Origin of the sequence: Pseudomonas sp. RIT-PI-AD (genome assembly GCF_025642785.1) — a bacterium.
In the GTDB taxonomy this organism is placed as follows: domain Bacteria; phylum Pseudomonadota; class Gammaproteobacteria; order Pseudomonadales; family Pseudomonadaceae; genus Pseudomonas_T.
Genome location: NZ_JANZKU010000001.1, coordinates 337020 through 393263 on the forward strand (window position 1 = coordinate 337020; position 56244 = coordinate 393263).

Consider the following 56244-nt stretch of genomic DNA (forward strand, 5'->3'; position numbering starts at 1 on the left):
TCTTACGGGTATACCTATGTCATTGCAAATGGGTATTCCTTTAAAATACCCTATAAGTGTTCCTTTATGGGAGGGAATCCAATGAAAACCTTTAATGGACTGCTCGTATCCAGCGAATTCCGGACGGCTCTGGTTCTTGTACTCGGGCCTCGCCAGGCCGAATGCGAAATTGCTCGTCACCGCTTCAAGTCGAACCGTCTCGAGCGCACGCACATGTCGTCCGGATGCTTGGGCGCGCCCAGGGGGCGGAGAGCTCCGCCGTATCCACTCTGCCGCCGTCAACGGCACTTTCGCTGAGGTCAGGATCATGTTCGGTACAGACCCTCTGGTATGGGTGGCGCTCTGGCACGCCCTGTCGATCTCGGCGATCTGGCAAGGCGCGATCATGGCCAGCGTCGTCGCTGTCTTGCGGGTGCTCTACGATGGCAAGGAAAGGCGATGGACCCGAATCCTCCTCGAAGCACTGATCTGCGGAGCCTTGAGCCGCAGCGCGTCGAGCCTGATCGAGTACATGTCCTGGCCGGCGAGCGTCGCGGTCGCGATGGGCGGGGCCATCGGCTTCCTGGGCGTCAGCAGCATTCGCGACCTGTTGTCGAGGTGGGCCGGCAGGCGCGCCGACCAATGATGCGGATCGCCCGAGAAAACGCGAGCGCTTATAAAGAGAAGGCTGGCCGCGATGGCCAGCCGTTCTCCCAGCGAATGCCGGGTGAGTGATGAGTCGAGCCTCGATAGGCGGCTTATTTCCGGGAAGGCCGATCCAGCTTGACGACCCTCATCGATAGGTTCTGCCGACAGCGAGTTCGCGCGCGCATCCTTGCCTGAAGGGCCTCGCCAATCGCTCCGTATCCCGCGACCCCACCCGCCGCCACGAGGATGGAAGCCTCGGACTGCTGTGATAGAGTGTGCCCGCCCCGAGTCGGCGGCTGGCGTCGCCGGCGAGATGCCCGGGCGGACGTCGCCACTCCGGTTCGCCTGGCGACATCGGTCGATTTTCTTTCTCCTGTTGCGTTGGTTCTCGATGAGTTATCAAGTCCTTGCTCGTAAATGGCGTCCCCGCTCGTTCCGCGAAATGGTCGGGCAAACGCACGTGCTCAAGGCTTTGATCAACGCACTGGACAACCAGCGCCTGCACCATGCCTACCTGTTCACCGGCACCCGCGGCGTGGGCAAGACCACCATCGCGCGGATTCTCGCCAAGTGCCTGAACTGCGAGACGGGGATCAGTTCCACCCCCTGTGGCGCCTGCTCGGTGTGCCGGGAAATCGACGAAGGGCGCTTCGTCGACCTGATCGAGGTCGATGCCGCCAGCCGTACCAAGGTGGAGGACACCCGCGAGCTGCTGGATAACGTGCAATACGCCCCCAGCCGCGGCCGCTACAAGGTCTACCTGATCGACGAAGTGCACATGCTTTCCACGCACTCGTTCAACGCGCTGCTGAAGACCCTCGAAGAGCCGCCGCCGCACGTCAAGTTTCTCCTCGCCACCACCGATCCGCAGAAACTGCCGGTCACCATTCTTTCGCGCTGCCTGCAGTTTTCCTTGAAGAACATGCCGCCGGAGCGGGTGGTCGAGCACCTCGCCCATGTGTTGGCTGCCGAGAGCGTGCCGTTCGAGGACGACGCCCTGTGGCTGCTCGGGCGTGCCGCCGATGGGTCCATGCGCGACGCCATGAGCCTGACCGACCAGGCCATCGCCTTCGGCGAGGGCAAGGTCCTGGCCGCCGACGTGCGCGCCATGCTGGGTACCCTCGATCACGGCCAGGTCTACGGTGTGCTGCACGCGTTGCTGGAAAGCGACGCCCGCGCCTTGCTCGAAGCCGTGCGCCACCTGGCCGAGCAGGGGCCCGACTGGTCCGGCGTGCTGACCGAAATGCTCAATGTGCTGCACCGCGTGGCGATCGCCCAGGTGCTGCCGGACGCCGTGGACAACGGTCAGGGCGATCGCGACCGGGTCCTGGCGCTGGCCCAGGCCTTGCCGGCGGAGGACGTGCAGTTCTACTACCAGATGGGCCTGATCGGCCGCCGGGACTTGCCACTGGCGCCGGACCCGCGGGGCGGCTTCGAGATGGCGCTGCTGCGCATGCTGGCGTTCCGCCCGGCGGATGCCGACGGCGCGCCGGGATCGCCTTTAAAGAATCTGGGGATCAGCGGCGCCACGGCTGATTCCTCTTCCCCAGTGGCCGCGCCAGCACTCGCGGCGCCTCAGGCTCCCGCGGCGACGGTTGCCGCCGAACCGCGTGTTGCGGTTGCCGATGGATCGGAAAGCGTGGTCCCGGCTGTCGCGCCGTCGACTCCAGTGGTTTCCGCGGAGCGTTCGACCGAGGGCGCGCAGGTTCAGGTCGCATCCCCGGAACCGGAACCGGAACCGGAACCGGAACCGGAACCGGAACCGGAACCGGAACCGGAACCGGAACCGGTGCTGGATCTGCCTTGGGAGGAATCCACGGCAGCCGAGGTCGTCGCCGCCGTGGTCGAGGTGGAGTCCACACCCGAACCCGAACCCGAACCCGAACCCGAACCCGAACCCGAACCCGAGCTGCTCTCGGAGGCCGAACAGGCGATCGCGGCGGTCTCCACCGTGTTGACGGTCCCGATCGACGATGACGACGAGCCGCCACCGGCGGACGATCAATATTACGAGACGGACGGCGAGGCCTTCGCCTATGGCCTGGAGCCGGAAGAGCAGCCGGAAGCCGAGCCGGTGCCGGAGACCTTGCCGGCCGTGGCCCCGGCCACCGGGTTGGCGGCCGAATGGCTGGAGCTGTTCCCGCGCCTGGGGATTTCCGGGATGACCGGCAGCATCGCTGCCAACTGCACCCTGATCGCCGTCGACGGCGATGAATGGCTGCTGCACCTGGACCCGGCGCAGAGCGCCCTGTTCAACGCGACCCAGCAGCGGCGCTTGAACGACGCGCTGAACCAGCACCTCGGGCGCACCCTCAAACTGCGGGTCGAGATCGTCAAGCCCGAGCAAGAAACACCGGCGCAGGCCGCCGCGCGTCGCCGTGCATTGCGCCAGCGCGAGGCGGAGCAGGCGATCGCCGCCGATCCCCTGGTACAGAAAATGATCGAACAATTCGCCGCGGTGGTCCGCGCCGATACCATTGAACCCTTGGAACGTTGAGGAATTCACCATGATGAAGGGCGGTATGGCTGGCTTGATGAAGCAGGCCCAGCAAATGCAGGAAAAGATGCAGAAGATGCAGGAAGAGCTGGCCAATGCTGAAATCACCGGTCAATCCGGTGCGGGCCTGGTCACGGTGGTGATGAACGGGCGCCACGACGTCAAGCGCGTCAGCCTGGACGACAGCCTGATGCAGGAGGAGAAGGAAATCCTCGAAGACCTGATCGCCGCCGCGATGAACGATGCGGTGCGCAAGATCGAACAGAACAGCCAGGAAAAAATGTCCGGGATGACCGCCGGCATGCAACTGCCGCCCGGCTTCAAGATGCCTTTCTGATGGTCGTCGGCTCCAGGGCGGTTCGCCGTCCTGGAACGGCTCGGCGCCCCCCTTGGGTTGCCGGCGCTTGGCGCCCTGTTCCGACTCACTTCGTCATCCGGTAGCCCCCCATGAGCTTCAGCCCGTTGATCCGTCAATTGATCGATGCCTTGCGCATACTGCCGGGTGTGGGGCAGAAAACCGCCCAACGCATGGCACTGCAGATGCTCGAGCGTGATCGCAGCGGCGGCTTGCGTTTGGCCCAGGCGTTGAGCCAGGCCATGGAAGGCGTCGGCCATTGCCAGCGCTGCCGGACCCTCAGCGAGGATGCCTTGTGCCCGCAGTGCGCCGATCCGCGCCGGGACGACTCGCTGTTGTGCGTCGTGGAAGGTCCGCTGGACGTGTTCGCCGTCGAGCAGACCGGGTATCGCGGTCGCTATTTCGTGCTCAAGGGCCACCTGTCGCCCCTGGACGGGCTCGGTCCCGACGCCATCGGAATCCCCGAGCTGATGCAGCGCATCGAGGAGGGTGCCTTCGGCGAGGTCATTCTCGCCACCAACCCGACCGTGGAGGGGGAGGCCACCGCGCATTACATCGCGCAACTGCTGGCGGCGAAGTCCCTGGTGGCCTCGCGGATCGCGCACGGCGTGCCGCTGGGCGGCGAACTGGAGCTGGTGGATGGCGGCACCCTGGCCCACGCGCTCGCGGGGCGGCGCCCCATCGGCCTCTAAGGGTCGTTCCGACAGGTCTCCTCGCGGCGTTTTTCCGGTGTGGGGTTACGTCCATGGCCTTGCCGCCACCCAACTTCTCCAGTCGCTGCCATCGCCGCGTGGGCGCGCCGTAGCGCGCAAGCTGCCGGGCGTCCCTTGAAAACCAAGCAAGCGCTCGGTATGATCGCGAAAAACGGAGCGCGCGTCGCCATGCCGGTTTTCCAGGATTATTTCGACCCCGACCATCAGTTGGTGCGGGCCTCGGTACGGCGTTTCGTCGAGCGCGAGATCCTGCCCCACATCGACGCCTGGGAAGAGGCCGAGGCCTTTCCGCGCGAGCTCCATCGCAAGGCGGGCGCCGCCGGCATCCTTGGCCTCGGCTACCCCGAACGCTACGGCGGCAGCCATGAGGGCGATCTCTTCGCCAAGATCGCCGCCAGCGAGGAATTGATGCATTGCGGCTCGGGCGGATTGGTGGCGGGGCTCTGTTCCCTCGACATCGGCCTGCCGCCGCTGCTCAACGGCGGGTCGCCCGAGCTGCGCGAACGGGTGGTCCCCGCAGTGCTGAGGGGAGAACGCGTGATCGCCCTGGCGGTCACCGAGCCCTCCGGTGGCTCGGACGTCGCCCACCTGAGGACCCGCGCCGTCCGCGAGGGCGAGCATTACCGGGTCAACGGTTGCAAGACCTTCATCACCAGCGGTGTCCGCGCGGATTTCTATACCGTGGCGGTGCGTACCGGCGATCCCGGTTTTGCCGGCATCAGTCTGTTGTTGGTCGAGAAGGGCACGCCGGGCTTCGAGGTCAGCGGTCCGTTGAAGAAAATGGGCTGGTGGGCCTCGGACACCGCCGAGCTGCGTTTCGAGGACTGCCGGGTCCCCGTGGGCAACCTGCTCGGGGCCGAGAACGCCGGCTTCGCCGGCATCATGGCGAACTTTCAGCACGAGCGACTGGCGCTGGCGATCATGGCCAACATGACCGCCCAGCTGGCCCTGGAGGCCTCGCTGGAATGGTGCGCCCGGCGCGAGGCGTTCGGCCGGCCGTTGAGCGCGTTTCAGGTGCTCAAGCACCGGCTCGCGGAGATGGCCACCCAGGTGGAGGTATCCCGCGAGTTCGCCTACCGGTTGGCCGCCCGGCTGGCTGACGGCCAGGTGCCGCTCAAGGAAATCGCCATGGCGAAGAACTTCGCTACCGACGTTTCCAACCGCGTGACCCACGAGGCCGTGCAGATTTTCGGCGGTATGGGCTACATGCGCGGCGCGTTGGTGGAGCGCCTGTACCGTGACAATCGGATACTGTCCATCGGCGGTGGCACCCGGGAAATCATGAACGAGATCATCGCCAAGCAGATGGGACTTTGACGAAAACGGCGCGATTGGGCGCGCGCTTATCGCGAAACCCTCTGGATAGACGCTTGCGCGCGGGATGGGCTGGGCTAGTTTGAGACGGTCAGAGCGAATTCTGACGTTCCCGTCATGATCAAGGAGAAGACAATGCAAAGGCTCACATCCATTCAGCCCGCCTATCCCCACGAAGACGACTTCGCCCTGCCTCCGGTAGGACGCGTGGACTCCCGGGAGGGGGATTTCATCCGTGAACTGCATCGCGACCGGCTGGCGATGGCCCATCTGTTCGACATCCGCATGACCGAGAAGACCTCCAACACGGCGGACGCCAAGCAGAAAAGGAAGTCGTAGAACGGGTTCGACGGAGCGAATCCCTAGGCGGTAGTTCAAGGAGAGAACTCGATGTTTTCGCTCCACTATTCCGCAGGCGTCATCCCCGGCGCCTGGCACCTGAGCGGTCATTGCCTGAGCAGTCGGCAAGGCCGCATCGAGGCGCTCGACCATCCCAAGCTGCTCTTGCGCGCCGTCCAGACGCCTTCGGGACGCCTGGGCGTGGCTTTGGTCGAACGCCCCCACCCGCATCCCGCCGCGGCCACGAAGGACGATCACCAGTTGAGCGCGGTGGACGAGGAAGGCTTCGCCCGTGCCAAGGCGCGTGTCCTCGACTGGCCGCTGCACGGGTTCTGGGTCGAGATCGTCGGGCGCACCCTGCGTATCGAGTCCAGCCGGCTGCCGACGGTGCCGGTGTTCCTCGCCCGGCATGGCGACGAGGCGCGGGTGGAGTGGGACCCCGCGCGGCTCTATCCGCTGCTCGCCGCGTCCCTCGACCGGGATGCCGCCGCTCACTACCTGTGCAGCTTCGAGCAACCCTACGGGTCGCGCACCCTGATCGACGGGTTGACCCAATTGACGGCGAGCAGCGTCGCGCTGTGGCGGGACGGCGCCTGGCGACTCGAGCACAAGGCGCCCGCCCCGGCGGACTACCCGCGGTTGCTCGAGGCGAACGCCGACCCGCTGGACTCCTTCGCCGGGCTGTTGACGCAGGGCCTGGCCCGTTCGTTGCCCGATCCTTCCCTGCGGTTGGCCGCGGCTCTGAGCGGCGGCCTGGATTCCTCGGCGGTGGTCAGCGTGGCGGCACGCCGGGGACACCCGATGAGCACCTTCGGCTTGCTGATGCCGGGCCACGAGGGCGTGGCGCAGGCCGAGCGCCGCGCGCAGGTCTGGGACCGCCTGGAGTTGCACGACGAACTCGTCGAAGGCGATGCGTGCGACTGGTCGGCCCACCTGGAAGGACCGCGGGCGCACCTGATGGTGCCTTGGGAGGAGCTGCACTACGCGGCTTTCGACGGGCTCTACCAGCGCGCCGCGGCGCAAGGCCACTCGGTGTTCCTGACCGGCTTCGGCGGCGACGACCTGCTCGATCCTTATTGGGAGGAGATACCCGAACCCCAGCGGCTCGCCGAAATGCGCGTGCTGCAGGGCCATCGCCCACTGCCGGGCTTTTTCCGCGGGGAACTGGCGGCGCGGCAGGTGGAGCGCAGCGAGGCCCTGCGTCGGCAGCCGCGCGGGTTCGTCCAGCCTGGCGTGATGGAGGTCGCGGCCGGGGTTGCCGCCCAGTGCCTGCGCCATGGCCTGTGGCCGATGCACCCCTTTATCGAGCCGGAGGTGGTGCGTTACTGCCACGCCTTGCCGCCGGAATGGCGCCAGGGCCGGCGGCTGATGCGCGGCTTGCTCGAACGCTTCGGCTATGGCGCCAGCCTGACCCATCCCGCCCGGACCGAGAGTTTCTCGCCCCTCACCCTGCGTCCACTGCGCCAATGCCCGGTGTTTCGCCGGCTGTTGCATGCGCCTAGAATGGCCGACCTCGGTTTCTTCGAGCCGCGTGCGCTGGAGAAGGCGTTCGACGACTGGCTCGTCGGCCGGGCGCCGCAGGCCTGGGCGCTGCACTTCATCGCCGTGGTGGTGCTGGAGGCGACCCTCGCCAGCCTGGAGGCGTCCGCCGGTTCCGCCCGCGGCTGAGCGGCGTGCGCCGCTCCGCTAGCCTCGCCCATCGCGAGGGACGGTAGGAGGAACCGCACCGCGGGATTCGCAGTCGATTACCCACGATCCGCCAGCAATCATGCCAAGGAGCCTGCATGGCCGTGCCCCCACCGTTGTCGCGTTGTTTCGTTCTGTGCGTCGTATTGGTGTCCGGGTGCGGGAAAGAACAGGCGCCGGAGCCTGTCCTCCCCCGGGTCAAGGTGTTGCAGGTGCAGGCCAGCGGTTATGCGCCCGCCGTGACCTTGACCGGCGACATCCAGGCGCGGGTGCAGACCGATCTGTCGTTCCGCGTCAGCGGCAAGATGACCGAGCGCCAGGTGGACGTGGGCGCGCGGGTGACCGCGCGGCAGCCGCTGGCCCGCCTGGACCCCCAGGACCAGCGCAGCAACGTCGACTCCGCCGCCGCGATGGTCAGCGCCGAACAGGCTCGCCTGAAGCTCGCCCAGGCGGATTTCGCCCGCCAGGAAAAGCTCCTGCCCAAGGGCTACACCAGCCGCAGCGAATACGATCAGGCCCTGGCCACCCTGCGCAGTGCGAAAAGCTCGCTAACGGCGGCCCAGGCGCAACTGGCCAATGCCCGCGAGCAACTGTCCTATACCACCCTGGTCGCCGATGCCGAAGGGGTGATCACCGCCCGCCACGCCGAGGTGGGGCAGGTGGTCCAGGCTACCGTGCCGATCTTCTCCCTGGCCCGGGACGGCGCGCGCGATGCCGTGTTCAACGTCTACGAGTCGGTGTTCGCCGAACCCTTGCGCGACCAGCCGGTGGAGGTCGCGCTGCTGGAGCGTCCTGAGATCAAGGTGCGAGGCAAGGTCCGCGAGGTGACCCCCACCGTCTCCGCGGAGACCGGCACGGTCCAGGTCAAGGTGGCGCTCGAGGCGCTGCCAGCCGGGATGGACCTGGGTTCGGTGGTCAGCGTGACCCTGCAGGGCGCCGCGCAGAGCGCCATCGAGGTGCCTTGGTCGGCGCTGACCAAGTCCGGCCACGAACCGGCGGTCTGGCTGGTGGGCGAGGAGGGCCAGAGTCGCCTGCAGCCGGTCAGAGTGGCGCGCTACCTCACCGGCAAGGTGATCATCGCCGAGGGATTGCAAGGGGGCGAACGCGTCGTGACCGCGGGCGGCCAGTTGTTGCACGTCGGGCAAAAGGTGGACATCGCGCAAACCGAAACGAACGGACACGCGGCGGATGCCGGGCAGGTGCAACCATGAGGCGCACGATGACGGTCCTCCTGGGGGGCATTCTCCTGGCGGGCTGCGGCGAGAAGGAACAGCCGCCCGAACCGCCGCGTCCGGTGCTGCACATCGAGGCCCGCGCGCAGAGCGAGGCGAGCCTGGGGCGTTTCGCCGGCAGCATCCAGGCCCGCTACGAAAGCGTGCTCGGCTTCCGCGTGGGCGGGCGCATCGCCCGGCGCAGCGTGGACGTCGGCAGCGAAGTGAGCAAAGGCACCTTGCTCGCCGCGCTCGACCCCACCGATCAGCAGAACGAGCTGCGCGCCCGCCAGGGCGATCTGGCGCGGCTCGAAGCGCAATGGATCAACGCCCAGGACAATGCGCGCCGCCAGCAGGAGCTGTTCGACCGAGGCGTCGGTGCGCGGGCGCAACTGGAGAACGCCCAGACCGGGTTGCGCACCGCCGCCGCGGCGAAGGACCAGGCGCGTGCGGCCGCCCGGCAGGCGGAAGACCAGTTGGGCTACAGCGAATTGCGCAGCGACTACGACGGGGTGGTGACCGCCTGGCACGCGGAGGCGGGCCAGGTGGTCGCCGCCGGCCAGGAGGTGGTCATTCTGGCCCGCCCGGACGTGAAGGAAGCGGTCATCGATCTACCCGCCGCCTTGGTCGAGCAATTGCCCCGGGACGTCCGCTTCGCGGTGGCCGCCCAACTGGAACCCTCCATCGCCACCCACGGGCGGATTCGCGAAGTGGAACCCCAGGCCGAGCGTTCCACCCGTACCCGTCGTGTACGCCTGAGCTTGGAAGAGACGCCGCCGGGTTTCCGCCTGGGCACTTCGGTGAGCGTGACCCTGAGCACGGCCATCACCCCGCGCATCGAACTGCCGACCAGCGCGTTGCTGGAGGCCGACGGCCAGGTGCGCGTGTGGGTGATCGACCGGCAGAACCACAGCGTTGCCTCGCGCCCGGTGCAGGTGCTGGAGCGGGATGCCGAGCGCGCGGTACTGAGCGCCGGCGTCGAGCCAGGCGACTGGGTGGTGACGGCCGGGGTGAATAGCCTGAAAGAAGGGCAGACGATCAAGACCGACGAGGGGCAACGGTGATGAAAGGCGGTTTCAACCTGTCCGATTGGGCGCTGCGCCACCAGTCCTTCATCTGGTACCTGATGTTCGTCGGGTTGCTGATGGGCGTGTTCTCCTACATCAACCTGGGCCGGGAGGAAGACCCTTCCTTCACCATCAAGACCATGGTGATCCAGACCCGCTGGCCGGGCGCGACGGTCGACGACACCCTGGAGCAGGTCACCGACCGGATCGAGAAGAAGCTCGAGGAACTGGACTCCCTGGATTACACCAAGAGTTACACCCGGCCCGGCGAGTCCACGGTGTTCGTGTTCCTGCGCGATACCACCGATGCCGACGATATTCCCGACATCTGGTACCAGGTGCGCAAGAAGCTCAACGATATCCGCGGCGACTTCCCCCAGGGCATCCAGGGCCCCGGTTTCAACGATGAGTTCGGCGACGTCTATGGCTCGATCTACGCCTTCACCGCCGACGGCTTCAGCTTCCGCCAGTTGCGCGACTACGTGGAACAGGTGCGCGCCGAAATCCGCGAGGTGCCGAACCTCGGCAAGGTGGAGCTGATCGGCGAGCAGGACGAGGTGGTCTACCTGAATTTCTCCACCCGCAAGCTGGCGGCCCTGGGGATCGACCAGCGCCAGGTAGTGCAGAGCCTGCAAGCGCAGAACACCGTGACCCCCGCCGGGGTGATCGAGGCCGGCCCCGAGCGGATCTCGGTGCGTACCAGCGGCCAGTTCGCTTCGGAAAAGGACTTGGAGAAGGTCAACCTGCGGCTGAACGACCGTTTCTACCGGCTTTCCGACATCGCCGATATCAGCCGCGGCCTGGCCGATCCGCCCACGCCCAGGTTCCGCTACAACGGCCAGCCGGCCATCGGCCTGGCCATCGCCATGAAGGACGGCGGCAACATCCAGAGTTTCGGCAAGGCCCTGCACGCCCGCATGGATGAGATGACCGCGTCGCTGCCGGTGGGGATCGGCGTGCACAAGGTTTCCGACCAGGCCGAAGTGGTCACCGAGGCGGTCGGGGGCTTCACCCGCGCGCTGTTCGAGGCGGTGGTGATCGTGCTGATCGTCAGCTTCGTCAGCCTCGGCATGCGCGCCGGGCTGGTGGTGGCCTGTTCGATCCCGCTGGTGCTGGCGATGGTCTTCGTGTTCATGGAGTACAGCGGCATCACCATGCAGCGGATTTCCCTGGGCGCCTTGATCATCGCCCTCGGCCTGCTGGTGGACGACGCGATGATCACCGTGGAGATGATGGTCACCCGCCTGGAGCAGGGCGACTCCCTGCACGATTCCGCCACCTTCGCCTACACCTCCACGGCCTTCCCGATGCTCACCGGCACCCTGGTCACCGTGGCCGGTTTCGTGCCCATCGGCCTCAACGCCAGTTCCGCCGGCGAATACACCTTCACCCTGTTCGCGGTGATCGCCGTGGCGATGCTGCTCTCCTGGTTCGTCGCCGTGTTGTTCGCGCCGGTGATCGCCGTGCACATCTTGCCCAAGCGGATCAAGGCCCATGAGGGCGGACCCGGGCGCATCGCCCGGGCATTCGGCGGTGGCCTGCTGTTCGCCATGCGGCACCGTTGGCTGACCATTTTGCTGACCCTGCTGCTGTTCGCCGCCGCGGTGTTCTGCATGCGCTTCGTGCAGAACCAGTTCTTCCCGTCCTCGGACCGTCCGGAGCTGCTGGTCGACCTGAACCTGCCGCAGAACGCGTCGATCCACGAGACCGAGCGCCAGATGGACCGTCTCGAAGCCAAGCTCAAGGATGACGACGACGTGGTGCGCTGGAGTTCCTACATCGGCCAGGGCGCGGTGCGCTTCTATCTGCCGCTGGACCAGCAGCTGCAAAACCCCTACTACGGCCAGTTGGTGATCGTCAGCAAGGGCCTCGAGGAGCGCAAGCGCCTCGCCGCGCGGATCAAGAAAATCCTCCGCGAAGAGTTCGTCGGCGTGGGCAGCTACGTGCAGGCGCTGGAGATGGGCCCGCCGGTAGGGCGACCGATCCAGTACCGGGTCAGCGGCAAGGACATCGACGAAGTCCGCACCCATGCCCTCGAACTGGCCGCGCTGCTCGACCAGAATCCCCACGTCGGCGAGATCATCTACGACTGGAACGAGCCGGGCAAAGTCATGCGCATCGAGATCGCCCAGGACAAGGCGCGCCAGCTCGGCCTGTCCTCGGAGGACGTGGCGCAGATCATGAACGGCGTGGTCAGCGGCGCGCCGGTGACCCAGGTGCGTGACGATATCTACTTGGTCGACGTGATAGGGCGCGCCGAGGACAGCGAGCGGCGCTCCCCGGAGACCCTGCAGAACCTGCAGATCGTCACACCCAGCGGCAACTCCATCCCGCTGCTGTCGTTCGCCACGGTGCGCTACGAACTGGAGCAGCCGCTGGTCTGGCGTCGCGACCGCAAGCCGACCATCACCATCAAGGCGGCGGTGGCCGACGACCTGCAACCGACGGATGTGGTCCGCCAGTTGAAGCCGAAGATCGACGAGTTCGCCGGCAAGCTGCCGAACGGCTACAAGGTCGCCACCGGCGGCACGGTGGAGGAGAGCGGCAAGGCCCAGGGGCCGATCGCCAAGGTCGTGCCGCTGATGCTGTTCCTCATGGCGACCTTCCTGATGATCCAGTTGCACAGCGTGCAGAAGATGTTCCTGGTGGCCAGCGTGGCGCCCCTCGGCCTGATCGGGGTGGTGCTGGCGCTGGTGCCCACGGGGACGCCCATGGGCTTCGTGGCGATCCTTGGCATCCTCGCGCTGATCGGCATCATCATCCGCAACTCGGTGATCCTGGTGACCCAGATCGAATCCTTCGAGCGTGACGGCTACTCGCCGTGGAAGGCCGTGCTAGAGGCCACCGAGCACCGGCGCCGACCGATCCTGTTGACCGCGGCGGCGGCCAGCCTGGGCATGATCCCGATCGCCCGCGAGGTGTTCTGGGGCCCCATGGCCTACGCGATGATCGGCGGCATCATCGTCGCCACCTTGCTGACCTTGTTGTTCCTGCCGGCACTCTATGTGGCCTGGTACCGCATCAAGGAGGACGACGAGGATTCCGGCAAGGACGGCGGCCATCCCGCGCCGCGGGCCCAGGGCGAAGCGCACCGCGGCGACGCCTGAAGCCGGGTGCGAAGCGAGATGCCGGGCAGGACCCGGCATCTTTTTAGCCGAAGGCAGGGTAAGGGCCACGGACGCCGAGGTCATCGGCAAGCTCCGGTCGAGGCCGAGCCACTATGAGCGCGGGACTTTAAAACCCTATCCGGGACCCGAGCCGCGGGGGAGCATCCGACGGAACGCGGCCCTTGCCGGGCGCATGAAATGCAGGCGCTCGCGGGTCGTTCGCGGTGCCGTCCTGGCATTCGTGCCGCCAATCGATTCGAAAGCCGTGGCGCGGCGTCCGGCGAACTACCGGTCACCGTCGATCGAGCGTGGCCGGGGTTCATGCCAGGCGCAGGGCAATGGCTCCGGCCAGGATCAGCAGGGTCGCCAGCAGGCGACGCAGCGACAGCGTTTCGCCGAGGAACAGCACGGCGATGGCGGCGGCGAACAGAATCGAGGTTTCGCGCAGGGCCGCGACCCTGGCGATCGGCGCTTGCGTCATCGCCCACAGCGCCAGGCCATAGGACGCCAGGGTACCGGCGCCGCCGAGCAGGCCAAGGTGCAGGCGCCGGCGGGCGTAGCCGGCGAAGGCCCGCGGTCGGCGCAGCAGCACCCAGCCGAGCAGGGGCAGCGCGGTGAGCAGGAAGATCCACAGGGTATAGGCCGCCGGCGAAGCCGAAAGGCGCACGCCGAGGCCGTCGATCAGGGTGTAGCTGGCGATTACCGTCGCGTTGAGCAGCGCGAGGGCGATCGTGCGGACCGGGCGCGGGGCACCGTTGTGCATGCCGCCGGCGAGGCCGAGCACGCCGCCGCCGATCGCCACGATCCCCAGCCAGGCGCTGACGGGCAGGGCTTCGCCGGTCAGTGGCAGGCTGGCCAGTGCCACCAGCAGCGGCGCGCTGCCGCGCATGAGGGGATAGGCCTGGCTCATAGCGCCGCGTCGGTAGGCGGCGGCGAGCAAGGCGAAGTAGATGACCTGGGCGACCACCGAGGCCCCCAGGTACGGCCAACTGGCCGGCGCGGGCAGCGGCAGCCAGGGCAGCGCCAGGGCGGCGATCAGGCCGGCGCAGGAGGTGATGAGTACGGTATTGAACAGCGTTTCCGTGCCGGCCTTGACCAGGGCGTTCCAGAACGCATGCAACAGCGCGGCGAACAGCACCACCGACAGCACGTACGTGGACATGGGAACCTCATGGCAGCCAACGGAACCTCGGTCTTATCCCCCGACCGGCGCGGACTTCAGATGAAACGGCCGACCTAGCTGACCACGTTGCGGACGAAACGCAACAGGCGGTCGCCGGGGTTCAGGTAGGTGTAGTACTGGTCGCTGGGGAATACCCAATGGTCGCCAGCGTCGATATCGCGGGTCAGCGCGCCGAGCGTGAGCCTCAGGCGGCCCTCCACCACATAGACCATTTCGTGCCAACCGCTTGCATCCGGCTCGGACGTATAGGTTTCGCCCGGTGCCAGGCTCCATTCCCAGAGCTCGACCTGCCGTCGCGCCGCGGTACTGGCCAGCAGCGTGGCGCGACTCGAGGGATCGCGGCCCACCCAGGCCAGGGCGTCGATATGCGAAGCGCCCGCCTGGCTGGGCGCCTGGACCAGGTCGGGGAACAGCACGCCGAGGGCTTCGGCGATCCGGTCCAGGGTGGTGAGGCTGACATTGACTTCGCCGCCTTCGATGGCCACCAGCATCCGGCGGCTCACCGACGCGGCCTGGGCCAGGGCTTCCTGGCTGAGCCCAGCCGCGCGGCGCAGCCGTTTCACATTGGCCGAGACGTGTTCGAGCACATCGGGCCGGGCATTCGTATTGGGCACTATATTGCTCATTCCATGGGTTTTGCGCATTATGCTGCACGTCGGGCAAAGGTATAGCCGCTCGTCGCCGTTTTTCCAACCCTGGATGTTTCCGATGTCTTCCGCTTCCCCACGTCTTTCGAGCCATTTGATGCCCATCGGCCTGCTGCTGGTGGCGATGCTGTCCATTCAGACCGGCGCGTCCCTGGCCAAGAGCCTGTTCCCGCTGATCGGCGCGCCGGCCACCACCACCCTGCGGCTGGTGTTTGCCGCGGTGATGCTGGCGCTGATCCTGCGCCCCTGGCGGATGCGCCTGGGGCCGGGGTCGCGTCGCTCGGTGCTGATCTACGGGATCGCCCTGGGCGGAATGAACCTGATGTTCTACATGGCCTTGCAAAGCGTACCGCTGGGGATCGCCGTAGCGCTGGAGTTCACCGGCCCGCTGGCAGTGGCGATCTGCTCGTCGCGGCGGCCCATCGACTTTCTCTGGATCGGCCTGGCGGTGCTGGGCCTGTTGCTGCTGCTCCCGCTGGGGCAGAACGTCGACGCCATCGATCCGCTTGGCGCCGCCTACGCCCTGGGCGCCGGAGTCTGCTGGGCGCTGTATATCCTCTACGGGCAAAAGGCCGGCGCCGACCACGGGACCCAGGGAGCCGCGCTGGGAGTGGCCATCGCCGCGCTGTGTGTCGCGCCCGTCGGCATCGCGGACGCCGGCAGCACACTGTTCACCCTGGCGGCGATCCCCACCGCCCTGGCCGTCGCGGTGTTGTCCACCGCCTTGCCCTACACCTTGGAAATGATCGCCCTGACCCGATTACCGGCGCGTACCTTCGGCACCCTGGCGAGTATCGAACCGGCCATCGGCGCCCTGTCCGGCCTGGTATTCCTCGGCGAACTGTTGAGCCTGACCCAGTGGTTGGCGATCGGCGCGATCATCGTTGCGTCGGTGGGGGCGATTTCTTCGACCAAGGCGGCCAGCTTGGATATTTAGACGAACTGCATGAATTTTTTATTGTGATGCTGTTCTCGTTGTGATTCGTGGGTGCGTCTGGTTATTCGCTAGTCAATTTAAGCTTCGGTTGTTTTCAATGGTTATTCGAAGGAATAAATTAAGGATATGGAAAAGATCTTCATGACTGAAATAAAGAATTTGGCGTTCGCTATCAGTCTGGCAATGGGCTTAGGTTCTGCGTTCGCTATTGCCGAGGAAGAAAAACAGTCGACTGCAAGTGCGGTAGCAAAAAATGAAAAAGGTGAGAACCTCTATATATTCAACCTGAATGAAGCTTCTGCTGCGGGTATCAGTAAGAAAACCCTGGCCTTCGAGCCCAAGGCAAAGAAAATCTCCGAGTTGGACGAAGGCGATGACTTCAGGAGCTGGCAAAGCCCTGAAGTGAGAGCCTTGGTGAAGGGGCTTGAGAGTGACTATGGCATTGTTGCCGTAACCATGACTTCGTGGTTGGGTAAAAGTTTCTCCGCATATGTGAACGAGGGCACTCTGGAAAAAATGAAGAGCGACTCTCGTATCTTGAGTTTTGAAATTTCTACTCTCAATGAGGGGGGGTTAAGTTCCTGGTCCGATTCTACCGAAGGTGGGGAAATCGTGTCTTGGGGGAAGAAGGCAGTTCGAGCCAATGATGGTATCACTACTACCGTTCCTGTCTATGTTTTGGATAGTGGTGTGTTGCCCCATACCGAGCTTAATTACACGGAACTGCCAGTGAACTTAGGTATAAGGGTAGGGGGTTATCAGCATGCGACTCACGTGGCTGGCATCATTGGCGCTCAGCGGAATAATAGCGGAGTTCGAGGTATCAATCCGGGCTCGCCCATAATTAGCGTTAATATAGGTGGGAGCGCTGACCAAACTTATATGGCTATGGATATGATACTTCGTGATAGTGAGGACAAAGGGGTTTTTGGGATACTAAATATATCGTCAAACGGTCGGGAATATACTCTGAATGGGAACTCCTTGGGTGGGCAGAAGGTCCATTTTGGTAAAAGAATAAGGAGCCTCAGTACTCGGCTTTTGGTGGTTGAGTCAGCAGGGAACACCTCAATGGGCAGAATCCCAACAGACGCATGTGAAGTTTCATATTCTTACTATCTTGATAATCTGCGTCCAAATCCCGTAGATGGAGTGCTCGTTGTAAGTGGTATAGATGAGAACGGCGCAATGGGCGTTGGTCTCGATAATAGCAATACAGATCTTGGCAATGTTAAAGTCAATGATGGCCCTTGTGTAGAGGTATGGGCTCCCGGAGCCAGAATATGGTCCACTTGGGAGAATAATACGGTGCAGTATTTGTCGGGGACATCGATGGCTGCCCCTCATATTTCCGCGCTGGCTGCGCGCTACGGTGATAAAACCACGCGTCCACCAGAGCGTGAGGCCTACATTAGAAATAAAACATTCGCGACGGGTTATAACGACACCAAAGGCATCCCCATACGCGTGCATGGTTACACGGTACCTGTACAGAAACCCATACCCTCCCGATTGAAGCCCATAGCTGTAACGACTAGCGGTGGTACCGGGGATCCAACTACCGCCTATGATGGGAAGTACCTGTCTGGGAACTTCTGGAATGCCGGCGCGCAAACGGGTTTCATACAATTCGATTTGGGGTCAGCTAAGCAAATAAAGTCACTTCGTTTAGTGCCTGCAAAGTCTCCAAGTACTGTGCCTAGGACCAGACACGAAGTCTATGTCGGCGATAACCTCAATAACTTGGCGATGGTTTCTACGATTACCGACCCCGCGGCGGAAGATCTAAATGTGATAGCTGCCGAGCTCTCTGCAACAGGTCGTTATATCCGGATTGTCACCACGGAAAGCCCAGGCTCCTGGCTTTCCTGGCGAGAAATCGAGATCTACGGAAATTGATACCAAGTGGCGCCTCTGGCGCCACTTTTCATTGTTCGTCCAGTTCCTGAATCGTTTCGCCGACCGTGCGCACCGCCTGCTCGATCTCCGCACTGGCTTTGTTCGCGTAGTTCATCCGCAGGCAATTCCGGTATTTGCCGGAGGCCGAGAAGATGCAGCCGACGGCGATCTGCACTCCGCGGGTCAGCAGCGTGCGGTTCAAGCGTAGGGTATCGAAGCTTTCCGGCAATTCGATCCACAGCATGAAGCCCCCTTGGGGATCGCTGGCCCGGGTGCCCGGCGGGAAGTAACGCATCACCCAATCGATCATCTGGTCGCGGTTGCGTTGGTACTGGCCGCGCATGCGTCGCACGTGGGGCTCGTAGTGGCCGCCGGCGATGAACTCGGCGATCGCCATCTGCGGTTGGGTGGCGGTGGCGCCGGTGCTGATGTACTTCATGTGCAGCACCCGTTCCAAGTAGCGTCCCGGGGCGATCCAGCCGATCCGCAGGCCGGGTGCCAGGGTCTTGGAAAAGGAGCTGCAGAGCAGCACCCGGCCATCCTCGTCGAAGGACTTGATGCTGCGTGGGCGCGGGTAGCGGTAGGACAGGTCGCCGTAGACGTCGTCTTCGATGATCGCCACGTCGAAGCGTTGGGCGAGTTGCAGCAGGGCGCGCTTGTTCGCTTCCGGCATGGTGTAGCCCAGCGGGTTGTTGCAGCTCGGGGTGAGTTGGATGGCCTTGATCGGCCATTGTTCGAGGGCCATTTCCAGGGCCGGCAGGCTGATGCCCTGGATCGGGTCGGTGGGCAGTTCCAGGGCCTTGATGTTGAGCCCCTTCAGGGTCTGCATGACGCCGTGGAAGCTGGGCGAGTCCAGCGCGACGATGTCGCCCGGCCCGCAGAGCGCGCGCAGGCTGGCGGATAACGCCTCGTGGCAGCCGGTGGTGACGATCAGGTCGGACGCCGTCAACTGGCAACCGGAGTCGAGCATCAGGCGAGCGATCTGTTGGCGCAACGCGTCGGTGCCGTAGATGCTGTCGTAATAGAGCCCGCGCATGTCCTGGCGCCGGCTGATGCGGCTGAGGGAGCGTAGCAGCGGCCGCAGGGTCGGCGAACCGATGTCAGGCATGCCGCGCCCGAGCTGTACCACGTCGTCCCGTGGCACCGTGCGGATCAATTCGACCACCTGTTCCCACTGGGAAATCTCCAGGGGGCGTGGCGCCGTGCGCGTGATCGCCGGGAGAGCGGGTGTCTCGCGGTTCGCCGGCACGAAATAGCCTGACTTCGGCCGCGGTGCTGCCAAGCCGTTCTCTTCCAGCAGCCGGTAGGCCTGCTGGACGGTGGTCAGGCTCACGCCGTGTTCCAGGCTGAGGGCACGCACCGACGGCAAGCGGTCGCCCGGCCGGTAGAAGCCTTGTTGGATGCGGGCGCCGAGGGTCTCGGCGAGGCTGGCATAGAGTGTCATCGCATAGACCACAGAAGTGAGAAGAGAGCGACCATACAGATCCGCCGAAAATACAAGATTCAGATGGCTATCGCGACATTGTGTATGGCTCTAATTTAGGTTTTTTGAATCTGTATCGTCTCGCTGTCTTCGCCCATCATGCCTGCACAGGCTCGAACGAGCGAAGGAGGCGGCGATGAACGGGTTGAGCGATGTACGTCTGAGCCTACGGGCAGGGGAATTGAGCGAACGAGGGACGGGGTCGATTCGAGGCGGTGCGCCGGAAATTTCCCGCTGGGGCAGGTTCTGGCTGCGTTTGCAGACCCGCCGCCGTCTGCTGGAGCTGGATGAATGGCAACTGCGCGATATCGGGCTCACTCGCAGGCAAGCCCACGAGGAGGCCTTCAAACCCTTCTGGCGTTGACCCTCGACGAGCAGGCGAGCGGTCGGCTCAGACTTCGTCGAGTGCGAAGCGGGTGAGGGCAAAGCTCGGCACGCCGGCCTCGGCCAGCCTTGCCGAGCCGCCGAGTTCCGGCAGATCGATGATGGCCGCCGCTTCCAGCAGGCTCGCGCCCATCCGGCGAACCAGGCTAGTCGCCGCCAGCAGGGTGCCGCCGGTGGCGATCAAGTCATCGAACATCAGCACCTTGTCGCCTTCGCACAGGCTGTCGGCATGCACTTCGAGGAAGGCCTCGCCGTATTCGGTGCGATACCCCTCGGCAAGCACATCCGCGGGCAGCTTGCCCTGCTTGCGGAACAGGATCAGCGGCTTGTTCAGCTCGTAGGCGATGATCGAGCCGATCAGGAAGCCCCGGGCATCCATGGCGCCGACATGGCTGAAATCCGCCTCGATGTAGCGTTGGACGAAGCTGTCCATCACCAAGCGCAGGACGCGTGGCGACTGGAACAAGGGGGTAATGTCGCGGAACACCACGCCCGCCGTGGGGAAGTCCACGACCGGGCGGATAAGCGATTTGAGGGAAAATTCGTCGAGGTTCATCGGGGGGGGCGCCATGCGAGAGGACGCACAGCGCCCGCGGCACGGGGCTGCGCAGGCGCGGCGAGTCGGAGGTGGGGGCTTCAGCCTTCCAGGCTGCCGCCGGCGAGGGCGCAGAGTTCGATCGGGTCGAGAATCTGCACTTCCTTGCCTTCGGCCGCCAGCAGCCGGTTCTGCTGGAAACGGGTGAACACCCGCGAAACGGTTTCCACGGCGAGACCAAGGTAGTTGCCGATCTCGTTGCGCGACATGGCCAGGCGGAACTGGTTGGCGGAGAAGCCGCGGGCGCGGAAGCGGGCCGACAGGTTGACCAGGAAGGTCGCGATCCGCTCGTCTGCGGTCTTCTTCGACAGCAACAGCATCATCTGCTGGTCGTCGCGGATTTCCCGGCTCATCACCCGCATCAGTTGGCGACGCAGCTGTGGCAGTTGCACCGACAGTTCGTCCAGTCGCTCGAAGGGGATTTCGCAGACCGAGGTGGTTTCCAGCGCCTGGGCCGAGACCGGATAGGCCTCGGTGTCCATGCCGGACAGCCCGACCAGTTCGCTGGGCAGGTGGAAGCCGGTGATCTGCTCCTCGCCACCGTCGGTGATGCTGAAGGTTTTCAGCGCGCCCGAACGCACCGCGAATACCGAATCGAAGCGGTCGCCCTGACGGAACAGGAACTCGCCTTTCTTCAGCGGTCGGCCGCGCTTGACGATCTCATCCAGGGAATCCATGTCCTCCATGTTCAGCGACAGCGGCAGGCACAGCGCTGCCAGGCTGCAATCCTTGCAGTGGGCTTGGGGCAGCGCGCGCACTTTGATGGTCTCGGACATGGGGGCGGAATCCTTGGAAACACACAGTGGCCGTAAGGGTACCCCAAGGAAGGTCGCCAGGACCAGCCGTGCGCGTTCCTGTCCGGTCGCTCAAGTTTTTCCGGTGGCTGACGATAGCGGGTGACGACAACCGTGAGGATCCGCGCCGTGAGCATCGAGCTACCCTCCCTGGCCACCCGCATGCCGGTTGCCGCCATGCGTCCGGGTCAGGCTTCCAACGGCGCCGCCGTCGAGGCCGACCCGGCCATGGCCCCCGCGGCAGACGGCTCGACCGAGTCGCCGCCCGCCCGGGTCGGTATCCGCGTCAGCCTGTCGGCGCTGGGCCACGCACGTTCCAGCGAAGCGAACGAGAACGACAACATCGAGAAGAGCGACCTGTCCGATACCATCAAGAGCATCCTCAAGATGATTCGCCAGCTCAAGACGCAGATGACCGAGAAACAGATCGAACTGCAGGCCATCGGCAGCGACGGTCGGCTGGACGACAACGCCCGGATCGAGCAGGCCGCGCAGAAACGCAGCGAATTGTCCTCGTTGTCCGGGTCGCTCAGCACCGCCAACTCCAGCCTGCTCGAGGCGATGCGCGAGGAAGGCCTCAGCGCCGAGCAGATGCAGACGGCTACCGCGCTGGCGATGAAGTGAGTCCGGCGGCCGGGCGTGGACCCGGCGAGTCGCTTCAGATCACCCGGGAGAAGCGCTGGTTGTTCTGTTCGGTCAGGTAGTGGTCGAACAGCATGCACACCGAGCGCGCCAGCAGGCGGCCGGCCGGGCGGATGTCGATGCCCTGGGGCGTGAGCTCGATCAAACCGTCGCTGGCCATGCGCTGCAACTGCGGCCAGAGATCGGAGAAGTAGCTGCGGAACTCGATGCCGAAGGCCCGCTCGATCTCGGCGAACTGCAACTGGAACTGGCAGATCAGCTGCTGGATCACCGCCCGCCGCAGGCGGTCGTCCTGGTTGCACAGCAGACCGCGGCTGGTGGCGAGCAGGTCGTTGTCCAGGCTGCTCTGGTAATCCGCCAGGTTGCTGGAGTTCTGGCTGTAGAGATCGCCCACCTGGCTGATCGCGGACACGCCCAGGCCTATCAGGTCGCAATGACCATGGGTGGTGTAGCCCTGGAAGTTGCGTTGCAGGCTGCCGTCTTCCTGGGCCATGGCCAGTTCGTCGTCGGGCAGGGCGAAGTGATCCATGCCGATGTAGCGGTAGCCGGCGCGGGTCAGTTGCTCGATGCTGCCCTGGAGCATCTCGAGCTTGTCCGCCGGGCTCGGCAGGTCGGCCGCGTTGATCCGCCGCTGCGGCATGAAGCGCTCGGGCAGGTGCGCATAGTTGAACACCGAGAGCCGGTCCGGCTGCAACGCGATGATTTCCTCGACGGTGCGGGCGAAGCGTTCCGGCGTCTGCCGGGGCAGCCCGTAGATCAGGTCGATGTTCACCGAGCGGTATTGCAGGGTACGCGCCGCCTCGACGATGGCGCGGGTCTCCTCGAGGCTCTGCAAGCGGTTGATCGCCCGCTGCACCGAAGGGTCGAGGTCCTGCACGCCGAGACTGACGCGGTTGAAGCCCAGTTCGCGCAGCAGGCCCATGGTCGACCAGTCGGCCTCGCGCGGGTCGATCTCGATGCCGTAGTCGCCGGAGTCGTCGTCGAGCAGGTTGAAATGGCTGCGCAGGTGCGCCATCAGCCGGCGCAGTTCGTCGTGGCTGAGGAACGTCGGGGTACCGCCGCCGAAGTGCAACTGCTCGACTTTCTGCGCGGGGTCGAGGTGGCAGGCCACCAGTTCGATCTCCCGCTCCAGCCGCTCCAGGTAGGGCAGGGCGCGGCCGCGATCCTTGGTGATCACCTTGTTGCAGGCGCAGTAGTAGCAGATGTTCGCGCAGAACGGCACGTGCACGTAGATCGACAGCGGCCGCTGGGCCTTGCGGCTGTCGCGCAAGGCGTGGAGGAGGTCGAAGGAACCGACGCGTTGGTTGAATTGCACCGCGGTCGGGTAGGAGGTGTAGCGCGGACCCGATTGATCGTAGCGGCGGATCAGATCGGTGTCCCAGCGGATGGCGTCGAGCATGCGGGCATTCCCCGGTTTGGCAAGCAGTGACCCGAAGTCTAGGGACGCCTCGGCGAGGGCAGCTTGATTTGAATCAAGGGAGCGGGGTATGCGACACCTTGTCAGCTTGAACGGTCGGCGAAACCGCGGCGACAGCGGGTGCGTGCAGGACCTCGAGCCGGCTCAGTGACCCATCAGCCAGTGCTGGTGCGGGCCCGGCAGGGTCCAGAGGCCGAACACCATGATCAGCAGGCCGCCGGCGACGCGTACGCCGCGCCGTTGCAGCACGCGCTTCAGGCGCTCGGCGGCGAGGCCGGTGGCCAGCAGCACCGGCCAGGTGCCGAGACCGAAGGCCAGCATCAGCGCCCCGCTGTCCAAGGCCGAGCCCTGGCTGGCGGCCCACAGCAGGGTGCTGTAGACCAGCCCGCAGGGCAGCCAGCCCCAGAGGGCGCCGAGCAACAGGGCGCGCGGCACGCTGGAGACCGGCAGCAGGCGCCGGGCGAGGGGTTGCAGGTGGCGCCAGAGTCCGCGCCCGACCGCCTCGATGCGCGTCAGGCCGCTCCACCAGCCCGCCAGGTAGAGCCCCATGGCGATCAACAGCAGGGCGGCGATCACCCGCAGCGCCATGGCCGCCGGGCTGCTGGCCAGCGCCCAGCCGGCCAGGCCAACGAGGACGCCCGCCGCGGTGTAGCTGAGCACCCGCCCGAGGTTGTAGGCGAGCAGCAGGCGCAGGCGGCGCCCGCGCTGCTCGGCGGGGATGGCCAGGGTCAGGGCACCCATCAGGCCGCCGCACATGCCCAGGCAATGGCCGCCGCCGAGCAGGCCGAGAATCAGCGCGGACACCAGCAGCGGTGCCAGTTCAGGCACGGGGTTCGTCCTTGCCGGCGGCATGGCGCTCGGCTTCCTCGACACCGGCCTTGTGGCTGGGGTCTTCGTCGTCGAACAGGATGCTGTGGGCGGGACCGTCCATGTCGTCGTACTGACCGTTATCCACGGCCCAGAACAGCAGCCAGATGGCCAGGCCGACGATGATCACGGCAATGGGGATCATGACGTAGAGTGCGGTCATCGGAACTCCGGGAGAGGGCTGCCGGTCGGCTCAGGCAGCCGGCGCGCGATTGAGCCGCAGGGCGTTGAGCACCACCAGCAGCGAGCTGAGGGACATGCCCAGGGCCGCCCAGACCGGCGTGACCCAGCCGCAGGCGGCGAAGGGCAGAACCAGGCCATTGTACAGGCTCGCCCAGGCCAGGTTCTCGATGATCACCCTGCGCGTGCGGCGCGCCATGTCGAACGCCTGCACCAGGCTGTCCAGCCGGTTGGACAGCAGCACCGCGTCGGCGCTGGTCTTCGCCAGGTCGGTGGCGGAGCCCATGGCCACGCTGATGTCCGCGCCGGCCAGCACCGGTACGTCGTTCACCCCATCGCCGAGCATCAGCACCCTTCGACCCTTCGCGTGCAGGTCACGAAGGACCGCCAGCTTGGCGTCGGGCGCGAGGCCGCCGCGGGCGTCGGCGATGCCCAGGCGCGTGGCGATCTCCGCGACCATCGGCGAGCTGTCGCCGGACAACAACAGAATTTCCCAGCCCTTGGCCTGGCAGGCTTGGATCAGCCGCGCAGCGTCTTCGCGCAGGCGGTCGTCCAGCACCAGCCAGGCCAGCGGACCCTGGGCATCGCCGAGCAGCAGCCACTGGCCGTTGCGGCCGGGAATCGCCGGCGCGGGGCTGCCGGCCAGCGCCGCGACGAACGCCGGCTGGCCGATGCGCAGGAGACGCCCCTCGACCCAGCCCTCCAGGCCAAGGCCGGGCACGCTGTCGACCCGTTCGGCGGCCGCCGGCGCCTTGCCGAATGCGCGGGCGATGGGGTGTTCGGAGCGGTTTTCCAGGGCTGCCGCCAGGCCCAGGCAGGCGTCCGCATCCCATTCCCGCAGCGGATGGATCGCGCTCAGGGTGAGGCGCCCTTCGGTGAGGGTGCCGGTCTTGTCGACGATCAGGGTATCGATGCGGTTCAGGCCTTCCAGCACGTGCCCGCGGGTCAGCAGCAGGCCCAGCCGGTGCAGGCTGCCGGTGGCGGCGGTGAGGGCGGTCGGGGTCGCCAGGGACAGCGCGCAGGGGCAGGTGGCGACCAGCATCGCCAGGACGATCCAGAAGGCCCGCTGCGGGTCGATCTGCCACCAGGCCAGGCCGACCGCCACGGCGGCCAGCAGGACCACCAGCAGGAACCACTGCGCCACCTGGTCGGCCAGCTCCGCCAGGCGCGGCTTGTCGGCCTGGGCGCGTTCCAGCAGGCGGACGATGGCCGACAGCCGGGTATCGTCGCCCAGGGCGCGGACCTCCACGGTGAGCGGACCCTCGACGTTCAGCGTGCCGGCGGTGACCGCATCGCCGACGCCCCTTGGCAAGGGCAGGTATTCGCCGCTGAGCAGCGATTCGTCGATGCTGGACTGGCCGCTGAGGATCAGCCCGTCCGCCGGCAGCAAGGCGCCGGGTTGCACCAGCACGCGATCGCCCACCTGAAGTTCGCCGAGCAGGATGCGTTCGCTCTGGCCCCGCGGATCGAGACGTAGGCAGGACGCCGGCAACAGGTTGACCAGTTGCGCGGTGGCCGCCGCGGTCCGCTCCCGGGCCCGGCGTTCCAGGTAGCGGCCGGCGAGGAGGAACAGTGCGAACATGCCCACCGCGTCGAAATACAACTCGCCCACGCCGGTCACCGTCGACCAGATGCCCGCCAGGTAGGCGCCGCCGATGGCCAGGGACACCGAGACGTCCATGGTCAGGTGGCGGGTGCGCAGGTCGCGCAGGGCGCCGCGGAAGAACTGTCCGCAGCAGTAGAAGACGATGGGCGTGGTGAGGAACAGGCTGATCCAGCGCAGGATGGTGTCGAGCTCGGCGGACAGGTCCAGGTTGAATTCCGGCCAGGTGGCCATCGCCGCCATCATGACTTGCATCCACAACAGGCCGGCCACGCCCAGTTGCCGCAGCGCGCGGCGGTTTTCCCGGTGCAGGCGTTCGGCGGCTTCATCGGCCTTGTAGGGGTGCGCGGCATAGCCGATCCGCCGCAGCTCGGCAAGCAAGCGGCTGAGGGGCAGGGTACTGTCCGCCCAACGCACGTTCAGCCGGTGGTTGGAGAGATTCAGCGAAGCTTCGGCGACGCCTTCCAGGCGGCGCAGGTGCTTTTCGATCAGCCAGCCGCACGCCGCGCAACTGATGCCCTCGATCAGCAGGCAGGCCTGCGCCAGGTCTCCTTGGTGCTCGACGAAGGGCCGCTGTACGTCCTCCCGGTCGAGCAGGGCGATTTCCTCGGGCAGCGCCTGGGGCAGGGCATCGGGATTGGTCGAGGTCTCGCTGCGATGCTGGTAGTAGCTTTCCAGCCCGCCGGCCACGATGGCTTCCGCCACGGCCTGGCAGCCGGGGCAGCAGAGCGGCCTTTTCTCGCCGAGGATCAGCGCCTCGAAGCGTTGGCCGACGGGAACCGGCAGGCCGCAGTGGTAACAGGGCGTGGGCGTCGACATGGCGGAACCGGGTGGAGTGGAGAGGGAACCCATGGGGCGATCATGCCCGATACGACCGCGAGGATGGATTTCGCGGCCCTGGCGCTTGCGGGCGACCGAGAGAGTCGCCCGCCGCCATGCCCGGGATCAGTGGCCGACCGGGCCTTCGTCGCCGAGCAGGAGCGGCTTGCCGGTCTCGATGGTTTCTTCCTCGAACAGCCGCCATTCCTGGCTGCCCTCGTTTCCGAGCAATTCGACGAAGCGCCGGCCCTGCACGGCATCCTGCATCATGCCGCGGTACAGGCCGTTCTCGACGGGTTGCATCACGATCCGGCGATCGCGTTCCGGCTGGGTCGGCGAGATCAGGTTGAGCGTCAGTTGCGCCGGATGGCTGTTGCCTTCCAGGGTGAGTTCGGCGACGCCGCTGTCCTCGTCGAGGGTGATGCGGCCGTGGAGCTTCAGGCGCTCGGCGAACTTCTCCCGCTCCAGCGACTGGTTGATGCCCTTGCCGGCGTCGTAGTAGTCGGTCACCACCAGGCTGTCGCTCTGGCGGATGGAAATGACCAGCAACGACAGCCCGATCACCACCGAGCAAGCCAGCAAACCGATGATGAACCAGGGCCAGAACTGCTTGTACCAGGGCTTGAATTGCACGTCAGCTTGCATGGATAACCTTGTCTGTCAGCGAACGCTGGGGCCGATGAAACGGCTCTCGGCATCGGTGTGGATGGACTCGTCGTCCGGGGAGCGTATCTGGAACCTCACCTGGTTGGTGCTCGACGGCATCTTCTCGGGATCGACGGACAGCTCCACCGGTATCGACAGCACTTCGCCGGCGCTGGCATGGACTTCCTGCTTCCCTTCGTAGACCAGGCCTTCCAGCCCGTCCGCCTGGATCACGAAGGTGAGGTCGCGCTGGGCCTTGTTCATGATCTTCAGGGTGTAGACGTTCTCGATCCTGCCCTGCTCGTTCTCCCGGTAGAGCACCCGGTCCTTGAGCACGTCCAGCTCCACCAGCGAGCGGGTGGCGATGGCATAGGCCAGTACGCTCATCATCGCCACCAGGGCCATGGCGTAGCCGATCAGCCGCGGGCGTACGAGCTGAGTCTGCTGCCCGGAGAGGTTGTGTTCGGTGGTGTAGCTGATCAGCCCGCGCGGGTAGTTCATCTTGTCCATGATGGTGTCGCAGGCATCGATGCAGGCGGCGCAGCCGATGCACTCGATCTGCAGGCCGTCACGGATGTCGATGCCGGTGGGGCAGACCTGGACGCACATGGTGCAGTCGATGCAGTCGCCGAGGCCCTGGGCCTTGTAGTCGATGCCTTTCTTGCGCGGTCCCCGTTTTTCGCCACGCCGTGGGTCGTAGGACACGATGAGGGTGTCCTTGTCGAACATCACGCTCTGGAAACGCGCGTAGGGGCACATGTAGATGCACACCTGCTCGCGCAGCCAGCCGGCGTTGCCGTAGGTCGCCAGGGTGAAGAAACCGATCCAGAAAACCGCCCACTCATCGGCCTGGAAGGTCAGCAACTGCGGGATCAGGTCGCGGATCGGATAGAAGTAGCCGACGAAGGTCAGGCCGGTGGCCAGGCCGATCAGCAGCCAGAGGCCATGCTTGGCGGTCTTGCGCATCAGCTTGGCGCCGCTCATGGGCGTCTTGTCGAGTTTCATGCGCTGGTTGCGGTCGCCTTCGGTGACCTTCTCGCACCACATGAAGACCCAGGTCCAGACGCTCTGCGGGCAGGTGTAACCACACCAGACGCGCCCGGCGAACACCGTGATGAAGAACAGGCCGAAGGCCGCGATGATCAGCAGGGCGGAGAGCAGGACGAAGTCTTGTGGCCAGAAGGTGGCGCCGAAAATGTAGAACTTGCGCTCCGGCAGATCCCACCAGACGGCTTGGTGGCCGCCCCAGTTGATCCACACCGTGCCGAAGTAGAGCAGGAACAGGAACGCCCCGCCCGCCATGCGCAGGTTGCGGAAAAGACCGGTGAAGGCGCGGGTATAGATTTTTTCCCGGCTGGCGTAGAGATCGACGGTTTCGGCAGGTTTGGGGCGAGGAGGGGTGACGTCTTGTACGGGGATTTGTTCGCTCATTCGATGCGTACCACGGCGGATGATTTGTGCTCCGGCCGATGCGTGCCGACCGGAGTCATTTACCTGCTGTATATGGTACGCCTGCACCCCCCGATTCAAGTGCGACAGGACGTCGCGCTTGAATGGGAAGGATTCACTTTTGTTCCGCTTTGTGCGACAGGCTGTACACGTAGGCCGCCAGCAGGTGGACCTTGTCATTGCCCAGCAGATGTTCCTGGGTGGGCATCTGACCGTTACGACCGTAACGGATGGTCTGTTGCAGTTGCGCGAAGCTGGTGCCGTAGATGAACGCCGGGGCGTCGGTCAGGTTCGGCGCGCCCATGGCAGGCATGCCGTGGCCTTGCGGCCCGTGGCAGGCCACGCAGTTGGCGGCGAAGATCTTCTGGCCCGCGTCCACGTCGGCCTTGGCGTTCTCCGGCAGCTTGCGACCGGCCAACTGGGTCAGCACGTACGCCGCGACGTTGTGCACGCCTTCTTCACCGAGGATTTCGCCCCAGGCCGGCATGGCCGCCTGACGACCGCCCATGATGGTGGTCTTGATGGTGGCCGGCTCGCCACCCCAACGCCATTCGTTGTCGGTGAGGTTGGGGAAACCATAGGCGCCCTTGGCATCGGAACCGTGGCAGACCGCGCAGTTGGAAGCGAACAAACGTCCGCCCATCTTCAGCGCCTGCTCGTCCTGGGCCACCGCCTCGATGGGCATCGCTGCGAACTTGGCGAAGATCGGGCCGTATTGCTTATCGGCCTTGAACATCTCCTTTTCCCACTGGTGGACGCCTGTCCAGCCCGGCTGGTTGTCGGAGAACGCGGTCTTGCTGTCCGCATCGACGACGTCGTAGCCAGGGAAGATGCCTTTCCAGTTGCCCATGCCCGGGTAGAGCACCAAGTAGCCGACGGCGAATACCAGGGTGGCGACGAACAGCATGAACCACCATTTCGGCAGTGGGTTGTCGTATTCCTCGATCCCGTCGAAAGAGTGGCCGACGGTCTCGTCGGTGGGGTTTTCGCGCTGGCCGCGGCGAGTCGCGAAGATCAGCCAGGTCAGCCCGATCAGGGTGCCGCTGGTGAGTATGGTTACGTACCAACTCCAGAACGTGGTCATTCGTGCTTACTCCTAGACGCTTGCTCGTCACGCGCGTGGGTCTGGGTCTCGTCGTCGGCGAAGGGCAGGTTGGCGGCTTCGTCGAAGCTCGATTTGCGCTTGCCGTTGTAAGCCCAGAACACGACGCCGATGAAGGCGACGAACACCAGTACGGTTCCTAGGCCGCGAAGAGTCCCGATATCCATCGTGCGTTACCGTTTGTTCTTGATTGAGGTGCCGAGGCCTTGCAGGAATGCGACCAGCGCATCCATCTCGGTCTTGCCCTTGACGGCAGCCTTGGCGCCGGCGATGTCATCGTCGGTATAAGGCACGCCCACGGTACGCAGCGCTTCCAGTTTGGCGGCGGTGTGCTGGCCGTCGAGACGGTTTTCCACCAACCAGGGGTAAGCGGGCATCTTCGACTCGGGCACCACGTTGCGCGGGTTGTACAGGTGCGCGCGGTGCCAGTCGTCCGAGTAGCGGCCGCCGACGCGGGCCAGGTCCGGGCCGGTACGCTTGGAGCCCCAGAGGAAGGGGTGGTCCCAGACGCTTTCGCCGGCGACGGAGTAGTGGCCATAGCGCTCGGTCTCGGCGCGGAACGGGCGGATCATCTGCGAGTGGCAGCCGACGCAGCCCTCGCGGATATAGATGTCGCGACCTTCCACTTCCAGCGCGCTGCGCGGTTTCATGCCTTCGACGGGCGTGTTGGTCACGCCCTGGAAGAACAACGGCACGATCTGCACCAGGCCGCCGATGCTCACAGCGAGGATCATCAGCAGGGCCATCAGACCGATATTCTTTTCAACGAGTTCGTGTTGCATGACGGTCGATTCCTCAGGCGATCTGCGCGGCGGCTTCGTATTCGGCCGGCTTGGAAGCGCGAACGGTACGGAAGGTGTTGTAGGCCATGAGCAGCATGCCGGTCAGGAAGAAGGCGCCGCCCAACGCACGGACCATGTAGCCCATGTGGCTGGCTTCCAGCGCTTCGACGAAGGAGTAGGTCAAGGTGCCGTCCTGGTTCACCGCGCGCCACATCAGGCCTTGGGTGATGCCGTTGACCCACATCGAGGCGATGTAGAGCACGGTGCCGATGGTGGCCAGCCAGAAGTGCGCGTTGATCAGGCCGATGCTGTGCATTTGCTCGCGGCCATACACCTTGGGAATCAGGTGATACAGCGAGCCGATGGAGATCATCGCCACCCAGCCGAGGGCGCCGGCGTGGACGTGGCCGATGGTCCAGTCGGTGTAATGGGAAAGGGCGTTGACGGTCTTGATCGCCATCATCGGGCCTTCGAAGGTGGACATGCCGTAGAAGGCCAGGGACACCACCAGGAAGCGCAGGATCGGATCGGTGCGCAGCTTATGCCAGGCGCCGGAGAGGGTCATCATGCCGTTGATCATGCCGCCCCAGCTGGGTGCGAGGAGGATCAGCGACATGGCCATGCCGAGGGACTGGGCCCAGTCGGGCAGGGCGGTGTAGTGCAGGTGGTGCGGGCCGGCCCAGATGTAGACGGTGATCAGCGCCCAGAAGTGCACGATGGACAGCCGGTAGGAGTAGATCGGGCGTTCCGCCTGCTTGGGCACGAAGTAGTACATCATCCCGAGGAAGCCGGCGGTGAGGAAGAAGCCCACGGCGTTGTGGCCATACCACCACTGGATCATCGCGTCGGTGGCGCCGGAGTACAGCGAGTAGGACTTGAACGCGTAGACCGGGATTTCCATGTTGTTGACGATATGCAACAAGGCCACGGTCAGGATGAAGGCGCCGAAGAACCAGTTCCCTACATAAATATGCTTGGTCTTGCGCTTGGCGATGGTGCCGAAGAACACGATCGCGTAGCTGACCCAGACGATGGTGATCAGGATATCGATCGGCCATTCGAGCTCGGCGTATTCCTTCGAGCTGGTGTAGCCCAGCGGAAGCGTGATCACCGCCAGCACGATCACCGCTTGCCAACCCCAGAAGGTGAAGGCGGCGAGACCGTCGGAGATCAGTCGCGCCTGCGATGTGCGTTGCACCACGTAATAAGAAGTGGCGAACAGGGCACAGCCGCCAAAGGCGAAGATCACCGCATTGGTGTGGAGTGGGCGCAGGCGGCCGAAGCTCGTCCACGGCAGGTTCATGTTGAGTTCCGGCCACACCAATTGTGCGGCAATCAGAACACCAAGACCCATTCCGATGACCCCCCAGATTACCGTCATAACGGCGAACTGGCGGACCACCTTATAGTTATAAGCAGTCTGACTGATTGCTGTGCTCATGCTAGGGTTCCACGGTTAATGGAGGTTTTTTAGGGGCAAAAATCGGCGGCAAGTATGTAGAAAGAGGGTAGCCATTGCAAACGACACACGCCGATACAAACTGGCTGCCAGGCCTTTGGGACAGGTTCGCCGGCCGCGTGTGCGGACTTGTCCGGGGCCGATGGGCACGAAAAAACCATGTGCCGGGAGAGGGATTCGCCTAGTCGGTCATGACCTGGGGGCGAATGGGCATCAGCATAGTCCAAACCGAAAGTGGCTGCCGAGCCTGGGGAAGGCGGGTGCGACACTCTGTCGCAGAATGGGGCGGGGTCGGGCACCTCCTGTGCCCCTTTCCTTTCGTCCTTGCCGGCGCGCTGGAAAACTGCGCCGATCTCGTGTGTCGCAGCGGAGGCGACCGTTCCGGCGGGACCCGCGATCAGTCCTGTCCGGGCGCCGCGGTGTTGCTTTTATTGGACAGGCTGTACACGTAGGCGGCGAGGATATGCACCTTGTCGTTACCCAGGTACTGCTCCTGGGCGGGCATCTGTCCGTTGCGACCGTAGCGAATGGTTTGTTGCATCTGCGCCAGGCTCGACCCGTAGATCCAGGCGGACGGTTGGGTCAGGTCGGGCGCGCCCATCATCGGCATGCCTTTGCCTTCCGGGCCGTGGCAGGCCTGGCAGGTGCTGGCGTAGGTGGCCTGGCCCGCGGCGACGTCTGCCTGGGTGCCTTCGGGTAGTTTCAGCTTGGCCAGGTCCTGACGCACATAGGCCGCGACGTTGCGTACGCCTTCATCGCCGAGGATGTCGCCCCAGGCCGGCATGGCCGCCTGGCGACCGCCGAGGATGGTGGCCTTGATGGTGGCCGGCTCGCCACCCCAGCGCCAGACGTGGTCGGTCAGGTTGGGAAAGCCCACCGCGCCCTTGGCATCGGAACCGTGGCAGATAGCGCAGTAGGTGGCGAACAGACGTCCGCCCATCTTCAGCGCGTCGGCGTCCTGGGCCACGGCCTCCACCGGCATTGCCGAGTACTTGGCGAAGATCGGGCCGTATTGCGCATCGGCCTTGTCGATCTCGTGCTGCCACTGCTTGACCTGGGTCCAGCCCCCCTCGTAACCGGGGAAGACGCCTTTCCAGTTGCCCAGGCCCGGGTAGAGCACCAGGTAACCGATGGCGAACACGATGGTGCCGACGAACAGCAGGAACCACCATTTCGGCAACGGGTTGTCGTACTCCTCGATGCCGTCGAAGGCATGGCCCATGGTTTTTTCGGTGACGCCCTTGGATTCGCCCTTGCGGGTGGCGAATACCAGCCAGAGCAGAGCGGCCAGGGTGCCGAGCGTGAGCAGGGTGATGTACCAGCTCCAGAACGCGGTCATTGTTCATTACTCCTGAAAGCATGCCGGGAATGCGCGGAGGCGAGGGTGTCGTCGTCGGCGAAGGGCAGGTTGGCTGCCTCGTCGAAACGCGTCTTGCGCTTGCCGCTGTAAGCCCAGAACACGACGCTGACGAAGGCGACCAGAACCATCACGGTTCCCAATCCACGCAGCGTGCCTACATCCATCAAGGTGCCCATGGCTTACCTCTTGTTTTTCAGGCTGGTGCCGAGCACCTGCAGGTAGGCGACCAGCGCGTCCATCTCGGTCTTGCCCTTGACCGAAGCCACGGCGCCTTCGATGTCCGCGTCGCTGTAAGGCACGCCGAGGGTGTGCATGGCCTGGAGCTTGGCGGCGGTGTGCTCGCCGTCCAGGCGGTTCTCCACCAGCCAGGGGTAGGCGGGCATCTTCGACTCGGGCACCACGTTGCGCGGGTTGTACAGGTGCGCGCGGTGCCAGTCGTCCGAGTAGCGGCCGCCGACGCGGGCCAGGTCCGGGCCGGTACGCTTGGAGCCCCAGAGGAAGGGGTGGTCCCAGACGCTTTCGCCGGCGACGGAGTAGTGGCCATAGCGCTCGGTCTCGGCGCGGAACGGGCGGATCATCTGCGAGTGGCAGCCGACGCAGCCCTCGCGGATGAAGATGTCGCGGCCTTCCAGTTGCAGGGCGGTGTAGGGCTTGAGGCCGTCCACCGGTTGCGTGGTCTCCTGCTGGAAGAACAGCGGCACGATCTGCACCAGGCCGCCGATGCTCACCGCGAGCACCATGAGCAGGGCCATCAGGCCGACGTTTTTCTCGATGACTTCATGCTGTTTCATCTTCGACTCCTCAGGCGATCTGCGCGGCGGCTTCGTATTCGGCCGGCACGGAGGCGCGCACGGTACGGAAGGTGTTGTAAGCCATCACGAACATGCCGCTGAGGAACACCAGGCCTCCGATCATCCGCACGACGAAGCCCATGTGCCCGGCTTCCAGTGCTTCGACGAAGGAGTAGGTCAAGGTGCCGTCCTGGTTCACCGCGCGCCACATCAGGCCCTGGGTGATGCCGTTGACCCACATCGAGGCGATGTAGAGCACGGTGCCGATGGTGGCCAGCCAGAAGTGCGCGTTGATCAGGCCCAGGCTGTGCATCTGCTCGCGGCCGAAGACTTTCGGGATCAGGTGGTAGAGGGAGCCGATCGACACCATGGCGACCCAGCCGAGGGCGCCGGCATGGACGTGGCCGATGGTCCAGTCGGTGTAGTGGGAAAGCGCGTTGACGGTCTTGATCGCCATCATCGGGCCTTCGAAGGTGGACATGCCGTAGAAGGCCAGGGACACCACCAGGAAGCGCAGGATCGGATCGCTGCGCAGCTTATGCCAGGCGCCGGAGAGGGTCATCATGCCGTTGATCATGCCGCCCCAGCTGGGTGCGAGGAGGATCAGCGACATGACCATGCCGAGGGACTGGGCCCAGTCGGGCAGGGCGGTGTAGTGCAGGTGGTGCGGGCCGGCCCAGATGTAGACGGCGATCAGCGCCCAGAAGTGCACGATGGACAACCGGTAGGAGTACACCGGGCGCCCGGCCTGCTTGGGCACGAAGTAGTACATCATCCCGAGGAAGCCGGCGGTGAGGAAGAAGCCCACGGCATTGTGGCCATACCACCACTGGATCATCGCGTCGGTGGCGCCGGAGTACAGCGAGTAAGACTTGGTCAGGGTGACCGGAATCTCCAGGTTGTTCACCACGTGCAGCAGGGCCACGGTCAGGATGAAGGCACCGAAGAACCAGTTGCCGACGTAGATGTGCTTGACCTTGCGCTTGACCACGGTGCCGAAGAACACGATCGCGTAGCTGACCCAGACGATGGTGATCAGGATGTCGATCGGCCATTCGAGCTCGGCGTATTCCTTCGAGCTGGTGTAGCCCAGTGGAAGCGTGATCGCCGCCAGCAGGATCACTAGTTGCCAGCCCCAGAAGGTGAAGGCCGCCAGCTTGTCGGAGATCAACCGCGCCTGGCTGGTGCGTTGCACCGCGTAGTAGGAGGTCGCGAACAGGGCACAGCCACCGAAGGCGAAGATCACCGCATTGGTGTGCAGGGGGCGCAAGCGCCCGAAGCTGGTCCAGGGGAGGTTGAAGTTGAGTTCCGGCCATACCAGTTGTGCAGCGATGAGAACGCCGAGAGCCATCCCGACGATTCCCCATACCACTGTCATAATGGCGAACTGGCGGACCACCTTATAGTTGTAGGCGGTACTGCTTGCTGTGCTCATGTGAGGGCTTCCATCCACGGTTACTTGGAAAAGCGAGGCAAGCATGGTGAAAGGCCATGATCCGGATATTGACCGGGATCAATCCCCGGAGGATGGCGCCATGCCGGCGCTGCTCTGGAAAAAGCCCACGGGCGAGCCGAATGCCACCCTGATCCTGGCCCATGGCGCGGGCGCACCGATGGACAGCGCGTTCATGGAGGAAATGACCCAAAGGCTAGTGGCGCATGGCCTGGCGGTGGTGCGCTTCGAGTTCGACTACATGGCGAAACGGCGCCTGGACGGCGGCAGGCGGCCGCCGGATCGGCAGGTGAAACTGCTCGATCGTTGGCGCCGGGTACAGGCCTCGGTGCGACAGCAAGTCGCGGGAACTCTGGCGGTGGGTGGCAAGTCGATGGGCGGCCGAATGGCCAGCCTGATAGCCGATGAAGTCGGCGCCGATGCCCTGGTTTGCCTGGGTTATCCCTTCCATGCGATCGGCAAGGCTGACAAGCCACGGGTGGAGCATCTGGCGGAGCTGCGTGCGCCGACCCTGATCGTGCAGGGCGAGCGCGATCCCATGGGCAGTCGCCCGACGGTGGAGGCCTATCGGCTGTCCAGTGCCATCGAACTACTCTGGCTGCCGGCCGCCGACCACGACCTCAAGCCCCTGAAAGCCTCGGGCTGGACCCAGGCGGATCACCTGGAGCAGGCCGCAAGGGCCGTGGCGCATTTCCTGGCCCAGGTGCCCGCAGGCAAGCGGCGATAGCGGCGCTCGGGCGTGGAGCGTCGCGAGGGGCCGCTCCACGTGGGCGGCGCCTTCACCGGTTGAAGCGATCCACCAGGGAATACTGCCCATGGGCCGTGCTGGTGAGCGCTTCGCTGAGCAGCGCGGTGCGGTGGGCCTCGCCGGAGGTCTGGTCGGCCAACTGGGCGATGCTGATGATGCGCTGGTTGATCTGCTCCGCCACGGCGCTCTGCTGTTCGGTGGCGGCGGCGATCTGGTCGGTCATGTGGGTGATATTGGCCACCGCCTCGCTGATGCCCAGCAGGGCTGTGTCGGCCTGCAGCACTTTGTCCACTCCCGTGTCGGCGTGTTGGCGCCCGCTTTCCATGGCCTGCACCGCGTTCTCCGCGGTTTTCTGCAAGGTGGCTATCAGGCCATGGATCTGCTGGGTGGATTCCGCCGTCCGCTGCGCCAGGGAGCGCACCTCGTCGGCCACCACGGCGAAGCCACGACCCATCTCGCCGGCACGGGCCGCCTCGATGGCGGCATTCAGGGCGAGCAGGTTGGTCTGATCGGCGATCCCCTTGATCACGTCGACCACGCCGCCGATTTCGTTGCTGTCCTGGGCCAGGCGGCGCACCGTCTCGCCGGTCTCCCCGACCGACAGCGACAGGCGCTGGATGGCCTCGCGGGTCTCCGCGGCGATCGCGCGGCCCTCGCCGGTCAGGCGGTTGGCTTCCTGGGTGGCGGTGGCGGTGCGTTGCACGTTGCTGGCGACGTCGTGGGTGGTAGAGGTCATCTGGTTCACCGCCGTGGCGACCTGTTCGGTTTCCTGGCGCTGGCGATCCAGCCCGGCCGAACTGCTCTGCGACAGGGCTTCGGCCTGGCGGGCCTGCTCGGTGAGCTGCTCGGCGGTGTCCTGCAAGCGGGTCAGGCAGGTCTTCAGGCGCGCTTCCTGGCTGAGAATCGACATTTCCAGGCGCGCCTGCACGCCGCGGCTGTCGGTGTACATCTGGGCGATCAGGGGGTCCGAGGTGGTTTGTTCGGCCAGCCGCAGCAGGCGCTTGATGCCACGATTCTGCCAAGCCAGGCCGGTCAGCCCGAGGGGAATGGAAAGGATCGCGGCGACGATGAAGCCCCAGTGGGAGTCCAGCCAGACGCCGATGAGGAAGCCGATCTGGCTGACCATGATGAACGGCAACCAATCCTGTAGCACCGGCAGCCAGCGGTCGCGGCGCAGGATCGCCGGTTTGCCGGCATTGATCCGCCGGTACAGGTCTTCGGCGCGACGCACCTGTTCGGCGGTCGGTTTCACCCGGACCGATTCGTAGCCGGTGATCTCGCTGCCCTGGAAGATGGGCGTCACGTAGGCGTTGACCCAGTAATGATCGCCGTTGGCGCAGCGGTTCTTGACGATGCCCATCCACGGCCGGCCGCTTTTCAGGGTGGTCCACATATGGTTGAACACCGCGGGCGGGACATCGGGATGCCGCACCAGGTTATGCGGCGAGTGGATCAAGGCTTCCCGGGCGTAGCCACTGATCTCGATGAAAGCGTCATTGCAATAGGTGATGACGCCCTTGCTATCGGTGGTTGAAATCAGCCGCTGTTCGGCCGGAAACGTACGTTCGCGCTGAGTGACGGGCTGGTTATTGCGCATGGCTGGGCGTCCATCTTATCGGTGCGGGCTGTAGGATCGGCCGTTGCGGGCGAGGTCGAGCCACAAAAAGGTCGGCCAGTTTACCCCTATTCGACCGGCGAGGTGTTTTTCTGGCGTCAGTGAACGGTCGGTCATATCGGGAGACGCCCGCGTGTTTCGTTGACATCCAGAACCTTCCTTCCGGTGGAGTGCCCGCTTTCGCGCTCATGGAAACCTTGTGAGACGAAAAGGACGGGCGACCCGGGTCGCCCGTCGCCTTCAAGCCGCCAGCAATTGGCGCAGGACGTAATGCAGGATGCCGCCGGCCTTGAAGTATTCCACTTCGTTCAGGGTATCGATCCGGCAGAGCACCTCGACGTTGTCCACGCAGCCGTCCTCGCGGGTGATTTCGAGGGTGAGCGGCATCAGCGGGCGCAGTTCGGCTCCGTTCAGCCCGACCACGCCAACCTTCTCCCGACCCGTGAGCTGCAGGCTCTTGCGGTCCTGACCTTCCTCGAATTGCAGCGGCAACACGCCCATGCCCACCAGGTTGGAGCGATGGATGCGTTCGAAGCTTTCGGCGATCACCGCCTTGACCCCGAGCAGGTTGGTGCCTTTCGCCGCCCAGTCCCGGGAGGAGCCGGTGCCGTATTCCTTACCGGCGAAGATCACCAGCGGGGTGCCTTCGTCCTGGTAACGCATGGCGGCATCGTAGATCGCCAGCTTGTCGCCGCTGGGGATATGCAGCGTATTGCCGCCTTCCTCGCCACCGAGCATTTCGTTGCGGATGCGGATATTGGCGAAGGTGCCGCGCATCATCACTTCGTGGTTGCCGCGACGCGAGCCGTAGGAGTTGAAGTCCACCGGCTCCACGCCGCGCTCCTGCAGAAAGCGTCCGGCGGGGCTGTCCACCTTGATGTTGCCAGCAGGGGAGATGTGGTCGGTGGTCACCGAGTCGCCGAGCAGGGCGAGGATACGCGCATCGCGGATGTCCTGGACCCGCGGCGGCTCCCCGGCGATGTCGGCGAAGAACGGCGGGTGCTGGATGTAGGTGGAATCGTCCTGCCAGACGTAGGTGCTGGAGTCCGGGACCTCGATGGCCTGCCATTTCTCGTCGCCGGCGAATACTTCGGCGTATTCCTTGCGGAACATCGCGGTGTCGACCTTCTGCACCGCTTCGGCGATTTCCTGGGAGGTGGGCCAGATGTCCTTGAGGTAGACCGGGTTGCCTTCGCGGTCCTGGCCGAGGGGATCGTGGGTGAGGTTCAGGGTCACGGTACCGGCCAGGGCATAGGCCACCACCAGCGGCGGCGAGGCCAGCCAGTTGGTCTTTACCAGGGGATGCACGCGGCCCTCGAAGTTGCGGTTGCCGGACAGCACGGCGGCGACGGTGAGGTCGGCGTTCTGGATGGCTTTCTCGATGGGTTCCGGCAGGGGGCCGGAGTTGCCGATGCAGGTGGTGCAGCCATAGCCGACCAGGTCGAAGCCCAGTTCATCCAGGTACTGGGTCAGGCCTGCCGCGGCGAAATAATCGGTGACCACCTTGGAGCCGGGGGCTAGCGAGGTCTTTACCCAGGGTTTGCGCTGCAAGCCCTTCTCGATGGCTTTCTTCGCCAGCAGACCCGCCGCCATCATCACGCTGGGGTTGGAGGTGTTGGTGCAGGAGGTGATGGCGGCGATCACCACCGCGCCGTTCTTCAAGCGATAGGTGTGGCCCATGTACTGGTAGTCGGCCTCGCCCACCAGGGCGGCATTGCCCACGGCGACGCCCCCGCCGCCTTCGTTCTGCAGGCGGTTGTCCTCCATCGGCGGCGGCTTCAGTTGCATGCCGATGAAGTCGTCGAACGCCTTGGCCACCGCGGGCAGGGCGACCCGGTCCTGGGGCCGCTTGGGGCCGGCGAGGCTGGCTTCGACGCTGTCCATGTCCAGCTCGAGGGTATCGGTGAACACCGGTTCCTGGCCGGGCTCGCGCCAGAGGCCCTGGGCCTTGCTATAGGCTTCGACCAGGGCAACCGTCTCTTCCGGGCGGCCGGACAGGCGCAGGTAGCCGAGGGTGATGTCGTCCACCGGGAAGAAGCCACAGGTGGCACCGTATTCCGGCGCCATGTTGGCGATGGTGGCGCGGTCCGCGAGGGGCAGTTCGGCCAGGCCGTCGCCGAAGAACTCGACGAATTTGCCCACCACGCCGCGTTTGCGCAGCATCTGGGTGACGGTGAGCACCAGGTCGGTGGCGGTGATGCCTTCCTTCAGCTTGCCGGTGAGCTTGAAGCCGATCACCTCGGGAATCAGCATGGACACCGGCTGGCCGAGCATCGCGGCTTCCGCCTCGATGCCGCCCACGCCCCAGCCGAGCACGCCGAGGCCATTGATCATGGTGGTGTGGGAATCGGTGCCGACCAGCGTATCGGGGAAGGCCCAGGTCTTGCCGTCCTCCTCCTTGGTCCAGACGGTGCGGCCCAGGTATTCCAGGTTGACTTGGTGGCAGATGCCGGTGCCCGGCGGCACCACGCTGAAGTTGTCGAAGGCGCTTTGCCCCCAGCGCAAGAACGCATAGCGCTCGCCGTTGCGCTGCATCTCGATCTCGACGTTCTCTTCGAAGGCCGCGCGGTTGCCGAACTTGTCCACCATCACCGAGTGGTCGATCACCAGGTCGACCGGGGACAGCGGGTTGATCTTCTGCGGGTCGCCGCCGGCCTTGGCCATGGCGTCGCGCATCGCCGCCAGGTCGACCACCGCCGGGACACCGGTGAAGTCCTGCATCAGCACGCGGGCGGGGCGGTATTGGATTTCCCGATCCGAGGAGCGTGTCTTCAACCAGGCGACCAGCGCCTCGAGGTCGCTGCGGGTGACGGTCTTGTCGTCTTCCCAGCGCAGCAGGTTCTCCAGCAGTACCTTCAGCGACATCGGCAGGCGCTGGATATCGCCGAGCTGCCTGGCGGCCTCCGGGAGGCTGAAATAATGATAGGTACGACCGCCGATCTCCAACGTACGGCGGCTCTTCAGGCTATCCAGGGAAGGCATTGTGCGTCTCCTTGTGGCCCGCACGGCGCGGGCCGGTGAAACGGACGGAGTCTCGCTATCCGCTCTGGAAAGGGCTCCGCTTGAGGTTCGTCATGTCACTGGACCGGCCGATGCAGCCTGGGGTTCCCGTCTCGGCTATGATGCGCGGCCGCGGTCCGGCCGCGCGACGAATCCTCACTCCACTTTAGTAGATGCCGATGAACACTGTGTTTTTGCACTGCCGCCCCGGGTTCGAGGGCGAGGTCTGCGCCGAACTATCCGAGCAGGCATCCCGCCTGGAGGTGGCCGGCTATGCCAAGGCCAAACCGAACAGCGCCTGTGCCGAGTTCATCTGTGGCGATGCCGGCGGGGCCGCCCGCTTGATGCAGGGCCAGCGCTTCTCGCGGCTGATCTTTCCGCGCCAGTGGGCGCGCGGCGAATTCGTCGAGCTGCCGGAATCCGACCGCATCAGCGTGCTGCTCGAACGCCTGGCGAGCTATCCGGTGTGCGGCAGCCTCTGGCTGGAGGTGCTGGACACCAACGACGGCAAGGAACTGTCGACCTTCTGCCGCAAGTTCGAGGGGCCGCTGCGCAAGGCCCTCGTCCAGGCCGGCAGGCTGATCGAAGACCCCCGGGCTGCGCGCCTGTTGCTGACCTTCAAGAGTGGCCGCGAGGTGTTCCTGGGGCTGGCCGAACCGGACAATTCGGCGCCCTGGCCCATGGGCATCCCTCGGCTGAAATTCCCCCGCGAGGCGCCCAGCCGCTCGACCCTGAAGCTGGAGGAGGCCTGGCACCAGTTCGTGCCCCGCGAGGAGTGGGACAAGCGGTTGGCGCCGGAGATGACTGCGGTGGACCTGGGGGCGGCGCCGGGCGGCTGGACCTGGCAACTGGTCAACCGGCACATCAAGGTGATCGCGGTGGACAACGGGCCCATGGCCGAAAGCCTGATGGATTCCGGGCTGGTGGAACACGCCCGCGCCGATGGCTTCACCTTCAAGCCGCGCCGCCCGGTGGATTGGATGGTCTGCGATATCGTCGAGAAACCGGCGCGCAGCGCCGCGCTGATCGAAACCTGGCTCGGCGAGGGCTGGTGCCGCGAGGCGGTGGTCAACCTCAAGCTGCCGATGAAGCAGCGTTACGCCGAGGTCAGCCGCCTGCTCGAACGCATCGAGGACGGCCTGCGCGCCCGCGGGTTGCGCGTCGCCATCGGCTGCAAGCAGCTGTATCACGACCGCGAAGAGGTCACCTGCCACCTGCGCCGGCTGGATCGCTGAGCCGGATGCGCGGGTGACCCCGCGCGGGCTTTGGGTGACAATGCCGGTTCGATCCTGGAGGGCGACGATGTCCGAACAACCCGATGCGATTCTCGATGCCAGCGGCCTCAATTGCCCCGAGCCGGTGATGCTGCTGCACAACAAGGTGCGTGACCTGGCGGCCGGCGGCCTGCTCAAGGTGATCGCCACCGACCCTTCGACCCAGCGCGACATCCCGAAATTCTGCGTCTTCCTCGGCCACGAACTGCTCGAGCAGGCCGAGCAGGATGGCACCTTCCTTTACTGGATCCGCAAGAAGGCCGACTGAGGCGCGGGCGCCCCCGTTCACGCCCTCGCGGCGGAACGAATGCGGCGCCTGGCGCTGCGGGCCAGGCGGACCGAAAGCATCAGCGCCGCGCAGGTCAGCCCGGCGATCAACCCCTGCCAGAGGCCGGCTGGGCCCCTCGGCGCGCCGAACAGGTCGCTCAAGCCGAGCGCATAGCCCACCGGCAGGCCGATCCCCCAATAGGCGAACAGGGTGAGGAGCATGGTGACGCGGGTGTCCTGGTAGCCGCGCAAGGCGCCCGCCGCAGTCACCTGCAAGCCGTCCGAAAGCTGGAACAGCGCGGCGTAGACGATCAGCATGGCGGCCACGCGGATCACTGTCGGGTCGTTGGTATAGATGCTGGCGATGGGTTCGCGCAGGAGCAGCATCAGGCTCGCCGACAGGCAGGCGTACAGCAACGCGCTGCCCATCCCGACGCCGGCGGCGAAGCGCGCCTGGCGGGGTTCGCCGCGTCCCAGGGCCTGGCCGACGCGCACGGTCACCGCCATCGCCAGGGCGTAGGGAATCATGAACACCAGGGAGCTGAAGTTGAGGGCGATCTGGTGGCCGGCCACCACGTCCGCGCCGAGGCTGCCGATCAGCAGGGCGATCACCGCGAAAATGCTCGATTCGGCGAACACCGCGATGCCGATCGGCACGCCGATGCTCAGCAGCCGGCGGATCACCTGCCAGCGCGGCGCGTCGAAGCGGTCGAACAGGCGGCTGCCGGCATAGGCCGGGGCCCAGTGCACCCAGCCGAGCATGCCGAAGAACATGAACCACATCACCAGCGCGGTGGCCCAGCCGCAACCCGGCCCGCCCATGGCCGGCACGCCGAAGTGTCCGTAGATGAACACGTAGTTCAGCGGGATGTTCAGCGCCAGGCCGCAGATGCCCCAGATCATGCTCGGGCGGGTGCGGCCGAGCCCGTCGCTGAAACAACGCAGCACGTGATACAGCGCGACCGCCGGAATCCCGCTGCCGATGCCGCGCAGGTAGATCATGCTCGGGCCGATCAGCTCCGGGTCGACCTTCATCAGCCGGAGCACCGGTTCGGCCGACCATAGCGCCAGGGCGGCAGCCAGCCCGGTGGCCACCGCCAGCCACAATGCCTGGCGCACCAGGGGGCCGATTTCTTCGAGTTGCCCGGCGCCGAACCGCTGGGCGACCTTGGGGGTGGTGGCCAGCAGGGTGCCGGTCATCAGCAGGAAGACCGGGACCCAGATCGAGTTGCCCAGGGCCACCGCCGCCAAGTCGCGGGGGCTGACCCGCCCGGCCATCACCGCATCGACGAAGCCCATCGCCGAATGGGAGAGCTGGGCGATCATGATCGGCAAGGCGAGGGTGAACAGGGCGGCGAATTCGCGACGGATGCGGCGCGGACGGCTTTCGGAGGTAATCACGGGGTATCCATACGTTCGGGTGACACTGTATCGGCAGTGGAGCCGGGCGCGCTCCCTCGGGGAGGGCACGGGCGCGCGGGCCGGAGGACGCGGTCCGCGAGGATCGGGTCCGCATGTCCGGAAAGTCTGCCGGCCGGCGGGGCGACCGCGCAGTCTACGCGCTGACGGTTCGATCAGGAAAGGGGCTGTGCCCTCGCTGCCGGTGGTGGAAAATCCGGGCAGCCCCTGGGGGCTGTACGGAAAGTGCCTGTGCTCGGTGATGCCGGGTTAAAAACAGGCTCAGAACGCTCATTTACAGCAGGTAAACTGCGCCGCTTCGCCTGTTCTTACCTTGCTTGATCCCGTGCTCGGTGACTTTTCGTACAGCCCCTAAAATGCTCTTTTCGCCAACCGACATCCGCCCAGGAACCCGCCATGCGCTTGCTCGCCGATGAAAACATCCCTTTGGTCGAGGCTTTCTTTTCCGGCTTCGGCGAAATCCGCCGTTTGCCGGGCCGTTCGCTCGACCGCGCGGCGCTGGCCGACGCCGAGGTGCTGCTGGTGCGCTCGGTGACCCCGGTGGACCGCGCGCTTCTCGCCGGCAGCCAGGTGCGCTTCGTCGGCACCTGCACCATCGGTACCGATCACCTGGACTTGGAGTATTTCGCCGAGGCGGGTATCGCCTGGGCCAGCGCGCCGGGCTGCAACGCCCGCGGGGTGGTGGACTACGTGCTCGGCAGCCTGTTGGTGCTCGCCGAGGACGAAGGCGTCGATCTCGCGTCGCGGACCTATGGCGTGGTGGGCGCCGGTCAGGTGGGTGGTCGCTTGATCGAGGTGCTGCGCGGGCTGGGCTGGCGCGTGCAGGTCTGCGACCCGCCGCGCCAGGCCGCCGAGGGCGGCGATTTCGTCAGCCTGGAGCGGCTGATCGAGACGTGCGACACCCTCAGCCTGCACACGCCGCTGGACGCCGGCACTCGCCATCTGTTCGATGCGGATCGACTGGCGCGCTTGCGCCCGGGAGCCTGGTTGATCAATGCCAGCCGCGGAGCGGTGGTGGACAACGCCGCGTTGCGTGCCTGTCTGCGGCAGCGCCCGGATATGCGCGCGGTGCTGGATGTCTGGGAAGGCGAGCCGGGCGTCGACCCCGAGCTGGCTGCTCTCTGCCGGCTGGCGACCCCGCACATCGCCGGCCACAGCCTGGACGGCAAGCAGCGTGGCACCGCGCAGATCTATCAGGCCTTTTGCGCTTGGCGGGGCGAAGAACCACGGGTGCGGCTGGAGGCGCTGTTACCGCCGGACTGGCTGCGCGAGATTACCCTGGATGCCGGCGCCGAGCCGCATTGGGCGCTGGCCACCCTGTGCCGCGCGGTATACGACCCGCGCCGCGACGACGCCGACTTCCGTCGCAGTCTGGTGGGGGATGCCAAGGCGCGCCGGCTCGCGTTCGACGCCCTGCGCAAAGGTTATCCGGTTCGCCGCGAGATCGACGGCCTGCGGGTGGGCGTGGCGGGCGAGGCACCGGACTTGCAGCGGCTGGTGCGCGCGTTGGGCGCGACCTGGTTGGCTTGAGGCGTGCCCCGTGTCTGAGGGCTTCGGTGCTGTCCCCGATCGCTCAAGTGGAATATTCGACGCGTTCCGTGCGAGGTGCCGCTCCGCACTTTTATTACCGCTTGCAGGGGAAGCGCCGCTTCATTTGTAAGGAGGGGGTGAGGGCGGATAGAGAAAGCGCGCTATCCACCCTACGTGGGTCGTGATGCGTGGCGCGTTGGCGCCTGCGAATGAGGCGTGAGGATGCGCCGTCCCCGCAGCCATTGACCGCCGTTCGCGGCATAAGCGCAGCTTCTGCCGAGGGAGACTAGAGGGAGCGCTATCCATCCCGCGTCAGCGAAGCGACGGAGGTCCGGGCCTGGCCAGTCCGGGGATCGGACTCAAGCTTGCCGGCGGGTGGAGACGAAGGTCTTTTCCAGCTCGCGGCAGGCGCGCTGAATCATGGTTTCGGTGATCGGGATTTCGCGACCCTCGGCGTCGATGATCGCACCTCCGATAGGGCGTTGCGGCTTGAGCGGGATGACGCGCGATTCGGTGCTGCGTTGGGTGTGCATGGCCTGTCTCCTCATCGATGTATCAAGGGGGCGCCCAAATGACCTCGAAGGCGGGGCGCCAAGGTTTTGCCATAAGGCGAGAAACGCCAAGGCTGAAGCAGCGATCGTGCCAAAGTGCCAGCTGATCGGGCGATAGCATGGACGCCGGCGCCCTTGGCGAGTTCAGGCGGAATTTCCGCGGCGTGTACGAGGCCCGGGACGGCGGCTCGGGCGCGAGGAAGCCGGCTTGGGGTATCCTCGATGGCCGGTTTCCAAGAGAGCGTCCCCGTGCTGCGTTTTTTGTCATTGATCTGTTTCCTGGCGGTCACCTTTCCAGCGACGGCGACCATCGATCCCGCCGCGTTGGTCGTGGCGGCGCGCCAACAGATCGGCGTCACCCTCGGCTATGACCCGGCTTACCGTCGTATCGCCTATCCCCAAGGCGACGTCGCGGAAACCACCGGGGTTTGCAGCGACGTGGTGATCCGCGCCTTGCGTCGACAGGGGCTGGATCTGCAAAAGCGCGTGCATGAGGACATGCTCGGGCATTTCGCCGCCTACCCGAAGGGTTGGGGCCTGAAACGTCCGGACTCGAATATCGACCATCGGCGGGTGCCGAACCTGATGACCTGGTTCGACCGCCAGGGCATGGCGTTGCCCCTGGAGACGTCGGTGGACGCCTACCGGCCAGGCGATATCGTCACCTGGAACCTGGGGCGCGGCCAGACCCACATCGGCCTCGTCTCCGATCGGCGTAGCGCGCAAGGTACCCCGCTGATCCTGCATAACATCGGACGCGGCACCCGCGAGGAGGATATTCTGTTCCGCTTCGAGATGACCGGCCATTACCGGTTTCCCGGCGCCTGACGCCGCGCTCTGGCGAGCACCTGTGCGCCGGAGCGGCCCGCATCACCCGCCGAGCCCGGCGTTCAATCCGAGGTAAGCATGCTGTCGATCCTGTCTTCCCGCCAACGCAACGCCTTGCGCATGGCCGGTCGTTTCATGGCGCCTTATCGCGGTCGGATGATCGGCGCACTGCTGGCGCTGTTCTTCACCGCGGCGATCACCCTGTCCATGGGGCAGGGGATCAAGCTGTTGGTGGACCAGGGCCTGGCGACCCAATCGCCCGAGGCGCTGAACCGTTCGATCCTGCTGTTCTTCGTCCTGGTCCTGGCGCTGGCCGTGGGGACCTTCACCCGTTTCTATCTGGTGTCCTGGCTCGGCGAACGCTTCGTCGCAGACATCCGCCGGCGGGTATTCGATCATCTGATCAACCTGCACCCAGGTTTCTACGAAAACACCCGCAGCTCGGAAATCCAGTCGCGTCTGACGGCGGACACCACGTTGCTGCAATCGGTGATCGGCTCCTCCCTGTCCATGGCGTTGCGCAACGGCATCATGCTGGTGGGGGGTATCGTCCTGTTGTTCATCACCAATCCGAAGCTCACTGCCATCGTGATGGTGGCGTTGCCCCTGGTGGTGGCGCCGATCCTGCTGTTCGGGCGCCGGGTGCGCAACCTGTCGCGGCAGAGCCAGGACCGGATCGCCGACGTCGGCAGCTACATCGGCGAAACCCTCGGGCAGATCAAGACGGTACAGGCCTACAACCACCAGACGCAGGACAAGGTGCGTTTCGCCTCTACCGTGGAGGCGGCGTTCGCCACGGCGCGCAAGCGGATCGCCCAGCGGTCCTGGCTGATTACCCTGGTGATCGTGCTGGTCCTGGGCGCGGTCGGGGTGATGCTCTGGGTCGGCGGCATGGATGTGATCGCCGGACGCATCAGCGGCGGCGAGCTGGCGGCATTCGTGTTCTACAGCCTGATCGTCGGTTCGGCCTTCGGCACCCTCAGCGAGGTCATCGGCGAATTGCAGAGCGCCGCCGGCGCCGCCGAGCGCATCGCCGAACTCTTGCAGACCACCAATGCCATCACCCCGCCCGGAGCGGACCTGCAACGCTTGCCGGAGCGGGTCAGCGGGCGCATCGAATTGCAGGGGTTGCGGTTCGCCTATCCGTCGCGCCCTTCGGTGAACGCCCTCGACGGGATCGATCTGCGCGTGGCGCCGGGCGAGACCCTGGCGCTGGTAGGGCCCTCCGGGGCGGGCAAATCGACGCTGTTCGATCTCCTGCTGCGTTTCTACGACCCCCAGGAAGGCCGGATCCTGGTGGAGGGGGTGCCCATCGAGCGCCTCGATCCGGCCGACCTGCGGCGCTGCTTCGCGCTGGTATCGCAAAGCCCGGCGCTGTTCTATGGCAGCGTCGAGGACAACATCCGCTACGGTCGCCCGGATGCCAGTGCCGCCGAGGTGGAAGCGGCGGCGCGGGCCGCCCATGCCCACGAGTTCATCCTGCGCATGCCGGAGGGGTATCGCACTCACCTGGGGGACGCCGGGCAGGGCCTGTCCGGCGGCCAGCGTCAGCGCCTGGCCATCGCCCGCGCACTGCTGGTGGATGCGCCGATCCTGCTGCTGGACGAAGCCACCAGCGCGCTGGACGCCGAGAGCGAGCACCTGATCCAGCAAGCCCTGCCGCGGCTCATGAGTGGGCGGACGACGCTGGTGATCGCCCACCGCCTGGCCACGGTGCAGGGGGCCGACCGTATCGCGGTGATCGACCAGGGGCGCTTGGTCGCCATCGGACGCCATGGCGAGTTGATCAGGAGCAATCCGCTGTATGCGCGGCTGGCCGAACTACAGTTCGCCCGAGCCGCCACCGACGATTGAGGCGAGCTTCGGGGCGAAGCGCAAGAGCTAGCGTGGCGGTTGGAGCGGGAAGGGCGAAGCGGGGCAGCGGACGCCGCCCCGGCAGGCTGGCTCAGCGATACTCGCAGAGGTAGGCGGTATCGCTTTCGACCTTGAGCTGGAACTTGCTGTTGGCCGGCACGGTGAAGCGGCTGCCGGAGGCGAAGCGCTCCCAGTCCTGGCTGCCGGGCAGCTTCACCGTGAGCGCGCCGGCGATGACGTGCATCACTTCCAGTTGGCTGGTGCCGAATTCGTATTCGCCGGCGGCCATCACCCCGATGGTGGCGGGCCCTTCGCTCATGTCGAAGGCGATGGATTTGACGGTGCCGTCGAAGTACTCGTTGACCTTGAACATGAAAGCTTCCTCGGAGGGGCGGGAAAAGGGCCGGCCAGTATGCCCAACGCGATTTACAGCGTCACTAGGCCCGTTGGGTATCAGCGCGAGGGAAGCACCAGGGGCAGCAGCCGGGCCGTATTGCGGGCATCCTCCAGGGCGCGGTGCTGTTGGCCCTGGAAACTGAGGCCGGCGAGTTGCAACGCCGCGTTGAGCCCCACCGAGCGCTGCAACTGACGGGCTTCCTTGAAACGCTGCTTCAGGTTGAGGTGCGGAATTTTCAGCAGCAGGCTGTCGATCCCGCGGGTGCCCAGCTCGTGCTCCAGCTGGCGACGGTCATAGTCGCCCCAGCTCGTCCAGCCTTCGAGGCGTGGTCGATAATGCTCCAGCCAACGCTCGAAGGTCGGCCAGAGGGCTTCCAGCGGCGCCGCGGCATCCACGTCGGCCTGGCCGATATGGGTCAGCCGGCGGCAGAACGCGGTCAGGCAAGGGCGGCGCAGCGGGCGCACGAAACGCTGGAAATGATCGACTTCGCGCCCGTCCACGGTGACCAGGGACGCGCCCAGTTCGATGATTTCCATTTCCTGCAACGGCCAGCCACCTTCGTCGGTGGTGGCTTCCAGGTCGATCACCAGCCAGTGCGGCATGAGCTCTCCTTAGCATTCGTGGCTGATGGTTGAGGCTGCGGCTGGATCGCGCCGCAAGGCTCTGGAACGAGGTATAGACGGTGCAGAGAGAGCAAGGTTGCGTCGAGGTCGGTTCGTTCGTCCGGAGCCGCGCGCGGCATGGGGTCGCCAGTACGCGGAGCGCTCTGGGCGCGCCTGTGGATCATGCGCGGAATATGAAGTAAACCGCTCCCAGCATGCACAGGCCGGCCCAGGCGTAATCCAGCTTCAGCGGCTGTTGCATGACGAACAGGCTGAAGGGCACGAAGACCATCAGCGCGATCACCTCCTGCATGATCTTCAACTGGCCGAGGCTCAGCTCGGTGTAGCCGATGCGGTTGGCGGGCACCATGATCAGGTATTCGACGAGCGCGATGCCCCAGCTCGCCAGGGCGGCCACCAGCCAGGACTTGTCGTTCATGGTCTTCAGGTGGCCATACCAGGCGTAGGTCATGAACATGTTCGACGCGACGAGCAGGGCAGCGGTTTGCATCCATACCGGCACGGGCAGGACTCCGGGAGGTGGGGCGCGCAGCCTACCGGGGAAGGCCTGCCCGCGCCAAGCGGGCGGCTCGCTCGCGCTCCCGGACCGTCGCGCTGGCGTGAAGAAGCCTGGCCCGCGAGGCCTCGCCTGTGCTGGAGACGGCTGCCCAACGACCGAGCCCGCCGGTAGAATCGCCGACTCGTCCGTATCCTTGTGGAGATTTCCGTGGAGTGCCGTATGGGTTGTGGCGCTTGCTGCATCGCGCCCTCTATCAGTTCGCCGATTCCGGGCATGCCGAACGGCAAGGCCGCGGGTGAGCGTTGCATCAATCTGGATGCGCGTAATCTCTGCACATTGTTTGGCCGCGCCGAGCGGCCCGCGGTGTGCTCGGCGTTCCTCGCCGACGCCCAGGTCTGCGGAAACGACCGAACCGAAGCGTTGCGGACGCTGGACTGGCTGGAACAAGCGACCCGGGTCGCGGTCAGTCGATTTAGCCAATAAAAAAAGCCGCCGGTCCGTCGGCGGTCCACCTGAGGAGAATGGAATGGGTTCGCTTGGTCGAATGGCGGGAATCTGTAGCCTCGGCATGCTGATGGCTTCTGCGGTACATGCCGAGGACTGGAAGCTCGCCAAGGACGAGGATGGCGTGAAGGTCTACCTCGCCGAGGTCGCCGGCTCCAAGTACAAGGCCTACCGCGGCGTGGTCACCCTCAAGGGCGACGTGGCCAGCGTACGCAAGCTGCAGGAGGACGTGTCCGGTTCCTGCGCCTGGATCTACGAGTGCCGCGAGCAGAAATTGCTCAAGCACGAAGGCGATCACAGCTGGACCTATACCCGATTCGATACGCCGTGGCCCGTCACCCCGCGGGATTCGGTGCTGGACGTCACCACCGAGGAAGGCGCGGACGGCAGCGTGACCCGGCATCTCAAGGGCGCGCCCACCTACATTCCCGAAGAGAAGGGTTTCGTACGCGTGAGTAGTGTCGAGGGGCTCTGGAAGCTGGTGCCCAAGGGTGCCGATCAGGTGGAGGTCACCTATCAGGTCCACACCGAGCCCGGCGGCAGCGTACCTTCGGTACTGGCCAACAGTTTCGTGGTGGACGCCCCCTTCAATACCCTGAAAAACCTGCGCGCGCGGGTCGAAGGCCGTTAAGCGAAGGGATGTGCCGGAATGAAAAAAGGCTGCCCATGGGCAGCCTTTTTTTGGGGGGCGAACTCTTACTTGCGTTCGTCCAGCGGGGCGTAATCGCGCTGCTCGTAGCCGGTGTACAGCTGGCGCGGACGGCCGATCTTGTACGGGCTGGAGAGCATTTCCTTCCAGTGGGAAATCCAGCCGACGGTCCGCGCCAGGGCGAAGATCACGGTGAACATGCTGGTGGGAATCCCGATCGCCTTGAGGATGATGCCCGAGTAGAAGTCGACGTTAGGGTACAGGTTGCGTTCCTTGAAGTAAGGATCGTTGCGGGCGATTTCGTCGAGCTTCATCGCCAGTTCCAGTTGCGGGTCGTTGATGCCGAGTTCGGCCAGCACTTCGTCGCAGGTCTTCTTCATCACGTTGGCGCGCGGATCGAAGTTCTTGTAGACCCGGTGACCGAAGCCCATCAGCTTGAACGGGTCGTCCTTGTCCTTGGCCTTGGCGATGAACTTGTCGATGTTCGACACGTCACCGATTTCGTCGAGCATGCTCAGCACCGCCTCGTTGGCGCCACCGTGGGCCGGTCCCCATAGCGCGGCGATGCCGGCTGCGATACAGGCGAACGGGTTGGCGCCGGAAGAACCGGCCAGGCGAACGGTGGAGGTCGAGGCGTTCTGCTCGTGATCGGCGTGCAGGACGAAGATGCGGTCCATCGCCTTGGCCAGCACCGGGCTGATCGGTTTGATCTCGCAGGGCGTGTTGAACATCATGTGGAGGAAATTCTCCGCGTACGACAGGTCGTTGCGCGGGTACATCATCGGCTGGCCCATGGAGTACTTGTAGACCATCGCCGCCAAGGTGGGCATCTTCGCGACCAGGCGGATCGCCGAGATCTCGCGATGTTGCGGATTCTTGATGTCCAGGGAGTCGTGATAGAAGGCGGAGAGCGCGCCGACCACGCCGCACATCACCGCCATCGGGTGGGCGTCGCGGCGGAAGCCGTTGAAGAAGGTCTTCAACTGCTCGTGAACCATGGTGTGGTTCTTCACGGTGCTGACGAACTTGGCTTTCTCTTCGGCGTTGGGCAGTTCGCCGTTGAGCAGCAGGTAGCAGGTTTCCAGGTAATCGGACTGTTCGGCGAGCTGTTCGATGGGGTAGCCGCGATGCAGGAGGATGCCCTGTTCGCCATCGATATAGGTGATCTTCGATTCGCAAGAGGCGGTCGACATGAAACCCGGGTCGAAGGTGAAGCGACCGGTGGCCGTGAGGCCTCGCACATCGATTACATCGGGGCCGACCGAGCCGGTCAGAATGGGCAGCTCGACGGGGGCAACGCCCTCGATGATCAACTGCGCTTTTTTGTCAGCCATATCGGCCTCCTAGTTATGCTTGAAATCATCAGAAGCCCCCCACGCAGGGCCCGCACCACTATAGTGAGATAAAACCGAAAGTCAATTTGCCACAACCCTTGCAGCAGAGGGCTTTGCGCGGGTTTTTCGCAGAAAAAGGACGCTCGTTTACGCCAATTGCGCGAGGGATGCAATCCGCCCATCGACTAGGCCATTACGTTGTCATTAGTGACCTAACTGTCTATAATCTGCGGCCGACCGACAGCGGCTTTAGAGCCGGCATTCTGGAGGTCGGCACTCCCTTTGGTGAGGGGTACCTGACCAGTGCACTTCCCGACAACTTGCCCTGCTTGTTAGGGGCCTCAGTGTGAAAAAAGCCGTGAATAGCCAACGACCTGTAAACTTAGATCTTAGGACTATAAAACTCCCGATCACTGCTTATACCTCCATTCTGCACCGTATTTCCGGTGTCATCCTTTTCCTGGGCCTCGCCGTGCTGCTGTTCGCGCTCGACAAATCCCTGGGTTCAGAGGAAGGCTTCGAGCAGGTGAAGGCGTTCATGGCCAGTCCGCTGGTCAAGCTGGTGATCTGGGGTCTGTTGTCCGCACTGCTGTACCACCTGGTGGCAGGCCTGCGCCATCTGATCATGGATTTGGGCTTCGGTGAGACGCTGCAAGGCGGCAAGCTGGGCTCGCAAATCGTTCTCGCCGTCTCTGCGGTGCTGATCGTACTGGCGGGAGTGTGGATATGGTAACCAACGTCACGAACTTTTCCCGCTCGGGCCTCTATGACTGGATGGCTCAGCGTGTTTCGGCGGTCGTTCTGGCGGCCTACTTCCTGTTTCTGCTCGGTTACGTCATCGCCCATCCCGGCATGGCCTACGCCGAGTGGCATGGACTTTTCTCCCGGAACTGGATGCGCATCTTCAGCCTGTTGGGCCTCGTCGCGCTGGGCGTTCACGCCTGGGTCGGCATGTGGACCATCTCGACCGACTACCTGACGCCAATGGCGCTGGGCAAATGGTCGACCGGCGTGCGGTTCCTCTTCCAGGCGGTGTGCGGCATTGCGATGTTCGCCTTCTTCGTCTGGGGTGTGCAGATTCTTTGGGGTATCTGATCCATGGCTAACATTAGTACGCTTTCCTTCGACGCCATCATCGTCGGCGGCGGCGGTGCCGGCATGCGCGCGGCATTGCAGCTGGCCCAGGGTGGCCACAAGACCGCTGTGGTGACGAAAGTATTCCCCACCCGGTCGCACACCGTTTCCGCCCAGGGCGGGATCACTTGCGCCATCGCCTCCGCCGATCCGAACGACGATTGGCGCTGGCACATGTACGACACCGTCAAGGGGTCGGACTACATCGGCGACCAGGATGCCATCGAATACATGTGCTCCGTGGGTCCCGAGGCCGTGTTCGAACTGGAACACATGGGCCTGCCGTTTTCCCGTACCGAGCAGGGCCGCATCTATCAGCGTCCGTTCGGCGGGCAATCCAAGGATTTCGGCAAGGGTGGCCAGGCCGCGCGCACGTGCGCCGCAGCCGACCGTACCGGTCACGCCCTGCTGCATACCCTGTATCAGGCGAATCTGAAGAACGACACCACCTTCCTCAACGAGTGGTACGCGGTCGATCTGGTGAAGAACCAGGACGGCGCCATCGTCGGCGTCATCGCCATCTGCATCGAGACCGGTGAAACCGCCTATATCCGTTCCAAGGCCGTGGTGCTCGCCACCGGCGGTGCGGGGCGCATCTATTCGTCCACCACCAACGCCCTGATCAATACCGGCGATGGCGTGGGCATGGCCCTGCGTGCCGGCGTACCGGTCCAGGACATCGAGATGTGGCAGTTCCACCCCACCGGCATCGCCGGCGCCGGCGTGCTGGTGACCGAAGGTTGCCGCGGCGAGGGTGGCTACCTGATCAACAAGCACGGCGAGCGCTTCATGGAGCGCTATGCACCGAACGCCAAGGATCTGGCGGGCCGCGATGTGGTAGCCCGTTCCATGGTCAAGGAAGTGCTGGCCGGCAACGGTTGCGGTCCGAACGGCGACCACGTGCTGTTGAAGCTCGACCACCTGGGCGAAGAAGTCCTGCACAGCCGCCTGCCGGGTATCTGTGAGCTGTCGAAGACCTTCGCCCACGTCGATCCGGTCGTCGCCCCGGTACCCGTCATCCCGACCTGCCACTACATGATGGGCGGCGTCGCCACCAACATCCATGGCCAGGCCATCACCCAGGACGCCAACGGCAACGATCAGATCATCGAAGGCCTGTTCGCCGTGGGCGAAGTCGCTTGCGTGTCGGTGCACGGCGCCAACCGCCTAGGCGGCAACTCCCTGCTCGATCTGGTGGTATTCGGCCGCGCGGCCGGCCTGCACCTGGAAAAAGCCCTCAAGGAAGGTATCGAGCACCGTGGTGCCTCCGAGACCGATCTCGAGGTTTCGCTCAAGCGCCTGTCCGGCGTAAACGAGCGCAGCAGCGGCGAAGACGTCGCGCCGCTGCGCAAAGAACTGCAAGGCTGCATGCAGAACTACTTCGGCGTGTTCCGCACCGGCGAATACATGCAGAAGGGCATCAATCAGTTGGCCGATCTGCGCGAGCGTATCGCGAGCGTCAAGATCGCCGACAAGAGCAAGGCCTTCAATACGGCGCGTATCGAGGCTCTGGAACTGCAGAACCTGCTCGAAGTGGCCGAAGCCACCGCGATCGCCGCCGAGGCGCGCAAGGAGAGCCGTGGCGCTCACGCTCGCGAGGACTTCGAAGACCGCGACGACGAAAACTGGCTGTGCCACACCCTGTATTTCCCGGGTGAGAAGCGCATGTCCAGGCGTTCCGTCAACTTCGCGCCGAAAACCGTTCCGGCGTTCGAACCCAAAGTCCGTACTTATTGAGGGTGACCGCTATGCTGCAAGTCAGTGTCTATCGCTATAACCCGGACCAGGATTCGGCTCCGTCGATGCAGACCTTCCAGGTCGACACCGGCGGCAAGGATCTGATGGTGCTCGACGTGCTCGCCCTGATCAAGGAACAGGACGAAGGCTTCTCCTATCGTCGTTCCTGCCGCGAGGGCGTCTGCGGTTCCGACGGCATGAACATCAACGGCAAGAACGGCTTGGCCTGCATCACCCCGTTGTCCTCGGTGGTGAAGGGCGATCGTCTGGTGGTCCGGCCGTTGCCGGGTCTGCCGGTCATCCGTGACCTCGTCGTGGATATGAGCATCTTCTACAAGCAATACGAGAAGGTTCGGCCTTTCCTGCAGAACGATACGCCCGCCCCGGCGATCGAACGCCTGCAAACGCCGGAAGAGCGTGAAAAGCTGGACGGTTTGTACGAATGCATTCTGTGCGCGTGCTGCTCGACCTCCTGCCCGTCCTTCTGGTGGAACCCGGACAAGTTCCTCGGTCCGGCCGCGCTGCTGCAGGCCTATCGTTTCCTGGCCGACAGCCGCGATACCAAGACCCAGGAGCGTCTGGCGTCGCTGGACGATCCGTTCAGCGTGTTCCGCTGCCGCGGCATCATGAACTGCGTGAACGTCTGCCCCAAGGGTCTCAACCCGACCAAGGCAATCGGTCACGTTCGCAACATGCTGCTGCAAAGCGGAACTTGATGGGTTAGTGCGACACCTGTGACACGCCGTGGCGACGATCAAGCGGTATCGTCGTCACGGCAAAACCCGAACCACAGCCCAAAAAGCCGCGGTTCTCATTTGAAAATATGTTGACCAGCAGGGGCGACCGGGCTGGTGCCCGGACCATCTGCGGGATC

At 65.0% G+C, this 56244-nt stretch carries 53 protein-coding genes; 26 read left to right on the forward strand and 27 right to left on the reverse strand.

Annotated features, from left to right (window positions below):
* The first annotated feature begins 307 nt into the window (after positions 1-307).
* The 10 genes from OGL92_RS01625 to OGL92_RS01670 all read left to right on the forward strand — a co-directional run bounded on the left by OGL92_RS01625 (position 308) and on the right by OGL92_RS01670 (position 12916).
* The gene (locus OGL92_RS01625) at positions 308-625 is read left to right on the forward strand and encodes a phage holin, lambda family (protein ID WP_263139414.1); all 318 of its coding nucleotides are present in this window, start codon (positions 308-310) and stop codon (positions 623-625) included.
* Positions 626-1018: 393 nt separating this feature from the next.
* Positions 1019-3124, forward strand: coding sequence for a DNA polymerase III subunit gamma/tau (gene dnaX, locus OGL92_RS01630; RefSeq protein ID WP_263139417.1), 2106 nt, complete (start codon positions 1019-1021; stop codon positions 3122-3124).
* Positions 3125-3134: 10 nt separating this feature from the next.
* Positions 3135-3461: a YbaB/EbfC family nucleoid-associated protein gene (locus tag OGL92_RS01635; RefSeq protein ID WP_263139419.1), complete on the forward strand. Its 327-nt coding sequence runs from the start codon at positions 3135-3137 to the stop codon at positions 3459-3461.
* Between the two features lie 110 nt (positions 3462-3571).
* Complete coding sequence (gene recR / locus OGL92_RS01640) at positions 3572-4171, forward strand: recombination mediator RecR (protein ID WP_263139420.1); 600 nt, start codon at positions 3572-3574, stop codon at positions 4169-4171.
* 189 nt (positions 4172-4360) lie between these two features.
* Positions 4361-5509 carry an acyl-CoA dehydrogenase family protein gene (locus OGL92_RS01645; RefSeq protein ID WP_263139421.1) on the forward strand — a complete coding sequence of 383 codons (1149 nt, stop codon included), beginning with the start codon at positions 4361-4363 and terminating at the stop codon, positions 5507-5509.
* A 132-nt stretch (positions 5510-5641) separates the two neighbouring features.
* A complete protein-coding gene (locus OGL92_RS01650; RefSeq protein ID WP_263139423.1) occupies positions 5642-5845 on the forward strand; it encodes a hypothetical protein in 204 nt (67 codons plus the stop codon).
* 51 nt (positions 5846-5896) lie between these two features.
* Entirely contained in the window at positions 5897-7513 is a 1617-nt protein-coding gene (locus OGL92_RS01655; RefSeq protein ID WP_263139425.1) for an asparagine synthase C-terminal domain-containing protein, read from the forward strand.
* A gap of 116 nt (positions 7514-7629) precedes the next feature.
* Positions 7630-8742 carry an efflux RND transporter periplasmic adaptor subunit gene (locus OGL92_RS01660; RefSeq protein WP_263139427.1) on the forward strand — a complete coding sequence of 371 codons (1113 nt, stop codon included), beginning with the start codon at positions 7630-7632 and terminating at the stop codon, positions 8740-8742.
* A complete protein-coding gene (locus OGL92_RS01665) occupies positions 8739-9806 on the forward strand; it encodes an efflux RND transporter periplasmic adaptor subunit (RefSeq protein ID WP_263139428.1) in 1068 nt (355 codons plus the stop codon). The genes OGL92_RS01660 and OGL92_RS01665 overlap by 4 nt, the downstream gene beginning before the upstream one ends.
* On the forward strand, positions 9806-12916 hold the full coding sequence (locus tag OGL92_RS01670) for an efflux RND transporter permease subunit (RefSeq protein ID WP_263139431.1): 3111 nt from the start codon (positions 9806-9808) through the stop codon (positions 12914-12916). Before OGL92_RS01665 ends, OGL92_RS01670 begins: the two co-directional genes overlap by 1 nt.
* 319 nt (positions 12917-13235) lie before the next feature.
* Here the strand turns inward: OGL92_RS01670 and OGL92_RS01675 are convergent, their stop codons facing one another.
* Together OGL92_RS01675 and OGL92_RS01680 are read right to left on the reverse strand one after the other, a co-directional pair.
* Entirely contained in the window at positions 13236-14078 is an 843-nt protein-coding gene (locus OGL92_RS01675; RefSeq protein ID WP_263139436.1) for a DMT family transporter, read from the reverse strand.
* Positions 14079-14152: 74 nt separating this feature from the next.
* Entirely contained in the window at positions 14153-14743 is a 591-nt protein-coding gene (locus OGL92_RS01680) for an XRE family transcriptional regulator (protein WP_263139441.1), read from the reverse strand.
* Positions 14744-14807: 64 nt separating this feature from the next.
* Between OGL92_RS01680 and rhtA the strand changes: the two genes are divergently transcribed.
* Both rhtA and OGL92_RS01690 read left to right on the forward strand, forming a co-directional pair.
* Positions 14808-15683, forward strand: a complete 876-nt coding sequence (gene rhtA, locus OGL92_RS01685) for a threonine/homoserine exporter RhtA (RefSeq protein ID WP_263139443.1) — start codon at positions 14808-14810, stop codon at positions 15681-15683.
* 126 nt (positions 15684-15809) lie between these two features.
* Positions 15810-17582: a S8 family serine peptidase gene (locus OGL92_RS01690; protein ID WP_263139447.1), complete on the forward strand. Its 1773-nt coding sequence runs from the start codon at positions 15810-15812 to the stop codon at positions 17580-17582.
* 28 nt (positions 17583-17610) lie between these two features.
* Here OGL92_RS01690 and OGL92_RS01695 read toward each other — a convergent pair whose 3' ends face one another.
* Positions 17611-19026, reverse strand: coding sequence for a PLP-dependent aminotransferase family protein (locus tag OGL92_RS01695; RefSeq protein ID WP_263139449.1), 1416 nt, complete (start codon positions 19024-19026; stop codon positions 17611-17613).
* Positions 19027-19201: 175 nt separating this feature from the next.
* On the opposite strand from OGL92_RS01695, the gene OGL92_RS01700 reads away from it, so the two are divergent.
* The gene (locus OGL92_RS01700) at positions 19202-19429 is read left to right on the forward strand and encodes a DUF1127 domain-containing protein (protein WP_263139452.1); all 228 of its coding nucleotides are present in this window, start codon (positions 19202-19204) and stop codon (positions 19427-19429) included.
* Between the two features lie 27 nt (positions 19430-19456).
* Here OGL92_RS01700 and OGL92_RS01705 read toward each other — a convergent pair whose 3' ends face one another.
* Together OGL92_RS01705 and fnr are read right to left on the reverse strand one after the other, a co-directional pair.
* A complete protein-coding gene (locus OGL92_RS01705) occupies positions 19457-20005 on the reverse strand; it encodes an adenine phosphoribosyltransferase (RefSeq protein ID WP_263139453.1) in 549 nt (182 codons plus the stop codon).
* Between the two features lie 80 nt (positions 20006-20085).
* Entirely contained in the window at positions 20086-20820 is a 735-nt protein-coding gene (fnr, locus tag OGL92_RS01710) for a fumarate/nitrate reduction transcriptional regulator Fnr (protein WP_263139456.1), read from the reverse strand.
* Between the two features lie 147 nt (positions 20821-20967).
* On the opposite strand from fnr, the gene OGL92_RS01715 reads away from it, so the two are divergent.
* Positions 20968-21462, forward strand: a complete 495-nt coding sequence (locus tag OGL92_RS01715) for a hypothetical protein (protein WP_263139457.1) — start codon at positions 20968-20970, stop codon at positions 21460-21462.
* Positions 21463-21496: 34 nt separating this feature from the next.
* Here the strand turns inward: OGL92_RS01715 and hemN are convergent, their stop codons facing one another.
* From hemN to ccoN (OGL92_RS01785), 14 genes are all read right to left on the reverse strand, one after another.
* Positions 21497-22879 carry an oxygen-independent coproporphyrinogen III oxidase gene (gene hemN / locus OGL92_RS01720; protein ID WP_263139458.1) on the reverse strand — a complete coding sequence of 461 codons (1383 nt, stop codon included), beginning with the start codon at positions 22877-22879 and terminating at the stop codon, positions 21497-21499.
* 162 nt (positions 22880-23041) lie between these two features.
* Positions 23042-23725 (reverse strand): sulfite exporter TauE/SafE family protein, encoded by a 684-nt coding sequence (locus OGL92_RS01725; protein WP_263139460.1) that lies wholly within the window; start codon positions 23723-23725, stop codon positions 23042-23044.
* The gene (ccoS, locus tag OGL92_RS01730) at positions 23718-23927 is read right to left on the reverse strand and encodes a cbb3-type cytochrome oxidase assembly protein CcoS (protein ID WP_263139463.1); all 210 of its coding nucleotides are present in this window, start codon (positions 23925-23927) and stop codon (positions 23718-23720) included. The genes OGL92_RS01725 and ccoS overlap by 8 nt, the downstream gene beginning before the upstream one ends.
* Positions 23928-23957: 30 nt before the next feature.
* Positions 23958-26366, reverse strand: a complete 2409-nt coding sequence (locus OGL92_RS01735) for a heavy metal translocating P-type ATPase (RefSeq protein ID WP_263139593.1) — start codon at positions 26364-26366, stop codon at positions 23958-23960.
* A 126-nt stretch (positions 26367-26492) separates the two neighbouring features.
* Positions 26493-27011 carry a FixH family protein gene (locus OGL92_RS01740; RefSeq protein ID WP_263139468.1) on the reverse strand — a complete coding sequence of 173 codons (519 nt, stop codon included), beginning with the start codon at positions 27009-27011 and terminating at the stop codon, positions 26493-26495.
* Positions 27012-27026: 15 nt separating this feature from the next.
* Entirely contained in the window at positions 27027-28442 is a 1416-nt protein-coding gene (gene ccoG / locus OGL92_RS01745) for a cytochrome c oxidase accessory protein CcoG (protein WP_263139473.1), read from the reverse strand.
* A 133-nt stretch (positions 28443-28575) separates the two neighbouring features.
* On the reverse strand, positions 28576-29544 hold the full coding sequence (gene ccoP, locus OGL92_RS01750; RefSeq protein WP_263139477.1) for a cytochrome-c oxidase, cbb3-type subunit III: 969 nt from the start codon (positions 29542-29544) through the stop codon (positions 28576-28578).
* A complete protein-coding gene (locus OGL92_RS01755; RefSeq protein WP_263139479.1) occupies positions 29541-29729 on the reverse strand; it encodes a cbb3-type cytochrome c oxidase subunit 3 in 189 nt (62 codons plus the stop codon). Before OGL92_RS01755 ends, ccoP (OGL92_RS01750) begins: the two co-directional genes overlap by 4 nt.
* Positions 29730-29735: 6 nt before the next feature.
* A complete protein-coding gene (gene ccoO / locus OGL92_RS01760; RefSeq protein ID WP_263139481.1) occupies positions 29736-30344 on the reverse strand; it encodes a cytochrome-c oxidase, cbb3-type subunit II in 609 nt (202 codons plus the stop codon).
* 13 nt (positions 30345-30357) lie between these two features.
* Positions 30358-31785 carry a cytochrome-c oxidase, cbb3-type subunit I gene (gene ccoN, locus OGL92_RS01765; RefSeq protein WP_263139485.1) on the reverse strand — a complete coding sequence of 476 codons (1428 nt, stop codon included), beginning with the start codon at positions 31783-31785 and terminating at the stop codon, positions 30358-30360.
* Positions 31786-32200: 415 nt separating this feature from the next.
* Positions 32201-33142 (reverse strand): cytochrome-c oxidase, cbb3-type subunit III, encoded by a 942-nt coding sequence (gene ccoP, locus OGL92_RS01770; RefSeq protein ID WP_263139487.1) that lies wholly within the window; start codon positions 33140-33142, stop codon positions 32201-32203.
* The gene (locus tag OGL92_RS01775) at positions 33139-33327 is read right to left on the reverse strand and encodes a cbb3-type cytochrome c oxidase subunit 3 (RefSeq protein WP_263139595.1); all 189 of its coding nucleotides are present in this window, start codon (positions 33325-33327) and stop codon (positions 33139-33141) included. The genes ccoP (OGL92_RS01770) and OGL92_RS01775 overlap by 4 nt, the downstream gene beginning before the upstream one ends.
* Before the next feature lie 15 nt (positions 33328-33342).
* Positions 33343-33954, reverse strand: a complete 612-nt coding sequence (ccoO, locus tag OGL92_RS01780) for a cytochrome-c oxidase, cbb3-type subunit II (RefSeq protein ID WP_263139489.1) — start codon at positions 33952-33954, stop codon at positions 33343-33345.
* Positions 33955-33964: 10 nt separating this feature from the next.
* Positions 33965-35389 carry a cytochrome-c oxidase, cbb3-type subunit I gene (ccoN, locus tag OGL92_RS01785; RefSeq protein ID WP_263139491.1) on the reverse strand — a complete coding sequence of 475 codons (1425 nt, stop codon included), beginning with the start codon at positions 35387-35389 and terminating at the stop codon, positions 33965-33967.
* 100 nt (positions 35390-35489) lie between these two features.
* On the opposite strand from ccoN (OGL92_RS01785), the gene OGL92_RS01790 reads away from it, so the two are divergent.
* Positions 35490-36134 carry an alpha/beta family hydrolase gene (locus OGL92_RS01790; RefSeq protein ID WP_263139499.1) on the forward strand — a complete coding sequence of 215 codons (645 nt, stop codon included), beginning with the start codon at positions 35490-35492 and terminating at the stop codon, positions 36132-36134.
* Positions 36135-36186: 52 nt separating this feature from the next.
* Here OGL92_RS01790 and OGL92_RS01795 read toward each other — a convergent pair whose 3' ends face one another.
* A complete protein-coding gene (locus OGL92_RS01795; protein WP_263139507.1) occupies positions 36187-37752 on the reverse strand; it encodes a PAS domain-containing methyl-accepting chemotaxis protein in 1566 nt (521 codons plus the stop codon).
* Positions 37753-38010: 258 nt separating this feature from the next.
* The gene (acnA, locus tag OGL92_RS01800) at positions 38011-40752 is read right to left on the reverse strand and encodes an aconitate hydratase AcnA (protein ID WP_263139511.1); all 2742 of its coding nucleotides are present in this window, start codon (positions 40750-40752) and stop codon (positions 38011-38013) included.
* A 197-nt stretch (positions 40753-40949) separates the two neighbouring features.
* On the opposite strand from acnA, the gene rlmM reads away from it, so the two are divergent.
* A complete protein-coding gene (gene rlmM / locus OGL92_RS01805; protein WP_263139513.1) occupies positions 40950-42005 on the forward strand; it encodes a 23S rRNA (cytidine(2498)-2'-O)-methyltransferase RlmM in 1056 nt (351 codons plus the stop codon).
* A 67-nt stretch (positions 42006-42072) separates the two neighbouring features.
* On the forward strand, positions 42073-42312 hold the full coding sequence (gene tusA / locus OGL92_RS01810; protein ID WP_263139515.1) for a sulfurtransferase TusA: 240 nt from the start codon (positions 42073-42075) through the stop codon (positions 42310-42312).
* A 17-nt stretch (positions 42313-42329) separates the two neighbouring features.
* Here tusA and OGL92_RS01815 read toward each other — a convergent pair whose 3' ends face one another.
* Complete coding sequence (locus OGL92_RS01815) at positions 42330-43712, reverse strand: MATE family efflux transporter (protein WP_263139517.1); 1383 nt, start codon at positions 43710-43712, stop codon at positions 42330-42332.
* 414 nt (positions 43713-44126) lie between these two features.
* Between OGL92_RS01815 and pdxB the strand changes: the two genes are divergently transcribed.
* Complete coding sequence (gene pdxB, locus OGL92_RS01820) at positions 44127-45260, forward strand: 4-phosphoerythronate dehydrogenase PdxB (RefSeq protein ID WP_263139520.1); 1134 nt, start codon at positions 44127-44129, stop codon at positions 45258-45260.
* A gap of 359 nt (positions 45261-45619) precedes the next feature.
* On the opposite strand, the gene OGL92_RS01825 is transcribed toward pdxB, so the two are convergent.
* Positions 45620-45793, reverse strand: coding sequence for a PA1571 family protein (locus OGL92_RS01825; protein ID WP_263139522.1), 174 nt, complete (start codon positions 45791-45793; stop codon positions 45620-45622).
* A gap of 285 nt (positions 45794-46078) precedes the next feature.
* On the opposite strand from OGL92_RS01825, the gene OGL92_RS01830 reads away from it, so the two are divergent.
* Positions 46079-46639 carry a DUF1287 domain-containing protein gene (locus tag OGL92_RS01830; RefSeq protein ID WP_263139597.1) on the forward strand — a complete coding sequence of 187 codons (561 nt, stop codon included), beginning with the start codon at positions 46079-46081 and terminating at the stop codon, positions 46637-46639.
* A gap of 78 nt (positions 46640-46717) precedes the next feature.
* Positions 46718-48493 (forward strand): ABC transporter transmembrane domain-containing protein, encoded by a 1776-nt coding sequence (locus OGL92_RS01835; protein WP_263139525.1) that lies wholly within the window; start codon positions 46718-46720, stop codon positions 48491-48493.
* Between the two features lie 91 nt (positions 48494-48584).
* Here OGL92_RS01835 and OGL92_RS01840 read toward each other — a convergent pair whose 3' ends face one another.
* The 3 genes from OGL92_RS01840 to OGL92_RS01850 form a co-directional block, all read right to left on the reverse strand.
* A complete protein-coding gene (locus OGL92_RS01840) occupies positions 48585-48866 on the reverse strand; it encodes a pyrimidine/purine nucleoside phosphorylase (RefSeq protein WP_263139527.1) in 282 nt (93 codons plus the stop codon).
* Between the two features lie 80 nt (positions 48867-48946).
* A complete protein-coding gene (locus tag OGL92_RS01845) occupies positions 48947-49492 on the reverse strand; it encodes an exonuclease domain-containing protein (RefSeq protein ID WP_263139529.1) in 546 nt (181 codons plus the stop codon).
* A gap of 181 nt (positions 49493-49673) precedes the next feature.
* Entirely contained in the window at positions 49674-50015 is a 342-nt protein-coding gene (locus tag OGL92_RS01850; protein WP_263139550.1) for a DMT family protein, read from the reverse strand.
* Between the two features lie 204 nt (positions 50016-50219).
* Between OGL92_RS01850 and OGL92_RS01855 the strand changes: the two genes are divergently transcribed.
* Both OGL92_RS01855 and OGL92_RS01860 read left to right on the forward strand, forming a co-directional pair.
* Positions 50220-50495 (forward strand): YkgJ family cysteine cluster protein, encoded by a 276-nt coding sequence (locus OGL92_RS01855; protein WP_263139553.1) that lies wholly within the window; start codon positions 50220-50222, stop codon positions 50493-50495.
* Between the two features lie 43 nt (positions 50496-50538).
* On the forward strand, positions 50539-51147 hold the full coding sequence (locus OGL92_RS01860) for an START domain-containing protein (RefSeq protein ID WP_263139555.1): 609 nt from the start codon (positions 50539-50541) through the stop codon (positions 51145-51147).
* Between the two features lie 65 nt (positions 51148-51212).
* Here OGL92_RS01860 and gltA read toward each other — a convergent pair whose 3' ends face one another.
* Positions 51213-52499 carry a citrate synthase gene (gene gltA / locus OGL92_RS01865; protein ID WP_263139556.1) on the reverse strand — a complete coding sequence of 429 codons (1287 nt, stop codon included), beginning with the start codon at positions 52497-52499 and terminating at the stop codon, positions 51213-51215.
* A gap of 346 nt (positions 52500-52845) precedes the next feature.
* Between gltA and sdhC the strand changes: the two genes are divergently transcribed.
* Genes sdhC through OGL92_RS01885 form a run of 4 tightly spaced genes read left to right on the forward strand, consistent with a single transcriptional unit; the run spans position 52846 to position 56086 of the window.
* On the forward strand, positions 52846-53232 hold the full coding sequence (sdhC, locus tag OGL92_RS01870) for a succinate dehydrogenase, cytochrome b556 subunit (protein WP_263139559.1): 387 nt from the start codon (positions 52846-52848) through the stop codon (positions 53230-53232).
* Positions 53226-53594: a succinate dehydrogenase, hydrophobic membrane anchor protein gene (gene sdhD, locus OGL92_RS01875; RefSeq protein ID WP_263139560.1), complete on the forward strand. Its 369-nt coding sequence runs from the start codon at positions 53226-53228 to the stop codon at positions 53592-53594. The genes sdhC and sdhD overlap by 7 nt, the downstream gene beginning before the upstream one ends.
* Positions 53595-53597: 3 nt before the next feature.
* Positions 53598-55370 (forward strand): succinate dehydrogenase flavoprotein subunit, encoded by a 1773-nt coding sequence (sdhA, locus tag OGL92_RS01880; protein ID WP_263139562.1) that lies wholly within the window; start codon positions 53598-53600, stop codon positions 55368-55370.
* Between the two features lie 11 nt (positions 55371-55381).
* A complete protein-coding gene (locus OGL92_RS01885; RefSeq protein ID WP_263139563.1) occupies positions 55382-56086 on the forward strand; it encodes a succinate dehydrogenase iron-sulfur subunit in 705 nt (234 codons plus the stop codon).
* Positions 56087-56244 lie beyond the last annotated feature (158 nt).

Coding starts and splice junctions, on each gene's coding strand:
- OGL92_RS01625 (WP_263139414.1), top strand. CDS start 308: ATGTTCGGTACAGACCCTCTGGTATGGGTGGCGCTCTGGCACGCCCTG.
- tusA (WP_263139515.1), top strand. CDS start 42,073: ATGTCCGAACAACCCGATGCGATTCTCGATGCCAGCGGCCTCAATTGC.
- fnr (WP_263139456.1), bottom strand. CDS start 20,820: ATGTCCGAGACCATCAAAGTGCGCGCGCTGCCCCAAGCCCACTGCAAG.
- sdhA (WP_263139562.1), top strand. CDS start 53,598: ATGGCTAACATTAGTACGCTTTCCTTCGACGCCATCATCGTCGGCGGC.
- OGL92_RS01700 (WP_263139452.1), top strand. CDS start 19,202: ATGAACGGGTTGAGCGATGTACGTCTGAGCCTACGGGCAGGGGAATTG.
- OGL92_RS01645 (WP_263139421.1), top strand. CDS start 4,361: ATGCCGGTTTTCCAGGATTATTTCGACCCCGACCATCAGTTGGTGCGG.
- ccoG (WP_263139473.1), bottom strand. CDS start 28,442: ATGAGCGAACAAATCCCCGTACAAGACGTCACCCCTCCTCGCCCCAAA.
- OGL92_RS01695 (WP_263139449.1), bottom strand. CDS start 19,026: ATGACACTCTATGCCAGCCTCGCCGAGACCCTCGGCGCCCGCATCCAA.
- rlmM (WP_263139513.1), top strand. CDS start 40,950: ATGAACACTGTGTTTTTGCACTGCCGCCCCGGGTTCGAGGGCGAGGTC.
- OGL92_RS01650 (WP_263139423.1), top strand. CDS start 5,642: ATGCAAAGGCTCACATCCATTCAGCCCGCCTATCCCCACGAAGACGAC.
- OGL92_RS01835 (WP_263139525.1), top strand. CDS start 46,718: ATGCTGTCGATCCTGTCTTCCCGCCAACGCAACGCCTTGCGCATGGCC.
- OGL92_RS01635 (WP_263139419.1), top strand. CDS start 3,135: ATGATGAAGGGCGGTATGGCTGGCTTGATGAAGCAGGCCCAGCAAATG.
- OGL92_RS01670 (WP_263139431.1), top strand. CDS start 9,806: ATGAAAGGCGGTTTCAACCTGTCCGATTGGGCGCTGCGCCACCAGTCC.
- ccoN (WP_263139491.1), bottom strand. CDS start 35,389: ATGAGCACAGCAAGCAGTACCGCCTACAACTATAAGGTGGTCCGCCAG.
- pdxB (WP_263139520.1), top strand. CDS start 44,127: ATGCGCTTGCTCGCCGATGAAAACATCCCTTTGGTCGAGGCTTTCTTT.
- OGL92_RS01885 (WP_263139563.1), top strand. CDS start 55,382: ATGCTGCAAGTCAGTGTCTATCGCTATAACCCGGACCAGGATTCGGCT.
- OGL92_RS01845 (WP_263139529.1), bottom strand. CDS start 49,492: ATGCCGCACTGGCTGGTGATCGACCTGGAAGCCACCACCGACGAAGGT.
- ccoS (WP_263139463.1), bottom strand. CDS start 23,927: ATGACCGCACTCTACGTCATGATCCCCATTGCCGTGATCATCGTCGGC.
- OGL92_RS01690 (WP_263139447.1), top strand. CDS start 15,810: ATGGAAAAGATCTTCATGACTGAAATAAAGAATTTGGCGTTCGCTATC.
- ccoP (WP_263139487.1), bottom strand. CDS start 33,142: ATGACCGCGTTCTGGAGCTGGTACATCACCCTGCTCACGCTCGGCACC.
- OGL92_RS01790 (WP_263139499.1), top strand. CDS start 35,490: ATGCCGGCGCTGCTCTGGAAAAAGCCCACGGGCGAGCCGAATGCCACC.
- OGL92_RS01705 (WP_263139453.1), bottom strand. CDS start 20,005: ATGAACCTCGACGAATTTTCCCTCAAATCGCTTATCCGCCCGGTCGTG.
- OGL92_RS01680 (WP_263139441.1), bottom strand. CDS start 14,743: ATGCGCAAAACCCATGGAATGAGCAATATAGTGCCCAATACGAATGCC.
- OGL92_RS01825 (WP_263139522.1), bottom strand. CDS start 45,793: ATGCACACCCAACGCAGCACCGAATCGCGCGTCATCCCGCTCAAGCCG.
- OGL92_RS01740 (WP_263139468.1), bottom strand. CDS start 27,011: ATGCAAGCTGACGTGCAATTCAAGCCCTGGTACAAGCAGTTCTGGCCC.
- OGL92_RS01660 (WP_263139427.1), top strand. CDS start 7,630: ATGGCCGTGCCCCCACCGTTGTCGCGTTGTTTCGTTCTGTGCGTCGTA.
- ccoO (WP_263139481.1), bottom strand. CDS start 30,344: ATGCAACACGAACTCGTTGAAAAGAATATCGGTCTGATGGCCCTGCTG.
- rhtA (WP_263139443.1), top strand. CDS start 14,808: ATGTCTTCCGCTTCCCCACGTCTTTCGAGCCATTTGATGCCCATCGGC.
- OGL92_RS01735 (WP_263139593.1), bottom strand. CDS start 26,366: ATGTCGACGCCCACGCCCTGTTACCACTGCGGCCTGCCGGTTCCCGTC.
- OGL92_RS01840 (WP_263139527.1), bottom strand. CDS start 48,866: ATGTTCAAGGTCAACGAGTACTTCGACGGCACCGTCAAATCCATCGCC.
- OGL92_RS01755 (WP_263139479.1), bottom strand. CDS start 29,729: ATGGATATCGGGACTCTTCGCGGCCTAGGAACCGTACTGGTGTTCGTC.
- gltA (WP_263139556.1), bottom strand. CDS start 52,499: ATGGCTGACAAAAAAGCGCAGTTGATCATCGAGGGCGTTGCCCCCGTC.
- ccoP (WP_263139477.1), bottom strand. CDS start 29,544: ATGACCACGTTCTGGAGTTGGTACGTAACCATACTCACCAGCGGCACC.
- ccoO (WP_263139489.1), bottom strand. CDS start 33,954: ATGAAACAGCATGAAGTCATCGAGAAAAACGTCGGCCTGATGGCCCTG.
- OGL92_RS01655 (WP_263139425.1), top strand. CDS start 5,897: ATGTTTTCGCTCCACTATTCCGCAGGCGTCATCCCCGGCGCCTGGCAC.
- OGL92_RS01775 (WP_263139595.1), bottom strand. CDS start 33,327: ATGGATGTAGGCACGCTGCGTGGATTGGGAACCGTGATGGTTCTGGTC.
- recR (WP_263139420.1), top strand. CDS start 3,572: ATGAGCTTCAGCCCGTTGATCCGTCAATTGATCGATGCCTTGCGCATA.
- OGL92_RS01795 (WP_263139507.1), bottom strand. CDS start 37,752: ATGCGCAATAACCAGCCCGTCACTCAGCGCGAACGTACGTTTCCGGCC.
- sdhD (WP_263139560.1), top strand. CDS start 53,226: ATGGTAACCAACGTCACGAACTTTTCCCGCTCGGGCCTCTATGACTGG.
- ccoN (WP_263139485.1), bottom strand. CDS start 31,785: ATGAGCACAGCAATCAGTCAGACTGCTTATAACTATAAGGTGGTCCGC.
- dnaX (WP_263139417.1), top strand. CDS start 1,019: ATGAGTTATCAAGTCCTTGCTCGTAAATGGCGTCCCCGCTCGTTCCGC.
- OGL92_RS01675 (WP_263139436.1), bottom strand. CDS start 14,078: ATGTCCACGTACGTGCTGTCGGTGGTGCTGTTCGCCGCGCTGTTGCAT.
- acnA (WP_263139511.1), bottom strand. CDS start 40,752: ATGCCTTCCCTGGATAGCCTGAAGAGCCGCCGTACGTTGGAGATCGGC.
- OGL92_RS01665 (WP_263139428.1), top strand. CDS start 8,739: ATGAGGCGCACGATGACGGTCCTCCTGGGGGGCATTCTCCTGGCGGGC.
- OGL92_RS01860 (WP_263139555.1), top strand. CDS start 50,539: ATGGGTTCGCTTGGTCGAATGGCGGGAATCTGTAGCCTCGGCATGCTG.
- hemN (WP_263139458.1), bottom strand. CDS start 22,879: ATGCTCGACGCCATCCGCTGGGACACCGATCTGATCCGCCGCTACGAT.